This window comes from Catenuloplanes japonicus (assembly GCF_000717135.1).
GTDB lineage: Bacteria > Actinomycetota > Actinomycetes > Mycobacteriales > Micromonosporaceae > Catenuloplanes > Catenuloplanes japonicus.
Genome location: NZ_JNXY01000046.1, coordinates 57672 through 102822 on the forward strand (window position 1 = coordinate 57672; position 45151 = coordinate 102822).

The following is a 45151-nucleotide window of genomic DNA, read 5'->3' on the forward strand; positions in this document are numbered from 1 at the left end:
GACCCGACGCAATCGCCTGGATGGAGCGCGGGGATCCCTACGTGTCGTACTCGCGGTTCGGTGTGGGGCTGCTCAATCCGCAGAACGACAGCATGATCGCGAGCGTCCGGCGGCGGCAGACCACCACGGACCCGGACCTGGTCTGGGCCCGGACCGGCAGCGGGCGGGTGGTCACGATCCGCGCCGGGGAAATCTCGGTCACGCCGCTGTACGGACCCGGCGGCCTGTTGTTCGGCATGGCGTACCCGTCGAAGTCGGACGACCTGACGCGGCAGTCGCGCTGGGAGCGGGCCGACGCGAACCTGACGACCGGCGACTTCGCGAACAACCCGGACCGCGCCTCGTACTACCACAGCGTGGACGCCACCGACGCCCGCTCGGACTTCGCCTGGTGGGTGGGGCGCGGCCGGGTCCGCGCCGGCTGGCAGCCGCAACCGGGAATCATCGCGGTCCACTCGTCCGAAGAGGTCTTCTCCGCGTCGCCGCTGGGCAGCGACCGGCGGCTGAAGTTCGACCCGGACCAGTTCGGTCGCGCGATGTATATGCACTCGCTGTTCGCGCAGGTGGCCGCCGCCCGGCCGGGTGACTTCGTGCTCGTCGCCTGCCATGCGGGTCAGACCGACGGCGGTACCGGCGACGTGGCCAGCGCGACCGCACTCGCGCTGGACGCGGAGCGGGGAGGCGCGCTGATCGGTAACCGCCGGTTCTTCGGCGCGACCGACGAGGTCTACTCCCCGATCGGCACCGACCGGGACGGCGTGTTCACCCATCGGGGCGGCACGGTGATGGGCCTCAACGTGCGCAACGGCCGGTTCCGGCGGCTCGGGCCGCCCCGGCCGACCACGATCACGGCGCCGCTGACCGGCTGGTCCTATTCGGATCCGGCGCCACCGCAGGCGCAGCAGGACTCGTTCTTGATGCCGTTCACGCCCGGCCCAGCCGGATCGCAGCGCTACTCGACCGTTCCGGCGCCGCTACCGAGCCCGAGCGGCCCCGGCACGTTCCTGGCTCCGCCGAGCCCCGGCTACGCCCAGACGTCGTACACCGGCCATGGCGCCCCGGATCCCTACGCCTCACCAATCCCCTACGCCTCACCAATCCCCTACGCGTCGTCCAGCTCGCACCCGGCGATCGGCCAGCACTCCGGCGGCTCCGGGACCAGGCCGCCCTCCCGCCACGCCGATCCGGCCGGGCAGACACCCGTGGAGGAGTATCTGGAGCGCCGGTCGCGCCGCCGTGGCGGTCCCGCACCGACGGCACCGGCCGCTCCGGTGAGACCGGCGGCCCCGGGCGCCCGGCAACCGGGACCCGGGACGATCTACGGCTACCCACCGGACGCGAAAGGCCTGCGGGCGATCGACCCGGACACGATCTGGAGCATCGACCTGACGAACCAGGCGGGCGAGCGGGTCGGCATCGGCTTCCCGCTGAACGCGGCGGACGCCGCGGCCATGCGGGAGGACGCGAAGGCGATCGACGCCGATCCGCTGGACACCTACGAGTCGTACCCGGGGAATCCAGACCATCCCGGGCCGGAGGACGGCCCGGAGACGCGGCGGACGCCGTTCGCGTTCGGCGGGCGCAAACCGCTGCTGTGGGACGGCCACGGGGTCGTCGGACGGCAGCGGACCGCGCGACTGCCGGACCTGGCCGAGGTGCGGATCCCGATGCCGGACGCCAGCCGGCTGTTCGTGCACAAGGGCGGCCTGAACGCGGCCCGGTCCGGGCCGCAGTCGCCGGTGCTGCTGTTCGCCTGCCGTGGCGGGGCCGGTACCGGCGGCATGCTGTTCGCCGAGAACGCGCGCGCGGAGCTCGCCCGGAACGGGCACACCGGCGAGGTCTACGCGGGCACCCAGGACGTGTTCATCGACGGCTCGGCGGAACCGGAACTGAGCCGGATCGCGGTCGCGGACGGCGGCGAGCTGCGCCGGTTCGGTGACGTGCCGCAGCCGCCGCGCGCGACGCCGCTGGCCGACGGTCCGGGCCGGGCCTATCTCCCGGCAGGGCACTCGACGCCGCTGCACGCGGTGGCCGGGCACTACACGGTGTTCGGGCACGGCGGCCCGTCCTGGATCGGCGGCCGTGGCCCGGTCCCGCTGGCGGCGGAGATCCAGAACGATCCGGCCTACCGGTCGGGCATGCCGGTGTTCCTGGCCGCGTGCGACACCGCGGGTTTCGCCCAGGAACTGTCGAGACATCTTCCGGCGGGTACGCGGATCGTCGCGCCCACCAACACGTACTGGACCAGCGCGGACGGCACCGGCGGTTACGTGACCGGCACCCACGTCGACGAGCAGGGCCGGATCCATCCGGCCGGGCCTCGTGACGGCGACCGCCTGATCGAGATCGTCGACGGTGCCGAAACCGGCAACGCACGCCCCTCCCCCGGCCCGCTCGTCGACCCGATCCGCTGGATGGACCCCTATCCACCGCACGGCCACGGCTACGGACCGTCCCAGCAGGGCGGCCAATGGAGCCAGCAACCGCCACAGGCCGGTTACTGGGGTCAGCAACCGCCGCCGCAGCCTGGACCCGGCTACTACCAGGCCCCGCCACCGGCCCTGGCCTACTACCAGCCCGCGCAACCGGCCTTCATGCCGGACATCGCGCCCGGCGACCGGGCCGTGGCCCGGCCGGCGACCGGCGGCCCGGAGGTCCCGATCGACTACCGGGAGGTCGCCATGGCCATCACGCGGCGCGGTGACGTGGCGATCGGCTTCGGCCTGCCGTCGGCGACGAACGAGGTCGCCGAGATGGAGGACACCGCCAAGACGGCTGTGGACGACGGCCTGCGCTTCTACGAGCAGTATCAGGGCACGCCGGACCGGTCCGTGCCCTACGACTGGAACAGCGGACGCGTCGAGAAACGCACGCCTTTCAGGGATCTGGGCGGCGGACAGCGGCCGGCGAAGATCATTCTGGACGGGCACAGCACGCCCGGCTTGGCCTCTCTGGCCAAGCATGACGAGAGCGCCTGGTGGATCGACGGCTGGAATCTGGTGCGCCTGATGGCGCAGGCCGGCGTGCTGGACGCGCTCGGTTCCGGGCGAGACACCGAGTTCTTCCTGCTCCAGTGCAGGGGCGCGGCGCCCGGCCCGAACGGATCGCTCGCCGGTCAGGTCGCGGCCGAGCTGCGCGCCCGCGATCACCGGGGCAGCGTCTACGCCGGTACCGGCCGCGTGCTGGCGCGGTTCTTCAACCCCTACGCGGTCAATCCGATGGCGGTCTGCGACGGCGGCGTGATCCAGCGCTTCGACCCGATGCCGAGCGGTGGCCAGCAACAACAGGCGTCCGGCAGCGGTTCGCGCCGCCGGTGACCACGAGGAGGAGAGGGCACATGGCGGACGATCCGCTCGGGGACGGTATCGCGGAGGCGGTGGCGGACCGGCTGGACGTGGCGGAGTTGCGGCGGCTGTTCCGGGAGAACGAGTACGATCTGGCACTCAACGGCGACGGTCGCGCGCTCCTGCTCGTACCCGCTGATGATCTTGTTTGTGCCGTGCTGGCGACCAGCGACGCGCAGCGCGGCATTCCGGCGCCGGACTGGGTGCGGACCGACCTGCTCGGCCTGATCGAGCGGCTGCCGGACGGCGCCGAGGTGCTGGTCAACCTGAACAGCGCAGCGCCCGCGCAGTTCTCCGGCGCGTTCCTGCGCGAGGCGCTCCTCGACTGAGACCTGCCCGATCGGACCGGTCCGCGGCCGGATCGGGCACGGCCCGGCCCGCGCGCGGACCGGCGGGGTGACCGGCGTGCGATGGTCGATCCGTCCACAGACAAGGAGTTGATCACGGTGGTCTCGCCCGCCGCCCGGCTGCACGGGTTGCTGCTGCTCACGGCAGGTTTCGTGGAGCGGCCGGACCGGCTGACCGGGCTGCGCGCGGCGCTGGCCGGCGGGCGGCTCGCGGAGGTCGCGGCCGGGATCGCGGAGATCCTGGACCGTAACCGGGTGCCGCTGTCCGGCGAGGATCTGGACGTGCTGGCCGGGCTCGCGCCGGACGCGCGCGAGGTCGCCCGGCTGCGGACCGCGCCCGCCGCCTCGATGCCGCCGACCCGCTGGATGTTCGGCCCGGCGCTGCGCGATCCGGCGCTGTTCGGCGACCGCATGCCGCCGGCGCTGGACCTGACCGGCCCGGACGCGTGGGCGGCGGCCAGTGCGGACGACGCGGACCGGGCGGCGATCGCAACGGTGTCGGCGCTGCCGGGCGCGCGGGCGTTGTGGCGGGCGTGGCGGATCGGGCCGGACGAACCGGAGCCGTCCGTGCGCGTGTTCCTGCTGGAGGCGGACGTGCCGCCGGACGCGCTGCCCGCGCTCGCGGCCCGCACACCGGCCGAGGTGTTCACGGCCGGGACCACGCTGCCGCCCTACCAGCGGCTCGCCCGGCAGTCCTCCACTCTGTTGTGGACAGATCAAGAGCTTCCGGGGGTACGCACGGCGCGGCTGTTCGACCGCGTCGATCCGGCCCGGGGCCCGGTCTTCGACGACGCGCACCCCCGGATCGCCGATCGCACCGCGCTGCTGTCCTATCTGGACGCCGGTGCGCCGCTGCTGCTGACCGCGCAGCTGATGGCGGACGTGACCGATCCGTCGCCGGGCGCGGTCGTGCCGATGAGCTACCGCACGGACGGCGCGTGGATCTGGCCGGACGGCGTCGCCTACTACCTGCGCGTCCACGGGCTGGCCCCCGATCCGGAGCTGACCGCGCACATCGCCGCCCGGTCGTTCGCGCCGCCGGTCGTGGACGCGGCCGGGTTCCATCGCGCCTACGCGGAGCTGATGCGCCCGCGGACCGCCGCACCGGCGTGGAGCCTGTGATGGCCGAGGAGCGCTGGGACACGTACTTCCTGTTCATGGACCCGGACTGGGTTCCGGCGGAGGAGGACGAGGAGCCGCCGATCGAGGCCGTGATCGGCTTCTGGCCGCTGCGCGAGGACGGCGAGATCGCGCCGTTCGTGAGCAATTCCCGTTACCGGCCGCGCGACGAGAACGCGGTGACCGACCCGCTCGACGCGGTGCTGCGGCTGGCCGGGCGCGGCGACGCCACGGCCGCGCAGATCCAGTTGCTGCTGCGCGACTCGCTGATGGACCTCGGCCTGAACGGCGACGGGCGGCCGCTGATCACCCGGGCGCCGGACGGCGTGCCGTGCGTGGTGCTGGCGACGAGTGCCACGCAGCGGCGGCTGGCGTTCGCGCCGCAGTGGCGGCGCGCGGACCTGGCGGCGGTGGTGGCCGCGCTGCCGCCGGACACGGACGCGCTGGTCAATCCGGGCGGGCCAGTGCCGTTCCGGCTGACCGGCGGCTTCCTGCGGGACACGGCCGCGATGACCGGCGAGGAGCAGGCGGCCGCGTACGAGCGGATGCGCGCCGAACAGCCGGACCGGGAGCTGGCCGTGATCCCGTGGGTGGTCGGCGACCGGGATGCGACCGTGACGTTCACGCCCCGGTGACGATCTTCGTCTCGGTCGCGTCGTACCGTGATCCGGAGCTGGTCCCGACCGTGCTGGACTGCCTGGCGAAGGCGGACCGGCCCGACGCGCTCCGGATCACGGTCAACTGGCAGCACCGCGGCGACGAGGACGTGACGCCGTTACGCGCCGACCCGCGGGTGACACTGCTGGAGTTCGACGCGCGCGAGAGCCGGGGCGCGTGCTGGGCCCGTGCGGTGATCATGGACCACTACCGGGGCGCGGACTGGTATCTGCAGGTGGACAGCCACACCCGGTTCGCGCCCGGCTGGGACCGGCGCCTGATCGACACGGCCGTCCGCACCGGCTCCGCCAAGCCGGTGATCAGCGGTTATCCGCCGCGGTACACGCCCGGCGCGGAGGTCTCCGGTGCCGGGCGGCCCACCCGGATCACGATCGACCGGTGGCGCGACGACGGCCTTCCGGTGTTCGGCAGCGCGCCGCTCGGCGACGAGCTCGGCACCGCGTTCGTCGCGGCCGGGTTCCTGTTCGCGCCCGGCTCGTTCCCACGCGAGGTCCCGTACGATCCGGGGCTCTACTTCCAGGGCGAGGAGATCACGGTCGCGGTCCGTGCGTACACCTGGGGATACGACCTGTTCCACCCGGCCGAGGTGCTGGCCTGGCACCACTACGTGCGGGCGGGCGCGCCCCGGCACTGGACCGACCACCGCGAATGGGCCGCCCGCGACCGCCGGGGCCGCCGCCGTGCGCTGACGCTGCTGCGGCATCCGGCACCGGGCCGGTTCGGCACCGGCCCGGTCCGCACGGTCCGCGACTACGAGGCGTACGCGGGTGTCTCGTTCCGACCGGCCCCGTGAACGGAATCGACTACCGTCCGTGTCCGGCGGCGTGGCGAATTCTCGTCTCAACAATGAACATCTCGCGTGATCCGGTCGTCTTGTTCGCGTGAGTTCCGACCGGCCCGAGGAGACATCGTGAGTGCGCCCCGCATGGAACCGCTACGGCGGACCGACCCGGTCACGCTCGGGCGGTACGACCTGCTCGGCGTGCTCGGCCGCGGCGGCATGGGCACCGTGTTCCTGGCCGAGTCCGGCGGCCGGTACGTCGCGGTCAAGGCGATGCACGCGTCACTGAGCGAGGACCCGCAGTTCCGGCAGCGGTTCCGGTCCGAGGTCGACCGGGCACGGACCGTGCCGCCGTTCTGCACGGCCGAGGTGCTCGACGCCGACCCGGAGCACGAGACGCCGTACCTGGTCACCGAGTTCGTGGACGGGCCGAGCCTGGCCGACGTGGTCATGCTCGAGGGGCCGATGCGCGCGTCGGCGCTGCGGGCCACCGCGGTGGGCGTGGCGACCGCGCTGTCCGCGATCCACGGCGCGGGCGTCATCCACCGCGACCTGAAGCCGGAGAACGTGCTGCTCCCGCCCGGCAGCCTCAAGGTGATCGACTTCGGGATCGCGCGGGCCGTCACCGGCGCCAGCCGGCACACCCGGACCAACCAGCTCGTCGGGACCGTCGACTACATGGCGCCGGAACGGTTCGAGGCGGAGGGCGGCGTGACCCCGGCGGCGGACGTGTTCGCCTGGGGTGCGGTGGTCGCGTACGCGGGCCTGGGCCGGTCACCGTTCCGCGCCGACTCGATGGCCGCGACCGCCGCGCGCGTGCTCACCCACGAGCCGGACCTGACCGGGCTGCCGGAGGCGCTCCGGCCGATCGTCGCGGCGGCGCTGGCCAAACGCCCGGAGGACCGGCCGACGGCGCGGGAGCTGCTCGACCGGCTGATGGCGACCGGCGACGCCACCTCCGACCTGACCCGGCCCGCTCCCCCGGCCGCGGGAACCCGCCGGATCCGCCGGACGCCGATCATCGCCGGGGCGGTCGCGGTGGCCGTGCTGGCCGCGCTGGCGCTCGCGTACCCGCTGATGAACGGAAACGGGAGCGGGACGGGACCGGCGGCGGTACTGACCCGGTTCGGCGCGGACCTCCGGCCGCAGGCCGTGCCCGCACGCGTCGGCACGGACGCGACCTGGGACCCGGCGTCGCTGTCGACCGGGCCGGTCCACACGTGCGCGCTCCGCGACGACGCGAGCCTGTGGTGCTGGGGCGCGACCGAGAGCGGCCAGCTCGGCGTGGGCGTGACCGGCGACGAGGTGTACGGCCCGGTCCGCGTCGGCACGGACACCTGGCTCGCCGTGTCCGCCGGGCGTTCCTTCACCTGCGGCATCCACGCGGAGGGGTCGCTGTGGTGCTGGGGGCACAACGGCAGCGGCCAGCTCGGCGTCGGTGACCTCGACGAACGCGCCGAGCCGACCCGGGTCGGCGACCGCACCGGCTGGACGCGGGTGGCGGCCGGAAACGGGTACGTGTGCGCGCTGCGCGACGACGGCAGCCTGTGGTGCTGGGGTTACAACACGGACGGCCAGCTCGGCACCGGCGACACCCGCAACCGCAGCACACCGGCCCTGATCAGCGACGACGGCTGGTCGGACGTGTCCGTGCGGACGACCACCACCTGCGGGATCCGGGTCGACGGCTCACTGTGGTGCTGGGGCCGGGGCGACCACGGCCAGCTCGGCACCGGCAGCGCAACCGACCGCGCCGCACCGACCCGGGTCGGCGACGACACCGGCTGGACCGCGGCCGGCACCGGCGACCTGTACGCGTGCGGCCTGCGCGGCGACGGCGAACTGTGGTGCTGGGGCGGCAACCGCGCGGGACGGCTCGGCGTCGGCGACGAGACCGACCGCGCCGCGCCCACCCGCGTCGGCGGACTCTGGCGGACCGTGTCCACCGGCATCGACGCGGCCTGCGGCATCCGCGCCGACGAGAGCCTGTGGTGCTGGGGCGACAACTTCCGCGGCGACCTCGGCACCGGAGACTTCGCGACCCGCCGCAGACCCGCCGCGGCCGGCGAACCCACCGGCTGGGCGGCCGTGTCCACGGCGTCGACCGGCACCTGCGCGGTGCGCACCGACCGGACGCTGTGGTGCTGGGGTTACAACTCCGACAGCCAGCTCGGCTTCGTCACCGCAGGCGTCGACACGCTCGGCGACGGCTGGCGGCAGGTCGCGCCGGGACGACTGAGCATGTGCGCGCTGCGTGACGACGCCACGCTGTGGTGCGGCTTCTCCAACGGGCAAGGACAACTCGGGCTGGGCGACGTCGTCCAGCGGCCCGACCTCACCCCGGTACGTCCCGGCGGCACCTGGACCGGCGTGGCCACCGGCCGGTACAACTCGTGCGCGATCGCGGCCGACCACAGCCTGTGGTGCTGGGGCGACAACGACACCGGCGTGCTCGGCACCGGCGACACGAACGACCGCCACGAACCGGTCCGGATCGGCGACCGGCACGACTGGGAGCACGTGGCGACGTCGGAGACGCACACCTGCGCGATCACGTCCGGCGGACGACTGTGGTGCTGGGGACAGAACAGGTACGGCCAGCTCGGCGTCGGCGGGAACGCCAACGCGACCGCGCCGCTGCCGGTCGGCACCGACACCGGCTGGACCGCCGTGTCCGTCCGCGGCGGGACCAGCTGCGGCCTGCGCGCCGACGGCTCGCTGTGGTGCTGGGGACTCGGCGACCACGGTCAGCTCGGCACGGCCGGGACAGCGTCCCGCGACACGCCCACCCGGGTCGGCGACCAGGGCGGATGGACGGCGGTCACGCTCGGCGAACGGCATGTGTGCGCGCTGCGTGACGACACCACGCTGTGGTGCTGGGGGGACGGCCGGCACGGGCAGCTCGGGCAGGGCACCACCGCGGACAGCGACCGGCCGGTGCGCGTCGGCACGGACGGGTGGACGTCGGTCACGGCCGGGTTCGCGCACAGCTGCGCGGTCCGTACCGGCGGGGTGGTCTCCTGCTGGGGGTTCAACGGCACCGGGCAACTCGGCAGCGGGGACACCGCGGACCGGCTCCGCCCGGCCGAGGTGCCGGGGCTGCGCGCGTCGTCGGTGGTCGCGGGCTGGTTCACCACCTATGCGCTGTGAACGATTCAGATCACGCCGGTACGCAGCGCGAACGCGACCGCATGCGACCGGTTCCGCAGACCGTACCGGTGGTTGATGCCGTGAATCACGTTCTTGACGGTCCGCTCCGAGTAGGCCAGCTTCACCGCGATCTCGTCCGTCTCCAGCCCCTCGGCGAGCAGGCGCAGCACGTCCAGCTCCCGCTCCGTGAACGCGGGCCCGCCGTCCCCGTCCGGCACACCCGCCCGGACGGTACCGTTCAGCGCGTCCAGCACCGCGCGGCCGAGCACGTCCGCGGTCAGCGCATGCGGCGACAGCACCGCCATGACACGGCAGTCCGCCAGCGCCTCGTCCGCACCGGGCTCGCCGAGCACCAGGACCACCGGCGTGGCATTCTCGACCGCATGCAGCCGCAGCATGCCGACCACGTCAGCGGTCAGCAGCTCCGCGGCCACGACCAGCACGTCCCCGTGCCGCTCACCGATCCGCAGGCCCGGATAGGCGTCGAGCAGCCGCCGCAGCCCCTCCCGGTACAGCGGATCCGGCGCGTTCACCACCACGTCGACGTGTCCCACTCCCGCACAGTGCACGACGGCACTTCAGAAAATCTCCAGGAGCGACCATGAGGGTACGACTGCTGGGCCCGGTCACGATCGCGCGCGACGGCGGGCCGGTCGTGCTGGGCGGCGGACGGCGGACGGCCGTGTTCACGGCGCTCGCGCTGCAGGCCGGGCACGCGGTCACGCGCGACGAGCTGATCGCGGCGGTCTGGGGCGAGGATCCACCGGTCAGCGCCACGGGCAGCCTCTACACCTACGTGTCGGACCTGCGGGCGGCGCTCGGCCCGGACCGGGACGTGCTGTCGTCCGGCGGCGGCACCTACACGCTCCTGCTGCCGCCGGACGCGATCGACGTCACCCGCTTCGAGGCGCTCCGCGAACAAGCGCGACGGCACCGGACGGACGGCGATCCGACGGCGGAAGCCGCGGAACTGGACGCGGCGTTGCGGCTGTGGGCCGAGGACGCGCCGGGCCGGTCGGCTGGCGGCCTCCTGCCGGACGCCGGTGACACCGAGCCGCTCGCCGGGGTTCCGGGGCCGTTCGCCGCCGCGGAACGGGACCGGCTGACCGAGCTGCGTCGCGTCACGATGGATCGGCGGGCGGCGCTGAACAGCGCACTCGTCCGGCCCGGCATGCTCGACGACCGGGAGGCGAGGGCGCTCGCGCAATCGGTCGCGCCGGAACCGCTCGGCCCGGACCGTCTGCGACGGCTGATCGCGGACGCGGGCGGTCACGCCGGCTACGTCCGCGCGCTGGCCACCGGCGCGGACCTGCAACCGGTCACCGCCGCGCACCTCGCCCCGCTCGCCCCCGCCGCCCGCCAGGCGCTACGCACGATCGCCACGCTGACCACCGGTACCGGCACCGGCGAGTGCGACCTCGGCGAACTGTCCACGGCGACCGCGCTCCCCCGCGAGGAGCTCGACACGCTCCTCGCACCCGCGGTAGCCGCGGGCGTGCTGACCAGGTCCGGCGACCGCGTCGCGTTCCGGGCGCCGGTCGCGGCCCGCACGCTGCACGACGGCGCGCCGGTCGTGCTGCGCGTCATGCTGCACCGCACGGCCGCGGAACGGCTCGCGGCCGCGGGCGCCTCACCGGAACGCGTCGCCGCGCAATACCTGAACGGCCGCGTACCGTTCGACGCCCCGGTCCGCGCCTGGCTGCTCACGGTCGTCGCCCGCCTGTCCGCCGGTGCCCCGGGCGTGGCGCTGTCCGCGCTCCAGCGCGCCGGCACCGAGCTGATGCCCGAGGACGACCGCCTGCACCTGACGGCGTGGACGGCCCGCGTCCAGCACCGCCTGCACGGCGACACGATCGTGGCCGCGACCTGGGTGGCGACCCGCACGACCGACCGTGACCTGGAGGCCGAGATGCGCTGGCTGATCGCGCGCACCCACGAACGGCGCGGCTCCTACGAGTCCGCCGCCGAGGTCGCCCACGCCGTCTTCCGGGAGCGCACCGCCCCGCCCGCCTGGCTGGACCGTTTCCACATGCTCCTGGCCCGCGTGCGCCCGGCGCTGCCCGGACGCGCCACCGACCCCGACGTCGACCGCGACGACCTGCCCCGCGCGGCCCAGGAACGGCCGCTGATCCGCAGGCGGGTCAGATCAAACCCGCTCGTACCGCGTAAGCGACCGCGTGCGAACGATTGCGCAGCTGGAGGCGGCGGGTGAAACCATGGATGACGTTCTTGACCGTCCGCTCGGAGTAGCGAAGCCGCCCGGCGATCGTCACCGTGTCCAGCCCGTCGGCGAGCAACCGGAGCACCTCCGTCTCCCGCGCGGACAACCGGGACGGGTTCGCATCGTTCCAGGCGAGCACGTCGCTCTGCAGCCGCTCGATGTGTTTGAGGAGCCCACCGACCAGATGCGGAGGCATCACACCGCCGCCGGACGCCGCGACCGTCACACTGTGCGCCAGACGCTCGGCGGTCACGGCCCGTCGCGGGATGATCGCCACCACACCGCAGCCGATCGCCGCCAGCAGCTCCGACTCGCCGATCTCGTCGCCGACCAGCACGATCGGCACGCCCGACTCGGCACGGAACCGGCGCAGGAGACCGAGCGCCCGGGTGGTCAGCCGTCGGATCGCGACCACGACGACCGCCGCGCCGGCCACCTCCCGCCGGATCACGATGCCCGGCCGCCCGCTCAGCAGCCCGTCGAGCCCTTCCCCGGTGAGCGCGTCCGTCGCGCGCAGCACCACCGCGATCTGTTCCATCCACCGAGTATCCGAAGATCACCTTCAGGGAACCTTCATCAACGGGTACGCCGTACCGGCCGCCACGCCTCGATGGACGGGGTCAGCCGGCCAGAAGTGCGCCGTAGCCCTCCACCGCGAGGTAGCGGTTGAGGTGGAAGTGACGGCTGCCGACCGCGACGTCACGCCACAGGCGTTGCAGCGGATTCCTGGTGGCGAACGCACCCGTGCCGTGCAGGTCCAGCATGAGGTCCACCGCCTGACGGCAGTCACGGGCGGCGTCGGCCAGGTTCAGGGCCATCCGGCCGGCGTCGCGGTCGTTCAGGGCGGCACTCTCGTCGACCTCGGCGGCCACGGTCAGCATGGTGCGCTCGGCGCGTTCGCTCAGCGTGGCGGCCTCGGCGAGCCAGTGCCGGGCGCCGGGGGATTCACCCATGCTGGCGTAGGAGGTCATGAAGGGTTTGCGGCTCGAGGCGAACATCGCCACCGTCAGGTCGAGGGCCGCGAAGGTCGCACCGACAACGGGGGCCAGGTGGGCGACACCGAAAAGCCGCCGGGACGCCGCGGTCGGGGGTGCTTTGAGCGGGGTCACGAAGTCGGCGTCGACCAGAACGCCCTCGGCCACCACGGTGTGGCTGCCGGTACCGCGCATGCCGGCCACGTCCCAGTCGCGGTCGACGGTGAGGTCGGCCATCGGGATCACCGCCATGGAAAACGTGCCGTCGACCATGGTGGCCAGGGCCGCCCACTCCGCGTCCTCGCAACCGGAGACCGATGACCAACGGCCACTGATCCGTACGTGCTCCGCACCGCGCTCGCCGTGGCCCCCAGGGCGGCCCGTCCCGCAGAACAGCGCGTCCGGATCGGCGAACATCGTCGCCCGCGCCCGGTCCCCGAAGTCCCCCGATCGGGCGGCCAGCACCTTGCCGGTCAGGCTGGTGGCGGCGATCCAGGCGGTGGACGGGCAGGCCCGGCCCATCGTCGTCAACATGCGGGCCACCTCGGTGGCGCCGGCGCCACGGCCGCCGTACTCGACCGGCGTGCCCAGTGCGAACGCACCGGCCTCCCGGGCGGCCTGCACACTCTCGGCAGTCGGCCGGCGTCGCTGTTCGGTCTTTTCCGCGTTCGCGGCGAGGATGTCGATCACCGATTGATCTCAGCATCGCGACGGCCCGGCGGCCATGCGCGCCCGGATCGCTGACATAAGCGTGCGGATACCATCGATCAGGTGGACATGATCACCGCGGCGATCAGCAGTGTGCGGGTCGGCACGGCCTACGGACGGCGGGTGGCCGGGGCGGGACCCACCGGGATCAGGTTCCCTGCCATACCGCTGCTCGGCTTCCACGTGATGCGCACAGGTCACTGCTGGCTGATCACCGAGCGGGAGACCCCCGTTCACCTGCGACCGGGCGACATCGTCTTCATCGCCGCGGGCGCTGAGCACGGCATCGCCCGCCATCCGTGCACGCTGCGTGAGCTGACCCCGGCGGACCCGCCCGCACCGCCCCCGTCAACACCGGTCGACTTCGAGTTCCTCTGCGGGGCGTATCAATTCCCGCAGGGCCGGGTGCCGGCCTTTCTGCGGCGGATTCCGCCGGTGGTGGCGTTCACGCCCGACTACGACCGCCATCCCGAACTGCGCATGATGATCAACGTGCTGGCCGCCGACCTCGACAAGCCGGCCGTCGGCAGCGACGCGATCCGGGCCGCGCTCATCGACCTGGTCGTGGTGCACATCCTGCACCGCCTCGGCCTGCGGGAGGACCCGAGAATCGACGCGGGCGTCAGCGAGGTGCTGGCCGCGATCCACGCTCACCCCGAGCGCGCGTGGACCGTGCAGCAGCTGAGCGAGATGGCCGGCATGTCCCGGGCGAGCTTCACCCGCCGTTTCCGCGACGCCGTCGGCATGTCCCCGATGGCGTATCTGATCGACTGGCGCATGACATCGGCGGCGGGGCTGCTGCAGGAGTCCGCGGCACCGCTGACGGCGATCGCCCGCCGCGCCGGCTACTCGACACCGTTCGCTTTCACGGCCGCTTTCCGCCGCAAGTACGGCGTGGCACCGGGCCGGTTCCGCGAACTCCACACCCGCCAGACCTGACCTTCCATGCGGAACGCCCCACCGGAACCGATCGAAGACTGCCTCTAGGTGCAGACGATGAGTCCGGTAGCGCAGAGCACCCGCCCTCTCCGGAATCCCGGCACAATATTTGCAATCATCTATTGCAACTGCGTGACCTGGATGCAACGGACAGGAGATCCATGATCCTTCGACGCCTGACCATGGCCGTCCTCGTGACGGCCGCGAGCATGGTCGTGGCCACACCCGCCCGAGCCGCCACCCCCGTCCGCATCATGCCGCTCGGCGCGTCCATCACCTGGGGCACCTCCTCGTCCGACGGCAACGGATACCGGGAGCACCTGCGTCGGCACCTCGTCGACGCCGGACTCGCGATCGACTTCGTCGGCTCGCAGCAGTCGGGCACCATGACCGACCGCGACAACGAGGGCCATCCGGGTTACCGCATCGACCAGATCGCCGCCGGTGCCGACGCATGGCTCGCCGCGGCCCAGCCCGACGTGGTGCTGCTCAACGTCGGCACCAACGACACCCTGCAGAACCGGGATCTGCCGAACGCCCCGGGACGACTGCGCGACCTGCTCGATCAGATCGTCGCCGCCCGCCCCACCGCCACCGTCCTGTTCTCCACGCTCGTCCCGTCCGGCAACGCGACGAACGACGCCCGGGTGCGCGAATTCAACGCCCAGCTCCCGGCGATCGCCCAAGCCCAGGCCCAGGCCGGACACCACGTGCGGCTCGTCGACCTCAACACCACCCTCACCGCGGCCGACATCGGCTCGGACACCATCCACCCCACCGACGGCGGGTACGCCAAACTCGCGAGCCTGTGGCACACCGGACTACGCCCGGTCCTCGGCGCCGGCCGGGACTGGCCGCTGTTCCGTACCGACTTCGGCGATGCCGCACCGCCCCTCACCTGGACCGACAGCGTCGTGGCCAGCGTCAACGTCGGCGGCTTCTGCTGCGGGCTGACCGCCATGCAGTCCGGCCGGCGCGCCGAGACCGCGCACGGCGGGACCTACGCCCTCATGTTCTCCGGCAACGACCTCAGCGCGACCCAGTCCTACTCGTACAACAGGGTGTTCGACGTGCACGTCCCGATCGCCGCCGACACCACGCTCACCTACTGGATCTACCCGCAGTATCCGGCCACGTCCGTCGCCCTCGACCTCTCACTGAGCGACGGCCGGAGCCTGCGTGACTCCGGTGCGACCGATCAGCACGGCGTCCGGGCGCACCCGGCGTTCCAGGGGCAGGGCGGGCGCCTCGTCGTCAACCAGTGGAATCTCGTCCGGGTTCCGCTGAGCGCGCTGGCCGGCGGCACGATCGATCAGATCCGCATCGGCTACGACCAGCCCGCCACCACCGGCATCTTCCGCGGCTACGTCGACGACATCGCCATCGTCAGCGGCTGACCTGACCGCACGCCCGGCCGCACGCCCGGCCTCAGCCAGGACAATGCCGGGCCCACCGCCGGCATCCCGCTGCCCGAGCCCACGAACCGACCTCGAAGCCGGTTCGAGCGCGGCTCGGGCACCGGCCTCCTGATGACCGGCCGGCACGCGATTCCGCGCGGATCAGCCGATCGCCCCTACCCGAGCAGGGCCGCCGGCAGTGCCTGATGGAGCCAGGACTCCGACTCGTCGAGAGACCAGCCGAGTTCATCGGTGCGCAGGAAGTATGCCGTGTTGGAGAGGTGCATCCACAACAGATCGGTGGCGCGCGCCTCGTCGATGCCGTCGCGAAGGGCTCCCATTCCGGCCAGCCGGCCGGCGACCAGGCGAAGGGCGGCGCGCAGGCCCTCGTGTGCGACCTCCTGGCTCTCCCGTACGCCGCCGTCCTGGGCCGCGGCCGCGGCATTGCAGGCCGCTGCTCTTTCCCTGTACCTCACCTCGGATCCCGCCCTCGGCCGCACGGCGATCGAGTACTTCCGCCTGCAGAACGTCGTCGTCGACGCCGCCTGGGACGTGTCATCCGGCGACGACCGCGCCCGCCTCGACGCACTGACGAACGCGCCGGTGCCCGAGGAGACCCGCCGCGCCAGACTGGCCCTGCAGGACCGGATCGCGGCGACGCTCGTCGACCCGGCCGCGGCGCGGGCTCTCAACGACGTCGTCTACATGTTCCATCACCCGGACACCTTGGCCGCCTGGCGGTGACAGCCGACCCTGCGGTCGGTTCAGCATGGGGTTTTTCGGCCCCCCGGATGCTCGCCGGCCTACTCGCCCCGGGTCACTTGTCGGCATTGACGTTGCCGACCGACGCGGCGAGGCGATCGAGGTCGTGGTTGTCGTCGGGGCCTTCGTTGAGGCGAACCCTCTTGGAGCCTCGGTATGCGGTGCGTCCGCCGGGGGGATCGGCGATCAGGGCGATGAGCGGTTGAACTGCCTTGTCGGGCTCCTGTCCGATCAGGGGCCCGAGCAGGGTCGAGGCATACTTCATCACCGGACCGACGTCGCCGGCGAAACTGGTCCTGACCAGTCTGCTCGGCCCCCAGGTGAGGTAGCTGACCTTCGGGTTGCGTGTGGCCAGAATCCCGAGGAGTTCGTTGGCGCGGCGTTGCCGGGCGTTGGATCTGGCGAAGGTGAAGGCTTCGATCGACTCGACATCGTCGAAGTCGATCGCGTTCACCTTGGTGCCGGGCACCGAGGTGTTGAGGATGACCGGTCGGGTGGATGCCGCGAGCCGGTCTGCGAGGCCGGTGACGAAGAGGTACTTGGAGATGAAGAACAGCACCCATGACGCCTCGTGACCTTCGTCGGTGAGATGGCGCTTCTGGCGAATGAACGACGCCGCCAGGATGAGCACGTCGATCCGCTCGTGACGCTTCTTGAGCTGTTGCACCACGGCCTCGCTGTCGGCGACAAGCGACAGGTCGGCACCGATGAAGTGGGCCCGCTCGGCGATCGACGGCACGCCTTCGGCGGTGAGCGCGGTCACGAGCGCGTCGAATTTGGCGCGGCTGCGGCCCACAACCGTCACCTGGTTGCCCTGCCGGAGGTAGTGGCGAGCAAGCGCCGCCCCCATGCCGTCGGTTCCGCCCGTGATCACCACGGTCTTCATGCCCGCCTCCGATCATCGGAACACATGTTCCGTTTTGGCGAGGCTAACACACAACGGAACACAGGTTCCGTATTGATAGGATCACTGCATGACCAAGGTGCAGCGACAGCGGCGCGACGTGGTCGCCAACCGCGCCCGGATCGTCAGCGCCGCGACGACCATGCTGCGCGAGCACGGCCTGAGCACGGACATGCGCGCGATCGCCAAGAAAGCAGGCGTGGGCATCGGCACTCTCTACCGGCATTTCCCCACCCGCGAGCACCTCCTGCAAGAGATCACCGGGGTCGGCCTGACCCGGCTCGCCGAGTCCATGCTGCCCCCGGGCCTCACCGCCATCGACGCCCTACGACAATTCTTCACCGCAGCCCTCGATCAGCTTGCCCGCAACCGCGCAATGGTCGACCTCCTCGCCAGCACCGAGGTGTCCGACAGCAGCCTGGAGCGATGCGTTCAGCACCTCACGGACATCGGCCGCGAGGCCGTCACACGCTCCACGCGCGACCGAACGCTGGCCACTGACATCACCGCAACCGACATCGCTTACCAGTTCCTTGCCCTGGTGCGCATCGTTCAGCTTCTCCCGGACGGCCGAACTGGCGACATCGAGCGATACGTGAACATGACCCTCCGTGGCATCGAGCACAGGCACTCCCAGAAGTAGGCCCACGTACCGACACCGGCCATCCTTTCCCAAACGACGGCGACCGCGGGATGCCGTACCGCCCGGACATCGACCAGGGTGAACGAGGACATCACGAACGCCTCGGCCCGTGAACCGGCCGAACACGCGCAAGGCCGCGGCGCACCCGGCTCAGACGATCGACCCGATGGCAGCATCGGCCACGCCCCGTGCATGGGGACCACCGGTGACCATTCCGACATCGATGAACCGGCGGACGCCACGGCGGTGTCTACGTGTTCACCGACAAGGCCGCCGCCGACGCGAGCCGGGACAGCGAGATCTTCCAGGGACCTGGCACCGCTGGACCGCCCTGGTCTCACCCCTGACGGGAGCACCCCGCCCCTATCATTTCGTTGCTGAACGAAACGGAACGATAGGGGCATCATGCTGACAGTGTGGTGGCCAAGGAGATTAGCCCGACCTCGACTCGATGAGAAAGAGTCCCATCGTTACCTCACTGATTAACCGGAGACCAGTCAGCAGGACCGAGCCGTGCCTTTAAGGGCAGAAAAGGGGACCGTTTCCTGGCCCCGACTGTCAGGCGGGAATCAGGTCGGCAAGCGTCGACCGGGCGCGGTTCAGCGTGGCGATCTGCTCGTCGAGGCCGTCGAGTTGGTTGCGGAGCAGGTTGGCCCGGCAGACCGGCACCGACATCTCACCCTCGATACACGGGATGATCTCGGCGATCACCGCGGTGGTCAGACCAGCGGCCAGCAGCATGCGGATCTGCTTGACGATGTGCGGGGCGTCCTGATCGTAGCGGCGGTGCCCGGAGGGCAGGCGCTCCGACCGCAGGAGGCCCTGCTCCTCGTAGTAGCGCAGTAAACGGATGGCAACGCCGGTCCTGCGCGACAATTCCCCGATAGGCATGACGCCAATCACACTCCCTTGATACTCACATTAGTGTGACATCTTACAGTCCATTCCAGCAGCGAAAACCACCGTCGAAGGACTGAGATCTCATGGCTGGAACAACAATCGGAATCCTGGGCAGCGGAATGATCGGCGGTGCCATCGCCCGGCTGGCGGTCGACGCCGGATATGACGTCGTGGTCAGCAACCGTCGTGGCCCCGAGACCCTGTCGGAGCTGGTTGCCGACCTCGGCCCGCACGCTCGTGCCGCGACCCCGGCCGAGGCGGCCCAGGCCGGCGACATCGTCGTCATCGCGATACCGCTGGGCGCGTACCGTACGCTCCCGGTCGAGGCGATGCGCGGCAAGGTCGTCATCGACAGCACCAACTACTACCCCGGGCCCGGCAACCAGATCGCCGGCCTGGACGACGAGTCCACCACCACGGGTGAATTCGTCCAGGCCCACCTGCCCGAGTCGTCCGTGATCAAGGCGCTGAGCAACGTCCTGTTCCTGCACCTGGTCAAGCTGGCCCGGCCCGCCGGCGACCCGGAGCGTTCGGGGCTGCCCATCGCCGGCGACGACGAGCAGGCCAAGGCCACCGTCGCCCGATTCGTCGACGCGATCGGATACGACGTGGTGGACGCCGGCACACTGGCCGAGGGCTGGCGCTTCCAGCGGGACACGCCGCTCTACGCCCGGCCCTACCTCGGTGAGGGCGGCGAGATGCCGTCCTACGACCGGGAGTTCAACCCCGGGCCGGGAGCACAGGTCGACACGGCCACCGTGCGCCGGTTGCTCGGCGAGGCGAAGCGCTACCGGGACATGTGAGCCCGCCTGCGGACGACCGGCCGGTGCGCAGCCGGCCGGTCGTCCAGCATCCTCGACGCTCACTCACGTGAGCACGGCGTATCGCCGGGTGGCGAGGAGCCGGTCGGCGACGGCATCCGGCTCGTGCCGCAGCCCGGGGCCGATCGCTCCCTGCACCACCAGATGGGCTACCTCCAGAGGCGAGTCGGCCAGCGCCTCGGCGAGCAGATCGACGTACGACTTCTCGGCGAAACCCGCGACCGCAGACGCCGCCCGCGCGGGGCTCGGGCTCACCACCGCGCTGCCGGTCACGAACAGCAACCGTCCCCGCCCCGCCGCACGCATCGCGGGCAGGACCGACCGGACCGCTGCTGCCGCGCCGACGACGTTCAAGGCCAAGGCTGCTTCGAGGTCGGCCGCCGTCGTCTCCAGTACCGGTCTGATCCGCTCCACGTCCGGCAGCGGGCTGAAGCACAGCACCTCAGGAGGGCCTTGCCGCTCCGCCAACTCGGCGAGCGCCGCGGTCAAGGCGGCCGGGTCGGTCGCGTCGGCCACCGCCGTCGCCACGTCGATCCCGGCGTCCCGGAGCGACGCGGCCGTCCCGCCGAGCCGCCCCGGATCACGAGCCACCAGACCGGCCCGGGTGAACCGGCGGGCCACCGACGCGCCGACGCCGGGGCCGGCCCCCACGATGTGCACCGGCCCGCTCACACCGCCGCCTGCTCGGCCAGCCACCGCCACTCCTCCCGTCCGCCGTACGCCTCCGTCAGCGCTTCGACTCCGTCCAGGTTCCGAGCCGTGACGGCGACCCGGTCGCCACGTTCGAGAGCGGCCCGGGCCCAGACGTGGCCGAAACCTCGTGACGCACCGGTAATGAACCATGTCTTCATGACTCGACCGTCTCTCGCCCAGGCCCGGGTAGCCAGCACCCTCCTGGGGATACGCTCGGCGGATGAGCGGCGAAAACCTCCTCGGCGACTTCCTCAAGGCCCGCCGGGGGCGGATCCAGGCCGGTGCGGCGCCGAGCATCGGGCGCGGACGAAGGCGGGTTCCTGGACTGCGCCGTGACGAGCTCGCCGGCCTCGCAGGCATCAGCCTGCAATATCTGACCCGCCTTGAACAGGGTATCGACCGTAACCCTTCCGGGCAGGTGGTGCAGGCGCTGGCCGCCGCGTTGCGGCTCGACGCGGACGAGACGGCCCACCTACGTGCGCTGGCCTTCCCGGCACCACTGGCGGGCAGGTCCACGATCGTCACCGATGACGTCCAGTAGCTTCTCGACTCGTGGCACCACCCGGCGTACGTCCGGGATCGCCGTTTCGACGTGCTGGCCGCGAACAAGGCCGCGATGGCGCTCGCCCCGCTCTACACGCCGGGCCAGAACCTGGTGCACGGCATGTTCCGGCACCCCGGGGCGCGTGCGTTGTTCCCCGACTGGGCCGGCATCGCCGCGCAGACCGCCGCCGCGCTGCGCGCCGAGGGCGATCCTCGCGATCCGGCGACGGCGGCCCTGATCGAGTCGATGCTGACCGACGACCCGTTCCGCGAGATGTGGTCGCACCACGACGTACGGCGGATGGGTAACGAGTTGAAGCGGTTCGACCATCCGGCCGTCGGTCCCCTGGAGCTGCGTCGTCAGGCGCTGACCATCGGCGGCACCGAGGGTCAGATCGTCGTCACCTATCAGGCCGAACCCGAGTCACCGTTCGGCGGCCGCGCTGGCTCGCCTGATCTGACGATCCGCCCCCGGCGCCCACAGGCTATGCCCGGATGCTGTCGATCAGTCGCGCGAGACGCAAAGCATCGTCCACTGTCGGCGCGGTGGTCGTTCCGCGATGGACGTCGTCGCGCAACGCGGCATAGACACCGGCCACGTTGACCGCCGGGGCGGGCAGCGATCCGAGCTCACCGTCGTCGACGGCGACCCGTTCGCCGTCCTGCTCCAGTCTCAGCAGCCCGGCCTGGAAGCCGCGCGGGCTTCCGCCGGCAAGCACCAGCGTGCCGTCCTCGCCCTCGATCTCCATCCGGAACGGCGTGTCGGCGGGCGGGCGCCCACCGGTCACCTGCACCGAGATCGGCACCCCGTCCCGTACCCGTCCCTGCACCAGGACGTGGTCCGGCAGCACCCGGGTCAACCGCTCGCCGGTGCCCTCGACCACAAGGCCGGGGTACCTGGTGGTGAACTCGGCGGCCGCCCCGGTCAGCGTGCCGAGCAGGTACGTCGTGAGGTCCAGCGTGTGGCCCAGCAGGATGGTGGCCAGGTGCATGCCGACGGCGGGGTCCTCCAGGTAGACAGCGGCCGGCGGCACCTTCGGCCCGAAGGCCATCGTCGACGAGAAGACGGTGACGTTGAGCACTCGTCCGATCGCTTCCTCGGCCAGCAGACGCCGCAGGCGGGCGACGGCCGGGTTGAGGCGGGCCTGCAGGCCGACCGCCACGTGCACTCCAGGATCACCCGTCTCCGACACGATCTCGGCGTTCTGCCGGGTGTCGACGCCCAGCGGCCACTCGATGAGCACGTGCTTGCCGGCGCGGACGGCCGCAAGCACAAGATCACGATGCGCCGGTACGGGCGCCACGACCGCCACGACGCCTACCTCGGGATCGGCGATCAGCGCCGACGGGTCCCCGTAGGCCCGACCGGCTCCGAACGCGGCAGCCGCCGCCTCAGCGCTCTCCTGCGATCGGGTCGCCACCGCCGCCAGCCGCAGACCACGCAGCCCTTGCACCGCGGGCACGTGCGAGTCCCGCGCCCACCCGCCGCCGGCGTTGACACCGACGACGCCGACGCCCAGTTCGCCGCTCATGACGCCCTCCCCAGGAAGGAGGGACGCGGGAGCGAGATTGCGAAGTACCTGATCTCGTATGGCGCCACCTCGGTACCCGGGCCCAGCCGGTACGAGGCGACGCCGACGGCTCCGATCCGCCGCACGACGGAAACTGTGTTCATGACGTTCCTTCCCATGGTGAGCTCCGGCGGACGTTCCATCGAGGGAGAGGCGGCAAACCACCAGCACGCCGGACCGCAACAATCGACGGGAGATCCGCAATCAGGATGGGATCAGTTCCGTGCCGACCGGAATCTCGACGGCGAGACGCCGTACTCCCGGGTGAAGGCGGCCAGCAGGCGGTCACCGCTCACGAATCCGCACCGCTTGGCCACCTCCCCGACCGGCAGTGCGGTGTCGGCGAGCAGCCGCCGGGCACGCAGGAGCCGCTGCCGGGTGAGGTAACGCACCGGTGTCTCGCCGACGGCGTCCTTGAAGACCCGCACGAAATGGAACTTGCTCACATTCGCCGCCGCCGCCATCGCGGTCAGCGACAGATCGGTGTGCAGATTGTCGCGAATGTAGTTGATCGCGGGCTGCAGCCGCCGTCTCCCCACCGACGGCATCCGCACGTCCCGTCCGGCGTACCGGCTGACCAGATGGGTGGCCAGGAACACTCCGGCGGTCTCGGCGTACGCGTCGTCGCGGCCCGTGGCGGCCGCATCCACCACCCCGCGTACCACCGCCTCGACGACCTCGTCCTCGACCATGAGAGCATCCGGCTGGTCGGAGGCGGCGAGATCCCGGCCGTACAGATGGGCGGCCGCCTCGCTGATCAGTGCGCCGGGCAGATGCAGATGCCAGGCCCGCTGCGGGGAGTCGCCGAGACAACGCCACCGCACCCGTCCGGGCCGTCCGGGGGCGGTCAGCGAGACGCTCCGCGGCCCGAACTGCACTGCCTCCCAACCTCGTGGTCGCCGCGACTCGATCGCCCGGCGACCGCTCGCCACCACTGCCACAAGCTGATCCGGGATCGCCGGGATGTCGATGTCGATGGCCACTGGCGCGGCGGTGAACTCACGCAGCAGCACCGAACGCCAGCCGAGCCGGTGCCAGCTGCAGAAGCCCCGCAGCCCGAATCCTCGTTGGTCGAGTTCGACCGCCGCCCGCGAGACGACCGGCCGGTCGCTCCCTGCCGGCCGGTCGTCGGCCATGCACCTTCCCTCACAGCTCGACGGCGCTGGTCCCCACGCACTGACGCTCATCACGGCCCCCTGCCTTCCATGTGGCAACGAGACGTCGGGCAAGCATCGTCGGTTCATGCCGGGCGGAGCGACTCACCGGCGCCGCCGGGCGCCGACGATCAGCACGGCCACCTCAGTGCGCGTCGATCCAGGCGAGCATCGGCTCCGGACGCCGCTGGAACTCGAGGTAGCCGTCCCAGCGCGCCGTCGTCCCGGTGATCCAGTGCAGGCTCTTGTCGGCAACCGGGATGTTGTCGAACTGGGTCTGCACATCGGTCGGTTCGGTGAGCACATCGTCGTGCACCTGGTAGAGGAGCGTCGGGACGGAAACGCTCTTCGCCCACTCGTGGTTGTCCCGGTCGGACCATCCGAAACTGGTCCGGAGGCGAACCAGCCCGTCAAGGTCCGTCAGTGCCTGCTCCACCCGGTCAGCCGGGACCCCGGCCAGCTGCAACTGGTGACCGACGATGATCCGGGTGGTCACCGGCTGGGCTCCGACGAGGCAGGAGATGCCATCGAACTCCTCCGGGTATCGCTGCATCGCGGCCATCGTCGAGTTGCAGCCCAGGCACCGGCTGAACAGGGCGATGCGGACACCGGCGAGGTCGGCGCGCTGCCGGGCGTGCCGGATCGAGCCGACCACGTCCCGGGACTCCAGCCAGCCGCTGGTCACGATGCCGCCGTGGGCTGCGCCGCTCAGGCCGTGATTGCGCAGGTCGTACGCGAGCACGTGGTATCCGGCATCGTGCAGGATCCGGTAGTCGGGCAGGAAGTCGACCTCCACACCGTTGCCGCTCGGACCCCACTCGTCCCTCCAGGGTGACCGATCGGTGGGCTGTCCCGACCGGCTGAATCCCATCGGGTGGTTGGCGATGACGAGACGGTCGGTGCCCTCGGCCGGAATGAACCATCCCTCCAGCGGCACTCCGTCGAGCGCCGGGAACGTCACGTCCTCGTAGACGAGCCCGACATCGGAGGGATGACGCAGCACGGGTGCGCGGACGTCGCCCACATGCGCGAATCCGTCGGCGACACCGGCCAGCATCCGGTCCAGGTCCTGCATGATCAGCACACTCCTCGGTGATGACGTGACGGCGATCGGCCGCCGCGAGCAATTACAGTTCGGCGCATGGGGCGCAACCAGAGAACCGGCGACGGTAGGACGGGCAGTACCACCGACGCGTTCGGCCGCTGCTCCGGACGTTGCGACGGCGGGCGCGACCCGACGGGACTGCCACGACGATCCGGCGTACGCCCGGCCTGCGGCGCGAGGAGCTTGCCGAGCGGGCCGGGATCTCGGTCGATTACGTGGTACGCCTCGAGCAAGGCCGGGCCCTGAATCCATCGGCGACCGTGGTGGCCGCGCTTGCCGAGGCGCTCACGCTCGACCCCGGTGGGCGGACTCTGCTCTACCACGCGGCCGGTCTGGGCTCCTCCTCGACGGCAATCGACCGGACGGTGCCACCGGAGGCCGTCCGGCTGCTCGACCGCTTCGCGCGATTGCCGGCCGCCGTGTTTTCGGCCGATTGGTGGCTGCTGCACTGGAACGCCGGTTGGAGCACCCTGCTGGGTGACCCGGCGCCGGACGGTGATCGTCTGCGCAACCTCGTCTGGCAGGTGTTCTCCTCCGCTCAGTGGCGTCCTCGACCGGCCGACCGTCCCCTGCCCGAGTTTCAGCGCGCCCTGGTCGGCGACCTGTGGCGGCTGGCCGTCGAACACCCCGCCGATACCCGGCTCGGCGAACTCGTGGCCGGGTTGCGGCAGCTGTCACCGGTCTTCGAGGTGATGTGGTCGGAAGGCAACACCGTCCGCTACGTGTCCGAGCCGAAACTGGTGAGTCACCCCACCGCTGGGACGATGCGGCTCGACTGCGACGTGCTCGGCCTGCCCGGGAGCCGGGCTCGCCTGCTGGTCTACTCGGCCGAACCCGGCAGCGCCGACGAGAGCCGGCTCGCCGGGTGCCTGCCCGGATAGCCCGGACGTTGCCCTTTCGGGACAGCCTCTGGTGATCCGGCCCGCCAGGGCTCGATCGCCGCCCTATCGTTTCCGGGTCTTGCACCGCCGAGCGAAAGAGGCGATCCCATGGGGCTGGATGACGTCCTGTCGTGGCACGCATCGAGGAGAGGCCGTCTCGTGCTGACCGGCGGACGCGTTCTCACGATGGATCCGGAGCTGGGCGAGCGGCACGGCGACGTGGTGCTGGAGGACGGCCGCATCGTCGACGTCACCGCGGTCCCGGGCGCCGGACGCAACGAGAACGACCTCGTCGTCGACGTGTCCGGCGGCATCGTGATTCCGGGTCTGATCGACTCGCACGTGCATGCCTGGGAGGGCGCGTTGCGCGGGCTGGCCCCGGACGCCGGCATCGCGGAGTACTGGCAGCTGACCGCGATGGGCGTCGGCCCGCACATGACACCGGAGGACATCGCGATCGGCCAGCGGGTGACCGCGGCGCAGGCGCTGAACGGCGGCGTCACGACGATCGTCGACAACAACCACAACATCCGGTCGTACGCGCACGCCGAGGCCGCGGTCGACGCGCTCCGGGACACCGGGATCAGGGCGGTGTGCGCGCTCGGCCTGGCGACCGGGCGGCCGCCGGGCTTCGCGCAGGATCTGCTGCGCCTGCGCGAGGCCTACTTCCCCGGCGACGACCAGCTGTTGCGGTTGCGGCTGTTCGCCGTGGACCCGGACGGATGGTCATTCGCCGCCCGGGAGGGCCTTGGCGTGGTGGCCGAGATCGGCGGTTTCGTGCCGGGCGTCGACGACCTGTTCGCCACCGGGCTGATCGGCCCGGACCACACCTACAACCACTGCACCGACCTGACCCCGGCGCAGTGGGACTTGATCGTCGACGGCGGGGCGGCGGTCAACGTCGCGCCCCGTTCGGACGCGGTCGGCGGGTTCGCCCGCTCCTCAGCGGTCGTCGAGGCCGGCCGCCGCGCGCTGCCGTTCGGGATCAGCTGCGACAACGAGGTGCTCTACGGGCAGGACATGTTCACCGAGATGCGGACCTTGCTGGCGGTGCAGCGGACGCTCGCCTTCGGTACCGACGTCGAGCCGCTCGGCACCCATGACGTTCTGCGCGCGGCCACCGCCGGAGGCGCGGTGAACGCCGGCCTGGCCGGCCGGGTGGGGACGCTGCGCCCCGGTTCGCGCGCCGACCTCGTGGTGCTGCGCACCGGCGACGTCGTCACCCGTCCGGCCGGGCCGGCCACCGGCACCGTGGTGAACTTCATGAACCAGTCGCACGTCGAGATCGTGCTGGTGGACGGCGCGCCGCGAAAGTGGGCCGGCGCGCTGGTCGGTGTCGACTATCCGGCCCTGGCCCAGGCGGCGGAGGCCAGTCGCGACCGGCTCGTCGGGCTCCTGCCGCCACCGGGACGCTGAGCAGGAATTGTCACCAGCCGGGTTCCGCGACGTCCTGTGAGCCGGCTGTCACCGCGTTTCTCGGCACGGAGGGGCAGTATCGATGTCATAACCGGCAGCCCGGCCCCCGCACCGTGGCGATCGGGCCGTCGTGCTTCCTACCGTCGCGCCATGATCGCATTCCGAAGGACGATGGTCGCCGCGGTCCTCGCCGCCGCCGTGACGCAGACCGCGGGCTGCGTCGCGGATCCGGGCACCACTCCGACGACCGCGTCGCCCGCCGCGAGCACATCGACCACGACCGGCCTACCCATCGCGGAACGATGCAGGAGAGCGGTGACCTCGCTCAACGCGTACGCGAAGGTAGCCGGCCAGCATCCGATCATGACCCATCCGGGCGCGTCGAACCCGCCGGAGACCATCGAGCCCGTCAAGACCGCAGCGGCGAGGGCGGCGACCGAGCTACGCGCCGTGGCCGACGGCGTGACCGACGAGGCCGTTGCCGATCCCCTGCGCCGATCGATCGAGCTGCTGGACGAGTTCGCCACCGGCCGGTTCACGATGGAGCAGGGTTTCCTTCCCATTCCGGACCTGCTCAAGGGCTGCGTCGCCGCCGCGCCGGAGCTCGCCGACGACGACAGCCTCGACATCGAGGTCGGCACCGGACGTTGACAGCGGCCTCAGGCCGGCTCCGCCGTCGCCGGATGCTCGGACCCGGCCGGCCACATCCGGCGCAACGGACGCCACATCCCGGGCAACAGCAGGACGGCGGTCGCCACGACGAGGAGCCCTCCGGTCGCATAGACGCACGCAGCTCCTGCCCACGCTGCGAGCAGACCTGCGGCTCCCGCTCCGACCGGCATCGTGAGAGTGGCGAACAGGCGATAGACGGCATTGACCCGGCCCAGCGGTCCCCCGGCCGCCTCGGTGGCCCACCGGTCGACGGCGTCGGCGAGCGGGGCGAGGTCGTGCCCGTACGCGGTGATGAACGGCCGCCCTTCGGTCCGCGCGGCGTGTGCCTCCTCGACCAGGCGGAACGCGAGGCTGGCGATCCGCTCGACCCGCTTGGCGTCCGCCCACGGCGGGAAGTGCGTGTGGCACGGCAGCCCACGATCGCCGCCACACACTGCACCTGCGGCGGTGACAACCTCCTTGACGGCCTGAGGCGCGAACGTGCACGTCTGCGGTGTCCAGCAGCGGTCCGCTCCCCGCGAACAGTCCCACCGGCTCGCACCGGGACCCGAGCACCACCCTCTCTTGATGGCAAGGCCCACCGCGACCGCGAGGACGCCTGACCCCGCGGCTTGCGCACATGGACTATCGTCGATCCTGATCGTCTTCGGCGGGGGTGTGCGATGGGTGCTGGCGCCGACGAGGCAGCCTCGGCGCGACGCGAGGTGCGCAACCAGATCACCGATGGCACCGTCCACGGTCCGGTGATTCAGGCGGGCTCGTTCACCGGGCACATCCACTACCACTTCCCGCCCGGCCGCCCGCCCGATCTGCTCACCCTTCGCCTATGGGTCGACCGGGTCGCGGCGGACTACCGCACGCTGGTCTCGGAGACGGGCGAGCCGGCGGGCGGCGCCCACCTTCGGGGCCTCGACCTGGTGCTGGCCGGCCTGGACTCCGGCGCCGCCTCCGGCCGTGGTGCCGGCCGGCCGGAGGGCGAAGGCCGCGGGGACGTGGTCCGGCGTCTCGTCGTGGCCGGCATCGTCCGCTACCTGGCCTCGCCCGGCCCTCCGCCGGACGAGCCGGTGATCGAGCAGATCCTCCTCGACCTGATCGTCTTCTCGCTGTGGCCGGTGGTCACCGCCCAGCGGCTCCCGCCGGGCTGGCAGGGTGAGCTCGCCCAGCTGACGTCGCCGCGGCTCGCAGCGCTCGTCGCACGCGAGCGGGCCAAGGCCCGGCCCGCCGCCGAGGCATTCGCGCGTACCGTCGCGGACCGGTCGTTCTCCTCCGCGATGGTCACGCTCTTCGACGACCTGGCCGATCCCCGGCGCGGCGGTGCGCTGCTGACGGCCATGGCGGTCGCGGGTGGCCTGCCCGCACCGCCGGCCGGGCCGCGGAACGGCCGACGGGTTGCCGCCTGGACGCTCGGCATCGCGGGCGGCGCCGTCCTGGCCGAAGCGCTCAAGCACCACCCGTCACGGCACGTGCAGCTCCTCGGCGAGACGGCCACAGCGCTGTCTGTCACGCCCCTCGACCCGCCCGGCCCTGGCCTGCTGGATCTCGTGGACTGGCTGCTCGGCTGATGAACACCGATGCCGACCTGCTGATCAGTGCTCTGTGGCTCGCGTCGAAGGTCATCTTCGTCGGCACCACCGGCCGGTACCTCGTCACCATCGGCAACCCCAGGGAACTGCAGGCAGAGGCGAAGATCCTGCAGTACCTCCACGCGGCCCCGCCGACCGCGATCTTCCGCTGGCGGCCGCCGCAGGGATACGAGGTCGTCGTCTACCGCGCCGCCACCGATGAGGAGGAGGTGAAGCCCGCGCTGTTCCAGCCGATCTGGTGGTCGCCGACGTACCTGCTGTGGCCGAAGAGCCGCCCGCAGCCCAGGGAGGTCATGCTGCGCGCCGCCCGGCTCGCCTTCCTCATGCGATTCGCCTTCTTCGTCTGCTTCTACCTCGGCGGATTTTGTTTGCTCGGATGGCTGGCCTTCACCGAGAGCCCCCGCTGGCTCGTCGCCTTGGCGGTCCTGGCCATCGACCAGCACGTCTTCGCCCACACCGACACGTACTTCGTCTGGCTGCGGTGGTGGCTCTTCACGGTGATCGGCATCGGCGCGTGGGTCTACCTGCAGGGTGGAGCGTTCGAGTCGATCGCGATCTGCGCCGTCGGCGGCCTGATCGTGGTCATCACCCTCTACCGATGGTATTGGTCGACGACCTACCGGTACCAACAGATGCGGGACATGGAGTCCGGGCCGTTCAATCCGTCCCGGGCACGCCGGCTGCGGTGAACCGAATGGCTTGTCCCGGAAATCCATGATGGAGCGATGACGATGCGGCGTAGATGGGCGATCGGCGCCGGCCTCAGTGTGCTGTTGATCGGTCTGGGCGCCTTTCAGCTGCGTGCCGGGCTGGAGGACGCCGACCGGTGGGCGAGCGTATTCGGCCTGTTCCTGAATATCGCGGGCATCGCCGTCGCAGTCGTCAGCGCGATGTGGGCTCGGCGCGCGGCGACCTCACCACCGGCGGCGCCCGATCGCGACGGGGCCGTGACGAACCAGATTCACCGCGGGCACTTCACCGGCCCGGTGACCCAGGGCCGCGACGTTCACGGGGGCCAGGCTCCGGCCTCACCCCCGCGACCGGCCGCCGGCCCGGTGTCCAACCTGATCAAGGACGGCACGGTCGACGGACCGGTGATCCAGGGCCGGGACATCGTCCCACCCGCGGACTGATCGATCCTTCCGCCCCGCATCGACCATGCGGGACGGACCACCGCGGAAATCCGCCACCTGCCCACCACCACACTGCCGAGCACGTCTGGCACTGGTCCGGATACCGACGACGACGCAGCGATGTCGCGCGTGTCCATAGTGCAGGAGCACCTAGGCGCGGGCGTACCTGGTGCCGACGCACCAGGCGAGGACGGTGACGGGAACCGATGTCGCGGGCGGCGCCGGACGGAAGAGTTGATGGCGTGCTCTTCCCCCGCCGTCGATGAAAGGGCTGTCCGTGTCCGAAACCGTGCTCTCCCCGGTCCGTATGGGAAGGCCGTCCATCGCCGCCCTCGGCGTCCTGGCCCTCGCTCTCGGCACCCTGCAGGCGGTCGTCGACCCCGCGCTCCCGCTGCTGCAGCGTGAGCTGGAGGTCAGTCCCGCCGAAGGTGCGCTGGTCGCCAACGCGTTCCTGATCACCGGCGCGGTCGTCGCGCCTGTCGCCGGGAAGCTCGGCGACCGCTACGGCGGCAGGCGGGTGCTGTCCGGGCTGATGGCCGTGGTCGTGGCCGGTGGCCTGCTGGCCTCGCTCGCGCCGAATCTGCCGGTGCTGCTGCTGGGCCAGGTGCTGCAGGGCGTCATGGTGGGCGCGCTGCCGCTGTCGTTCATCCTGGTGCGCACGCACCTGCCGGCCGGGCGGTCGCAGGCGATGATCGGCGTGGTACTGGCGTTGTTCACCGGCGGCGGCATCGTCGGCACGGCCGTCGCCGGGCCGATCTCGGCGGCGCTGTCCTGGCACTGGATGTTCGCCCTGCCGACGCTCGCGGTCACCGTGACGGCTGCGGTGGTGGCCCGGCTGATGCCGGACGATCGGCCGGTGCCGTCGGACGACGCGATCGACTGGCTGGGCGCGGCGCTGCTCAGCGCTACGTTGCTCGCGCTGATGCTGGGGCTGGTGGTGGTGACGAGCGGCGACCTTCCCCCGCTCGCGGCTGCTGGTGTCGCGGTGGTGGTGGCCGCCCTCGCGGCGGCGTGGGTGCGGGTAGAGCGCCGGTCCGCCTCGCCGATGGTCGATCTGGGGATGCTCGCCAGGCCGGTGATGCGCAACGCGTACGCGCTCACCTTCGTCATCACCGCCGTCCTGGGCATGGTGGCGTTCCTGATTCCGCAGTTGTTCGCGGCACCGGCCGGCGGCCCCGGATTCGGCATCACCACCACCGACATCGGACTGCTCCTGCTGCCCGGCGTCATCGCCGGCGCGGTCAGCGACTCGGTCGGCGGGTTCGCGGCACGCCGGTTCGGCTCACGGGCCGTCGTCACGGCGGGCATGCTCGTCACGGCGGCCACGCTGATCGGCCTGGCCATCGTGCACACCGACGCGTGGCAGCTCGCCGTCGCCAGGGTGCTGGTCGCGTTCGCCGCGGGTGCGGGCACCACGGCGTTGCTCGCCAGCACCGCCACCACCGTGGAGACCGCTGACACCGGCATCGCCACCAGCCTGCTCGTGGTGACCCGGGTGGTCGGCATCGCACTGGGCGCTCAGCTCGGCGGCGCGATGCTGTCCGCCTGGACCGACCCGGTGACCGGGCATCCGAGCGAGTCGGCCTTCGTCGCCGGGTTCGCCGCCGCCAGCCTCGTGGCCGCGTTGTCACTGCTCATCGTCCGCGGCACAAAACCCGGGGTCCGGGCATGAACACGGCCGAGCGCACGGTGCTCATCGCCGGGCAGGGCTCGAGCCTCGCGTTGGCCGGCGCGTACCTGCTCGCCCACGCGCTCCACACGGCGGCCTTCGCGGCGTACGAGCGTGATCTCCGGGGTTTCGTGGCCCGGAACCAGGCACTGGTCGACACCGGTGGGTCCACGTTCGTCCCGGTCACGGCGGAGGCGCTGCGGCGGCGCGACACCATGCTGCGCGGTCTCGACGCCATGCCCTCCGCGACGACCCGGCCGGAGCACTCGGCGCTCGTCCTGCCGGCGTTCGGCACCTGGCCGTGAGCCCGGCTTCCGATCAGGACGGGCCGGTGCGGGCCAGCCCGGTCCGGTAGGCGATGACGACGAGCTGGGCGCGGTCGCGGGCGTCCAGCTTCGTCATCGCGCGCTGCACGTGGGAGCGGACGGTGAACGGGCTGAGGAACATGCGGTCGGCGATCTCCTGGTTGGTCAGCCCGGTGGCGACCAGGGCGACCATCTCGCGTTCGCGCTCGGTGAGCGTGGCGAGCCGCGCGAGGTGCGGCGACGGCGCCTCGTCCGGGGTGGCGAGGAACCGGGCGACGAGGGAGCGGGTCGCGGCGGGGGACAGCAGGGTGTCGCCGCCGGCGATCGTGCGGACCGCGTCCAGCAGGTCCTCGGCGGCGATGCCCTTGCCGACGAACCCGCCGGCTCCCGCGCGCAGCGCCTGGGCGACGTGCGCGTCGGTCTCGTACGTGGTGAGGATCAGGATGCGGGTGGCGCGCAGGTCCGGGTCCGCGCAGATCTCCGCGGTGGCGGTCAGGCCGTCCGTCCCGGGCATCCGGATGTCCATGATCACCACGTCCGGGCGCAGCTCCCGGGTGAGCCGCACCGCCTCCCGGCCGTCGGCGGCCTCGCCGACCACCGAGATGTCCTCGGCGCTGTCCAACAGCATCCGGAATGCGTCACGCAGCAGCGCCTGGTCGTCGGCGAGTACCACCCGGAGCGTCACGACCGGTCCTCCGTCCTGGCAGCGGGCAGCGGCAGCCGGGCGCTGACCAGGAAGCCGCCCCCGGGACGCCGGCCCGCGGTGAGCTGCCCGCCGACCGCCACGGCACGTTCCCGCATCCCGATCAGGCCGTGGCCGGGCGGTATGCCCGGCACCGCGCGGGTGCCCGCCCCGTCGTCGGCGACGGCGACGGTCAGGTGGCCGGGCTCCCACGACAGGCGCACCCAGGCGCTGCCGGTACCGGCGTGCTTGGCCACGTTGGTCAGCGACTCCTGGACGATGCGGTAGGCGGCCAGGTCCAGCACCGGCGGCAGCGGCCGGGCCGCGCCCTCCACCTGCACCGACACTTCCAGCGCCGCGCGGTGGAAGGACTCGACGAGCGCGGGAAGCCCGGACAGGCCCGGCGCCGGCTCGGCGGGTGTGTCCGCGTCCCCCGACTGACGCAGCAGACCGACGGTGGCCCGCATTTCGTCGAGCGCGTGGCGGGTGGTCTCGACGAGTTCCCCGAGGCTCTTACGGGCCTGTTCCGGCCGGGTGTCGAGCAGGTGCGCGGCGACGGTGGCCTGCGCGTTCGCCAGCGTGATCTGGTGGGCCACCAGGTCGTGCAGCTCCCGGGCGATGCGCAGCCGTTCCTCGGCCACCCGCTGCCGCGCCTCGCTGTCCCGGCTCTGCTCGGCCTGCCGGGCCCGGTCCGCCCACGCTTGCAGGTAAGCGCGCCGCGTCCGCACCGAGTGCCCCAGGATCCCGGCCACCAGCGGGACCGCCGCGACCACCACCACCCTGCTCGCGTCCTGCCACGACAGGTCATCGGGAGTCACGACCGAGGCGGCCAGCAACCCGGACGCGCTCAGCGACACCGCACCGGCCACGCGCCACTCGGTGCGCGCGGTGCCCGGGAGCGGACCTGCGGCTCCCGCGAGCGCGTAGGCGGCCATCGCGGCCGGGACCGCCGTCAAAGGGCTCAGCAGCAGGCCCAGCGGCTGTGCCAGCATCGCGCCCACCGTCGTCATCGCCAGCGCGGCCGACGGCGCCCGATGCCGCGCCGGCAGCACGACACAGCAGACCACGGCGACGAGGTACGCCGCGGCGGGCGGCGCGGACACGCCGCCGTCGGTTCGCAGCACACCCCCGAGCAGGCAGAACGCGAACGCGCTGGCCGTGAGCGCCGCCTCCGGCCACCATCGGCCGACGGGCCGGGCAGCACCGGCGGCCGCCCGCGTGAGGGCGGTGTCCACATCGGTCGCCGCATCCGGAAGCACGCGATCCAGGATACGGACGAGGCCGCCTGATGCTGCACGGTCACTCGCGCCAGGTCCGATCGGGTGCTGGCCGGCGGCGGCTCCGTACTCCGCCGTGACGGATCGGGCGTCCCCGGGTCCGGACGCCCCGCGGATGCGCGTCCGGTGCCGGGGTTCCGGGGAACGCGCCGTCCCGATCCAGCCAGGCGAACTCGGGCACGCCCGAGAACCTCTGCGATCGATCGGAGGGTACGGCCGGGTGGTGCGGAAACGTCGTCGCGGTCTGAGCCGGCCGGCCGGATCTGCACCCGCACCCGGGCGCGCGTCGGTGCCGCCCCAGGTGGCGCGGCCGGTGTTCGAGGTGATCAACCAGAGCGCGCCGTCCGATACCACCTCGACGGTACGGATGCGCCCGTGGTCGTCAGTGCTGAGCGGAGGCCCTCGGCTGCCGGCCCGGACGGTACGAACAGTTGCTGCTTCAGGCGGGTGATGCGCTGCCGCCGGGTGATGAACGGCCGCAGCCGCGTCTCCCGGGTGGCCATCGCCGCGAGCACGTCGTCCGGGTGGTTCTGTAGCGCGTGGCCCAGTTCCGCACCACCGTGCGGACCGGCCGTGGCGCCCATGCCGGAGTAGAGGTTCAAGCACCAGGCGGCGTCGCCGAGGAGCATCACGTGTCCGTTGTCCCGCTGCGGCATCCGTACCCGATGCACGGAGTCGGAAGGTGGTCCGGCGCCGATTCCAGCGAGTCGAGGATGTGGCGGACGGCCACGTCGTACATCCCGGCGAAGACCTCGCGACGGTGGGCAACGTGATTCGCCGGGATGGTCCGCTGCTGCACGGCGACCTCGATGCCGCCCGCCGGGAGGCCACCGCGCTGACCGGCTTCGCCGAGCGATGCGATCCGTGGTCGCGCGGCGTGCTGGCGTTGTGGCTGCACCGGACCGGCTCTGCCGCAACGGTTACCGGCGACTTCACCGGGCCGTACGCGCTGGCGCTGACCCTCCACGCCGAGGAGGCCGCGCCGTCCCCGCTGGACCTGGGCTGCCCTTACGACGACGGCACCGAGCCCAGCCTGCGACGGACACTGGAGATCTTTCCTGCGCCTCGGCGCGCCACCGGCCGCCCGGCTGGCCCGCACACGCATGCGCCGGCTGGGCGCATCCCGGCCGGCCCGGCGGGTGAACGCCGGGCCGGTCGACGGTGGTGTTACTCGATGATCCACGACTGGATGCCGGCCGGGGCCTCCGCGCCACAGGTGTACTGGATGAGTGCGCTGTCCCTGCCGCCGGCGGTATCCAGGCACTGGTTGGTGCCGGAGTGCCTCAGGCGCAGGCCCTCGCGGATCCATTTCTCGGACGACGAGCCGTTGCAGGTGAACTGGTCGACCGCCTCCCCGGGGGTAGCGGTTCCGTTGTTGACCTCCAGGCAGTAGCCGCTCCCCTGGTTCACGATGAAGTACGTGCTCGCGGCCCCGGTAGGCACCAGCGCCCAGTGGCGGGTCGGCTCGCCGGAGGAACAGTCCGAGAGCTTGACGCGGACGTTGAGGGCACCGCCCGGGGCGTCGACGCACTGGTTGTGGACGGCGTTACGGATCTGCTGATAGGCGACCGGGGCTGACGCGGAAGCGGCGCCGGCCGCGGCGAACGAGCCGGCCACCGCCAGACACAACGCCGCGGTCGACGTCGCCATCCTGGTCAGAGTGTTGATACGCACGAACGGTCCTCCTGCTCTGTGGCGGGTGTGGATCCCTCGTGTCATTCAGCCGGGCCGATCTCTCCGGAAACCTGTAAACGATCTGCAATCGCCTGGTCAACCCGTATGGGTGTGACTCACGGGCCGCCGGGACGGTGCGGCCCGTGAGGTCACGATCCAGCACACCGTGCCCGCGGGCGAACGCGCCCTTCCACAACGGCTGGTCGCCGGTGCAGTTGTCCTGCTCGCCTGGCTCGCGAAGGATGCCGTTCTGGGTGAGCGGGCCGGACACCGTGACCGCGCCGGCCGGCGGCGGGCGGTGGAGAGCGCGTCCGCACTGCCGTTCAGCTTGTTGAGCTGCACCAGCGCGTCGATCAGCACGCCCTGGTGGTACGTCAGCGGCCCGCTCGCCCCCGCGGCAGGCCACCTCGCCGCCCGCGCGAGCATCAACGAACGCGCCGATGCCTACCCTTGCAACCGCTTCAGCGTCGCCCGTAATGCGCCTCTTTGACCATCGCTGGATATGTTTGCGGTAGCCAGGACGTACAAATGGAGATTGGATCGTAAGGCGACGAGATCACTCAACCGCAACTTCGCATGGGCAGATGGCGGCCTGTGCTCTTCGTCCCGCCGCAGACCCCGATGGTGCGCTCGCCGAAGCTCCCGGCCAGCGCCTCCCAGAATCGTGGCCGGCAGCCGTCGAGCAACTCGCCGGTGCGGTGCGCGAAGGGCTCGCGATGCTCCTCAGCGCCGGGGTCGGTCAGTGCGCCGAAGTAGCCGAAGACCACCGCGCGCATGGCCCACACACGGACGCGCCGGAGACCCCCGTGGTGCGAGGGCCTCCGGCGAGGCGGTTCCGTGCGGTGGATCAGAATCCGCAAAGGATCGGGTTCCCGTTGTCCGCGGCGCCGCTCCGCGAGCCGCTTATCTCACTGGCGCGTTTTACGGCGCCGCATTCCCCGCGGCTCTATCCGCTGGCGTTTCGTTCAAACCCAGACCACGCAGGATGTTATCGCGGTTCGCGTCTCCACGCAGCGCGGTCAACGAGTTCAACCGGCCCCGGTCAACGAGTTCAACCGGCCCAGCAAAGTCGTAGAAGACGCAGGACACTTCAAGTCCTGAATCGCCGACAAGGTCTTTTCAAAACGTTGGATGCGGCTTTCGAGGTCCGTCCCACTCGGCAAGCTCGCATTCTTGAGCGCTACCTGCGCGTTCACCTGGGCTTGAGTGGGCGGACAACGACCGGGAACCTTTACCCCGGTAGGACCAACACGGTCGGCGGTCGCGTTCGGATCACCCGGACTGAAACCCAGCGCCGGCACCAAAGCGCTGATGTTACCGGAACCGGCTCCGGCGTTCCAATCACCAGCTTGCGCGTCCGGCTGCTGACTACGCGTCGATACATGCACGGCTCCTCTTCGTCTCGGTACTGCTTGTGTCGAGACATACGAGCGGTGATGGGGCAGCAGTTCACGACGCTGAGCAAGTGTTCCTTAAAGCTTCTTTAACGAAACTCCCGGGGCGTGCAGCCGCCGGCCACCTCCCGGCTGAACGAGCTGCCGGTCAAGCTGTTGGTTGAGCGCGGCGATACCGACGCGCTGCACGCCTGCGCCGATGCCGACACCGGCGACTATCGAGCCAAAGAACACATTGTTGAGCTGTGCACCGTGCGAAGAGACCTTGACCCACTGCGCGTCCGCGCTAGCTAGCCGGCACGGCGAGTCGGTCTGGCCCGGCTCCCGGAGGAGACCCAGCACGGCACCTGCGCCGACCGGGCCGCCGCGCAGCAGGCCCCGGCTCGGCATCGATGGGCGGGCGCATGGCGAGCCTGCGCGCAACGACATGGTGCCGTACGTCGGCGAGCAGCTCGACGGGTTCACCTTGCCGGTCGAGGGCGGGGTGCAGTCCTTCTGAGGTGATTGTGCGGGCGGCAGTACCATCGGTCGCCGTGGAGGTCTTAAGGCTCGGTGTCGACTTCGGGTCGTCCCACACCGCCGCGGTGCTGCGGTATCCGGACGGGACACGGCGGCCGGTCCTGTTCGACGGCTTCGAGCTCCTGCCCTCCGCGGTGTGCCGGGACTCGGCCGGGACGCTGGTCTGCGGCCGGGACGCGCTGCACGTGGGGCATGCGCTCCCGGGCAGCTTCGAACCGTATCCGAAGCGGTGCATCGACGATGACACGGTGCTGCTCGGTCCGGCGGAGGTTCCGGTGGCCGATCTCGTCGGCACGGTCCTGGCCCGGGTCCTCGACGAGGCCAGGCGGGTCGTGGGCCCACGCCCGCTCGCGGTGACACTGACGCACCCTGCGGGGTGGGGGCCGCACCGGTTGGCGACGCTGCTCACCGCGGCCGGTGCGGCTCCCGGCCTCACCGAGGCCCGCCTGGTCGCCGAGCCGGTGGCCGCCGGCCATGCACTTCGTCGCGGCCGCCGGTGACGGCGACGCGATGCCGGCCGGACAGCGCCTACTGGTCTATGACTTCGGCGCGAGCACCTGCGACGTGACGGTGGTCGGCCGTACCGCGTCCGGCTTCGAGGTTCTGGCCCGGGACGGCCTCGACGTCGGCGGGCTCGGCGTGGACGCGGCGCTGGTCGACTACCTCGGCACAAGGTTCACCGGCGCCGCCGCACGGCAGTGGGGCCGGCTGCTGCGACCGGAGAGCGACGCCGACCAGCGCGCCGCCCGTCAGCTGTGGAGCCACGTCCGCACCGGCAAGGAGATGCTGTCACGGACGGCCTGGACAACCATCCACGTGCCACTAGTGGACGAGGACGTCTTGATCGGGCGGGCCCAGCTCGAAGCGGTCGTCTTACCGGTGCTGCGGCGCACGGTCGCGATCACCCGGCAGGTGGTGGCCAGCGCCGGTCTGGACGCGGGTGACCTGGCCGGCGTGTACCTGGTCGGGGGTTCGTCGCGGATCCCGGCCGTCGCCACGCTGCTGCACCGGGCGCTGCGGATCGCGCCGACGGTGCGCGAACGTCCGGAACTGGCGGTGGCCGAAGGCAGCGTTCTGGTCGACGCGCCGCCTGTGACGACGGGCCGGCCCGCCGCCACACCGCCACCCGCGGACCCGCCCCCGCAAGAGCCACCGCCCGGCGACTCCCCGCCCCGCAGTGTCCCGCACGGCGAACCGCCGGCCCCCGTGAGCCCGGTGGTGGCGCCGCTGCCGGCCGATGCTGTCCGGCCCACACGGAGCTGGATCGAGGTCGTGTCCCTGTCGGCGATCGTGGCCGTCATCGTTATCGCGGTGCTGCTGGCGCTCGCGGCATGGATTGCCGATCGCTCCTATTCCGGCGGCGAGGACGCGCAGCCGCCGCCCAGCACCGCGCCTGCCGGGCCAGCGGGCGCGCCGTGGCGCCTGCGCGCGGCCGGGGTCCTCACCGGCCATGGAGACGAGGTCGACGGCATCGCGTACAACCGTGACGGTTCGACACTGGTGACGTCGGGCAGCGACAACGTCCGGCTGTGGAACATCGCCACCCTGACCTCGACGGCGGCGCTCGAGCACGACTCGTCCGGTCTTCCGGCCGAGGTGGCGTTCAGCGGCGACGGACGGATGGTGGCCGCCGTCCTCGCCGGCCCGGCCGAGAGCATTGTGGTGTGGGACGTCGCCAGCCGCGCACCCTTCCGCACGATCACCGTGCAGCGCCCGCGAAGCTTCGCGGACCTGGCGTTCCATCCGGACCTGGACCTGATCGCGGCCGCGGTTCCCGCCGGTGAGGCTGTGCTGTGGAACCCGCGGACCGGCGCGCAGGTCGCCGTGCTGCCCGCCGCGGACGGCTACACGACCACCCAGGTCAGGTTCCATCCGCTCGGTTCCATCCTCGCCACCGAGGGCTTCGACCGGAACACCTCCGGGCCGCGACTCGTCGGCCAGGTGCGCCTCTGGCACAGCGGGACGCACTCGCTGCTCGCCACTCTCCCGGGACAGCAGGCGGCGCCGACGTTCAGCCCCGACGGTACGGTGCTGGCCACCGTCGGCACCGACAACGACGTCATCACGCTGTGGGATCCGGTGGCCGACACCGCCATCCGTACGATGCCCGCCCCGCTGAAGGAGGCCATGGCGATGGCGTTCAGCCCGGACGGGCGGATCCTCGCGGTCAGCTCCCGCGACGAGCAGACCACCTTCATGGACGTCCGCACCGGAACGGTCCTGGGCACACTCCCGGAGGACGGCACCGGCGGCAGCGAGCACCTGCTGATATTCGCGCCGAACGGCTCCACCCTCGCTACGGTCAGCGGAGCCCAGCCAACCGTCCGCCTGTGGACGGTGCCGATCCTCGAATGACCGCGGCGGCCGCTTCCGGGACTACGCGGTCCTGCCGCACGTTCCCTCCGGTTACCTGGCCAAGGCGGTGGACACCGGCGCCGCGGACGTCAGGCCGCTCGGTGAGCGGTGCGACCTGCTCATCGCCCGACGTCGACAGCGCCCAGTCATGGCGGAGCACCGTTCGGGTGATCGATGCGGCACAGCGGCGCGGTGCCGACCCCCGACCGGCCGTGCAGCGCGTGCACTGCGCCGAGCCTCTGCCCATACCGGTCTGAATACGATGTGCTGGGCGCGGTCCGCGGAACAGAGCCGGCTGGGCACCGAGCAGTTGAGGACCTTCGGCCCTGGTCCAGCACGACGGGATGGTTGTGTCCGCGACTCCGGACACCGGTTGAACGTCAGGTTCGGCACCGCAAGATCGTCGTCAGATTCTGTGCTCGCGAGTTACGACACCACGACTTCGGGGCGGTTCTTCTTGCTGCCGGATGGCAGGCTCGTGTCTCGTGGTCGCCCCGACTACAGCCATTTCGGTGTGACAGGGCGATCTTCGTGACGGCAGAACGGGGTAGGAGATGGGCCACGGCACCCGCGATGAGTTGCTCTGCTGCCTGACGGGGGCGGTCGGGTCGGTCTCCGTCGCACACCCGGCGCGGGTTGCCGTCGATGGGCCGCCCGCCGCCGGTAAGACCACGCTGGCCGACGAACTGGCCGTCGTGCTGCGAATGCAGGGCCGTGACGTCATCCGCGCGACGATCGATGACTTCCTCTTTCCTCGGGCACAACGTTATCCGCGGGGCGAGTACTCGGCCGAGGGCTGCTACTTCGACACCCACGATTACGATGCGTTGAACCGGGTTCTGCTCGATCCGCTCGGCCCTGACGGAGATCGACGTTTCCAGCACGCGGTCTACGACCACACCACGGACACTGTGTCCTCCCCATGTGTCACGGTTGCCCCGGCCGACGCTGTGCTGGTCTTCGACGGCGTCTTTCTCATGCGTCCGGAGCTGATTGACCGCTGGGACCTGCGGGTCTTCGTGTCGATCGAGCTCGAGAAGACTGTGGATCGTGCTGTGATCCGAGAGCGTCAGATGTCATCTCGGGCCGATGTCGAACGACGCTGGCGTGAGCGTTACATCCCCTCCCAGCAGTTTTACTACGCTGAGGTCCGTCCGACCGAGCATGCCGACATCGTCGTGCACAACGATGAGCCCCAGCAGCCGGTCTGGGAGGCCCGAACTCGTGATGGCCTCTGACGTGGCCAGTTCTGACACCACGGGTGGTGGACGCTCGATCGGATGGATGCGATGTCCGCGAGTTCCGGCACCACGCCGGGTGGTGGGAGCATCGGCTCACCCGGTGACTGAGGTGAGCCGATGCCGCGGATGTCGAAGATCGAGTTGATCGCGGCGATCCGCCGCGATCTCGCCGCAGGGATGTCGGGCCGGGCAGGTGCCCCGGCTCCGGTTCAGGTCAGCGATCGATGGCATCTCCGGGCGAACCTCGCCAACGCAGTCGAGAAGACCGCGATCGCCCACCAAGCGTGCTGGCATGGCGGCCCGGTCCGGCCCGACCAGCCCGTCGACGCCCGCACCCGCGAACGCCACCGGACCGTCCACGACCTCCTCACGCAAGGCCGCGACATCGCCGGACCCGACAACGGCGCACCATCGCGGGACCGGAACCAGCGTGACGACTGGGTGATCTCCGTCCAGCCGGCACACCAGGCGCTGGTGTCAGAGGCGGACTTCGTCGCCGCACAGAAGATCAGCGCGCGCGTGGTACCGGCTGATGGTTCTCCACGGCGTGCGTACCGGCTGACGGGCTTACTTGTCTGTGTGTTCTGCGGCCGGAAGACGGAGGCGCATTGGGCGCACGGGCAGGCGTGGTACCGGTGCCGGCATGGCGTCGATCGGACGAGACCCGCGGTGCTGGGTACGGCGCGGGCATTGTATGTGCGAGAGGATCACATGCTCGCCGGTGTCTCGGAGGCTCTGTCTACGACCAGGCCGCGATGGAGGCAGGACGAATTGGCGCCTGAGGAGGCGCTGACCCGGCGAGGTCTCGTCGTGCTCTGCGGGCGGGACGAGACCTCGCTTCGTGCGGGTGTCGCTGTGTAGCCAGGCGTGGTCGTCTCAGAGCGCTTCCTTCTCCGCGTCGAGCTTCGGCAGGGTTTCCTGGCCGAGGATCTGTTGGAGTACGACGTCGTGTTCCTGGTAGGTCGGGGCGTTGCCGCCCAGTACGGACGGTAGGAGCGGAGGCTGCGAGAGTGCGCGACGTTTCGTTTCGGTGTCCATCGCGATGATTTCGGCGCCGTAGGTCTCGGCGACGAGCCGGGCGATGTGGGTACCGGTGTCGTCTGTGTCGCCGGCGTAGCGCAGTCGTACTCCCTGGTCTACGGCGAGCTGGAACAGGATGTGGTCGACGGGGACTGCCCCCGGTTCGGTTGACTCCTGACCTGTGAGGATCTCGGTCCTCGCTGGGAGGATGTATCCCATGCCGAAAGCGTTCCCGCCGGAGTTCCGTCGTGACGTGGTCGCTGTCGCCCGTAAGGGCGACGCGACGATTGCTCAGGTCGCGAAGGACTTCGGGATCTCCGCATCGTGTCTGCAGCGGTGGCTGAAGATCGCTGAAGTCGACGACGGGCTCCGGCCCGGTGTCACCACGAGTGAGTCGGCGGAGCTTCGTGAGCTGCGTAAACGTAACAAACTGCTGGAGCAGGAGAACGAGATCCTGCGCCGGGCGGCGGCGTATTTCGCCAAGGAGATCTCCCCAAAATGACCTACCCGCTGGTCGCGGACCTGGCCGCGGACGGGCTCCCCGTCGCGGTGCCCTGCCGGGTGCTGGGGTTCAGCAAGCAGGCCTACTACGCGTGGAAGGCCAATCCGGTGGCCGCGCGTGACGTCGACGACGCGTATCTGATCAACGCCGCCCTCGACATCCACCGTGATGACCCGGCGTTCGGGCTCCGGTTCATCGCCGACGAACTGCCCGCATATGGGATCACCGCCGGGATCAACCGGGTGGCCAGGCTCTGCGCGCGGAACAAGATCTGGTCGGTGTTCTCCAAGAGACGCGGCCTGACCCGCCGTGCCGGGCCACCGGTGCACGACGACCTGGTCCGTAAGCAGTTCACCGCCGATGCCCGAATCGGCTGTGGCTGACCGCATGATCGGCGCAGCGGAAGCCTGCCAGGAGGGGGCGGTCGCTGTCGCGGCCGGGGCGGATGCGCCACTCGGGCTGCGTCATGACTCGATGGTCACCGGGACGAGCACACGCAACAGCTCCGGATCCCCCGCAAGCAGCCACTGATCGCCCGCGGTAATGGCAAGCGCACGTGTGTCGCCGCGGCCGAACGGGATGAACGGTACGGGCTCGCCCTCGTCCCCGACGTCCAGTGCCGGGATGACGTCGATGACCGCACTGGCTTCGCTGAGCTTGTCCGTGACCAGCGCCAGCAGAGACCCGACGTGCGCCCGGTTCGCGGCACCGGCAGCCATCCAGCGCGGGAGCAGCGTTTCCGGGCCGTTCATCGGAACGATGATCACGTAGCCGTGATGCACCTCTTTGACCCGGCCGGCGAGGAAGACGACCGGTTCGGTGCCGGCGAGCTCACGTGCACGGATCTGCTCTGTGAGACGCGCGACGACCTTGAGCGCGTCGAGGAGCTGCACGGGCGGGTCTTCGGGGATCACCCCGTCGATCACCGCCTGCGCGACCGCGGTCGGCAGCTCCGCGAGGATCGTGCCCAGATGGCCGAATTCCGGGCGGGACTCCAGTTCCGTGGCCGCGGCGGCGACCCGGACGGCGGCGGTCTCGTTGCCGTGACGGGCCAGACGGGCGGCTTCCATGTTGAGCGAGCTGAACACGGTGAACTGGCCGGCGAGGCGAGAGCCCTGCCGGGACGTGATCTGCACACCGCTGGTCGCCCAGGAATGTTTGCGCAACGTCCGGTACCGGGACTCGGACTTCGACCGCTCCCCCGGCTTGAACGCGTGCACGATCTGACTCCGTCGAGCTACAGGCCAGGCGGCGATCGTCATACATTCATCCCAACCAGCCCGAGACAGCATTTCAACGCCTCGACAGAACCAAGACGCGCGGACAACAGATACATCGATCACCATGTCCGCCCGCCACCAACACGCCTCGATACCTGATCCCGATCGGCTTCGGCGCGGCCCTCGGTCGCGGTCGGCGTTGGATGCGCGCACCAGCGGCCTCCCCCGGCCCGTGAAACGGCGTAGGCCCGGCCGGGGCGAGCCGGGGCCGGCGGCGTCCGCACTACCGGAGGATCGTGTACGCGATCGCCGCGACGAGCGCGCCGAATACCGGGGTGACCAGCCATCCGATGGCGAAGTCGCGCAGGGTGCGGCCGGAGAGGCGGCCGAGTTGGCCGCCGGCGGCGGCGCCTACGATGGCGCCGGTGGAGACCTGGGTGGTGGACATGGGCAGGGCGAGCAGCGCGCCGGAGCCGACCAGACCGGCGGTGGTCAGGTTCGCGGTGAGGCCCTCGACGTGGGACATCTTGAGGACTTACTCGCCGAGGGTGCGGGCGACCCGGATGCCGGCCAGCGATCCGCCGGCCATCGCGAGTATGACCAGCACGCTGACTGTGGTGGCGGAGAAGCCGGCGGGGACCAGCGCGAAACCGCCGGGCGCGGCGATCTTCGGTGTGTCGTTGAGTCCGCGGGCGCAGCCGGTCGCCCCGCTCCGACTCAATCCGATGATGAACAGGTGACCGGTACGGTCCGCATCGAACAGCAACGGTTCGCGACTCTGCGCGGCCGGCAGGTCGACCATCCCGTACGCTACCGCCCCCAGATCACCGGGCACCCCGGCGGCCGGCGGCCGT

Annotated in this window: 49 protein-coding genes and 2 pseudogenes (1 of these 51 running past the window's edge); 30 read left to right on the forward strand and 21 right to left on the reverse strand. The window is 71.3% G+C overall.

The window, feature by feature from the left end; translation table 11 throughout:
- From OP04_RS45125 to OP04_RS50845, 6 genes are all read left to right on the forward strand, one after another.
- A protein-coding gene (locus OP04_RS45125; protein WP_157241207.1) for a hypothetical protein crosses the window boundary here: on the forward strand, positions 1-3317 show its 3' portion. It extends 1321 nt beyond the left edge of the window; the window shows 3317 of its 4638 coding nt (coding positions 1322-4638); its start codon lies beyond the left edge, outside the window; its stop codon occupies positions 3315-3317.
- 20 nt (positions 3318-3337) lie between these two features.
- Positions 3338-3673 carry a hypothetical protein gene (locus OP04_RS45130; protein WP_051800039.1) on the forward strand — a complete coding sequence of 112 codons (336 nt, stop codon included), beginning with the start codon at positions 3338-3340 and terminating at the stop codon, positions 3671-3673.
- An 81-nt stretch (positions 3674-3754) separates the two neighbouring features.
- Positions 3755-4813 carry a hypothetical protein gene (locus OP04_RS45135; protein ID WP_051800040.1) on the forward strand — a complete coding sequence of 353 codons (1059 nt, stop codon included), beginning with the start codon at positions 3755-3757 and terminating at the stop codon, positions 4811-4813.
- On the forward strand, positions 4813-5445 hold the full coding sequence (locus OP04_RS45140; RefSeq protein WP_033346258.1) for a type VII secretion system-associated protein: 633 nt from the start codon (positions 4813-4815) through the stop codon (positions 5443-5445). The genes OP04_RS45135 and OP04_RS45140 overlap by 1 nt, the downstream gene beginning before the upstream one ends.
- Entirely contained in the window at positions 5442-6281 is an 840-nt protein-coding gene (locus OP04_RS45145) for a GlcNAc-transferase family protein (protein WP_033346218.1), read from the forward strand. The genes OP04_RS45140 and OP04_RS45145 overlap by 4 nt, the downstream gene beginning before the upstream one ends.
- 117 nt (positions 6282-6398) lie before the next feature.
- Positions 6399-9419, forward strand: a complete 3021-nt coding sequence (locus OP04_RS50845; RefSeq protein WP_157241209.1) for a protein kinase domain-containing protein — start codon at positions 6399-6401, stop codon at positions 9417-9419.
- Between the two features lie 5 nt (positions 9420-9424).
- Here OP04_RS50845 and OP04_RS45155 read toward each other — a convergent pair whose 3' ends face one another.
- Positions 9425-9973, reverse strand: coding sequence for a response regulator transcription factor (locus tag OP04_RS45155; RefSeq protein ID WP_033346219.1), 549 nt, complete (start codon positions 9971-9973; stop codon positions 9425-9427).
- A 47-nt stretch (positions 9974-10020) separates the two neighbouring features.
- Here OP04_RS45155 and OP04_RS45160 point away from each other — a divergent pair, with 47 nt between their 5' ends.
- Positions 10021-11631, forward strand: coding sequence for an AfsR/SARP family transcriptional regulator (locus OP04_RS45160; protein ID WP_033346220.1), 1611 nt, complete (start codon positions 10021-10023; stop codon positions 11629-11631).
- Here OP04_RS45160 and OP04_RS45165 read toward each other — a convergent pair.
- Complete coding sequence (locus OP04_RS45165) at positions 11561-12178, reverse strand: helix-turn-helix transcriptional regulator (RefSeq protein WP_033346221.1); 618 nt, start codon at positions 12176-12178, stop codon at positions 11561-11563. The genes OP04_RS45160 and OP04_RS45165 overlap by 71 nt on opposite strands.
- An 82-nt stretch (positions 12179-12260) precedes the next feature.
- The gene (locus tag OP04_RS45170; RefSeq protein ID WP_033346222.1) at positions 12261-13304 is read right to left on the reverse strand and encodes an acyl-CoA dehydrogenase family protein; all 1044 of its coding nucleotides are present in this window, start codon (positions 13302-13304) and stop codon (positions 12261-12263) included.
- An 87-nt stretch (positions 13305-13391) separates the two neighbouring features.
- Between OP04_RS45170 and OP04_RS45175 the strand changes: the two genes are divergently transcribed.
- Both OP04_RS45175 and OP04_RS50850 read left to right on the forward strand, forming a co-directional pair.
- Positions 13392-14261 (forward strand): AraC family transcriptional regulator, encoded by an 870-nt coding sequence (locus tag OP04_RS45175; protein ID WP_232323993.1) that lies wholly within the window; start codon positions 13392-13394, stop codon positions 14259-14261.
- Between the two features lie 161 nt (positions 14262-14422).
- The gene (locus tag OP04_RS50850; RefSeq protein ID WP_085067291.1) at positions 14423-15658 is read left to right on the forward strand and encodes an SGNH/GDSL hydrolase family protein; all 1236 of its coding nucleotides are present in this window, start codon (positions 14423-14425) and stop codon (positions 15656-15658) included.
- Between the two features lie 176 nt (positions 15659-15834).
- Here OP04_RS50850 and OP04_RS54205 read toward each other — a convergent pair whose 3' ends face one another.
- A complete protein-coding gene (locus tag OP04_RS54205) occupies positions 15835-16134 on the reverse strand; it encodes a hypothetical protein (RefSeq protein WP_157241211.1) in 300 nt (99 codons plus the stop codon).
- On the opposite strand from OP04_RS54205, the gene OP04_RS50855 reads away from it, so the two are divergent.
- A complete protein-coding gene (locus tag OP04_RS50855; protein ID WP_051800044.1) occupies positions 16103-16402 on the forward strand; it encodes a hypothetical protein in 300 nt (99 codons plus the stop codon). The two genes, OP04_RS54205 and OP04_RS50855, sit on opposite strands and share 32 nt — an antisense overlap.
- 73 nt (positions 16403-16475) lie before the next feature.
- Here OP04_RS50855 and OP04_RS45195 read toward each other — a convergent pair whose 3' ends face one another.
- Complete coding sequence (locus OP04_RS45195; protein WP_033346225.1) at positions 16476-17306, reverse strand: SDR family NAD(P)-dependent oxidoreductase; 831 nt, start codon at positions 17304-17306, stop codon at positions 16476-16478.
- A gap of 88 nt (positions 17307-17394) precedes the next feature.
- On the opposite strand from OP04_RS45195, the gene OP04_RS50860 reads away from it, so the two are divergent.
- Complete coding sequence (locus OP04_RS50860; protein WP_051800045.1) at positions 17395-17967, forward strand: TetR/AcrR family transcriptional regulator; 573 nt, start codon at positions 17395-17397, stop codon at positions 17965-17967.
- Positions 17968-18525: 558 nt separating this feature from the next.
- Here OP04_RS50860 and OP04_RS45205 read toward each other — a convergent pair.
- The gene (locus OP04_RS45205) at positions 18526-18858 is read right to left on the reverse strand and encodes a MerR family transcriptional regulator (RefSeq protein ID WP_033346226.1); all 333 of its coding nucleotides are present in this window, start codon (positions 18856-18858) and stop codon (positions 18526-18528) included.
- 92 nt (positions 18859-18950) lie between these two features.
- Here OP04_RS45205 and OP04_RS45210 point away from each other — a divergent pair, with 92 nt between their 5' ends.
- Positions 18951-19670: an NADPH-dependent F420 reductase gene (locus OP04_RS45210; RefSeq protein ID WP_033346227.1), complete on the forward strand. Its 720-nt coding sequence runs from the start codon at positions 18951-18953 to the stop codon at positions 19668-19670.
- Positions 19671-19733: 63 nt separating this feature from the next.
- On the opposite strand, the gene OP04_RS45215 is transcribed toward OP04_RS45210, so the two are convergent.
- Positions 19734-20384, reverse strand: a complete 651-nt coding sequence (locus OP04_RS45215) for an SDR family NAD(P)-dependent oxidoreductase (RefSeq protein ID WP_051800058.1) — start codon at positions 20382-20384, stop codon at positions 19734-19736.
- 50 nt (positions 20385-20434) lie between these two features.
- Positions 20435-20539, reverse strand: a pseudogene (locus tag OP04_RS54210) (short-chain dehydrogenase/reductase); the annotation flags it as partial.
- Positions 20540-20601: 62 nt separating this feature from the next.
- Here OP04_RS54210 and OP04_RS55155 point away from each other — a divergent pair.
- Both OP04_RS55155 and OP04_RS55160 read left to right on the forward strand, forming a co-directional pair.
- Complete coding sequence (locus OP04_RS55155; RefSeq protein ID WP_198154250.1) at positions 20602-20922, forward strand: helix-turn-helix domain-containing protein; 321 nt, start codon at positions 20602-20604, stop codon at positions 20920-20922.
- Between the two features lie 51 nt (positions 20923-20973).
- The gene (locus OP04_RS55160; RefSeq protein ID WP_232323990.1) at positions 20974-21528 is read left to right on the forward strand and encodes an MmyB family transcriptional regulator; all 555 of its coding nucleotides are present in this window, start codon (positions 20974-20976) and stop codon (positions 21526-21528) included.
- Here the strand turns inward: OP04_RS55160 and OP04_RS45230 are convergent.
- The 3 genes from OP04_RS45230 to OP04_RS45240 all read right to left on the reverse strand — a co-directional run bounded on the left by OP04_RS45230 (position 21410) and on the right by OP04_RS45240 (position 24724).
- Positions 21410-22456 (reverse strand): Gfo/Idh/MocA family oxidoreductase, encoded by a 1047-nt coding sequence (locus tag OP04_RS45230; RefSeq protein ID WP_033346263.1) that lies wholly within the window; start codon positions 22454-22456, stop codon positions 21410-21412. The two genes, OP04_RS55160 and OP04_RS45230, sit on opposite strands and share 119 nt — an antisense overlap.
- 254 nt (positions 22457-22710) lie before the next feature.
- Positions 22711-23631 carry a helix-turn-helix domain-containing protein gene (locus OP04_RS45235; RefSeq protein WP_051800046.1) on the reverse strand — a complete coding sequence of 307 codons (921 nt, stop codon included), beginning with the start codon at positions 23629-23631 and terminating at the stop codon, positions 22711-22713.
- A gap of 163 nt (positions 23632-23794) precedes the next feature.
- Complete coding sequence (locus OP04_RS45240; RefSeq protein ID WP_033346265.1) at positions 23795-24724, reverse strand: alpha/beta hydrolase; 930 nt, start codon at positions 24722-24724, stop codon at positions 23795-23797.
- A gap of 140 nt (positions 24725-24864) precedes the next feature.
- On the opposite strand from OP04_RS45240, the gene OP04_RS45245 reads away from it, so the two are divergent.
- The 3 genes from OP04_RS45245 to OP04_RS45255 all read left to right on the forward strand — a co-directional run bounded on the left by OP04_RS45245 (position 24865) and on the right by OP04_RS45255 (position 27702).
- Positions 24865-25635, forward strand: a complete 771-nt coding sequence (locus tag OP04_RS45245) for a helix-turn-helix domain-containing protein (RefSeq protein ID WP_198154252.1) — start codon at positions 24865-24867, stop codon at positions 25633-25635.
- A 108-nt stretch (positions 25636-25743) separates the two neighbouring features.
- A complete protein-coding gene (locus OP04_RS45250) occupies positions 25744-27051 on the forward strand; it encodes an amidohydrolase family protein (protein WP_085067294.1) in 1308 nt (435 codons plus the stop codon).
- Between the two features lie 150 nt (positions 27052-27201).
- Positions 27202-27702 carry a hypothetical protein gene (locus OP04_RS45255; protein ID WP_157241213.1) on the forward strand — a complete coding sequence of 167 codons (501 nt, stop codon included), beginning with the start codon at positions 27202-27204 and terminating at the stop codon, positions 27700-27702.
- A gap of 8 nt (positions 27703-27710) precedes the next feature.
- Here the strand turns inward: OP04_RS45255 and OP04_RS45260 are convergent, their stop codons facing one another.
- Positions 27711-28157 (reverse strand): hypothetical protein, encoded by a 447-nt coding sequence (locus tag OP04_RS45260; RefSeq protein ID WP_033346232.1) that lies wholly within the window; start codon positions 28155-28157, stop codon positions 27711-27713.
- A 228-nt stretch (positions 28158-28385) separates the two neighbouring features.
- Between OP04_RS45260 and OP04_RS45265 the strand changes: the two genes are divergently transcribed.
- The 5 genes from OP04_RS45265 (at position 28386) to OP04_RS45285 (ending at position 32413) form a co-directional block, all read left to right on the forward strand.
- Positions 28386-29285 carry a hypothetical protein gene (locus OP04_RS45265; protein ID WP_033346233.1) on the forward strand — a complete coding sequence of 300 codons (900 nt, stop codon included), beginning with the start codon at positions 28386-28388 and terminating at the stop codon, positions 29283-29285.
- Positions 29285-29995: a hypothetical protein gene (locus OP04_RS45270; RefSeq protein ID WP_033346234.1), complete on the forward strand. Its 711-nt coding sequence runs from the start codon at positions 29285-29287 to the stop codon at positions 29993-29995. The genes OP04_RS45265 and OP04_RS45270 overlap by 1 nt, the downstream gene beginning before the upstream one ends.
- Before the next feature lie 42 nt (positions 29996-30037).
- Positions 30038-30439 carry a hypothetical protein gene (locus OP04_RS50865; protein WP_157241215.1) on the forward strand — a complete coding sequence of 134 codons (402 nt, stop codon included), beginning with the start codon at positions 30038-30040 and terminating at the stop codon, positions 30437-30439.
- Positions 30440-30716: 277 nt separating this feature from the next.
- Positions 30717-32111: an MFS transporter gene (locus OP04_RS45280; RefSeq protein WP_033346268.1), complete on the forward strand. Its 1395-nt coding sequence runs from the start codon at positions 30717-30719 to the stop codon at positions 32109-32111.
- Positions 32108-32413 carry a hypothetical protein gene (locus OP04_RS45285; protein WP_033346235.1) on the forward strand — a complete coding sequence of 102 codons (306 nt, stop codon included), beginning with the start codon at positions 32108-32110 and terminating at the stop codon, positions 32411-32413. The genes OP04_RS45280 and OP04_RS45285 overlap by 4 nt, the downstream gene beginning before the upstream one ends.
- Before the next feature lie 13 nt (positions 32414-32426).
- Here the strand turns inward: OP04_RS45285 and OP04_RS45290 are convergent, their stop codons facing one another.
- The 4 genes from OP04_RS45290 to OP04_RS45305 form a co-directional block, all read right to left on the reverse strand.
- Positions 32427-33098: a response regulator transcription factor gene (locus tag OP04_RS45290; protein ID WP_033346236.1), complete on the reverse strand. Its 672-nt coding sequence runs from the start codon at positions 33096-33098 to the stop codon at positions 32427-32429.
- Positions 33095-34354, reverse strand: coding sequence for a sensor histidine kinase (locus OP04_RS45295; protein ID WP_051800050.1), 1260 nt, complete (start codon positions 34352-34354; stop codon positions 33095-33097). The genes OP04_RS45290 and OP04_RS45295 overlap by 4 nt, the downstream gene beginning before the upstream one ends.
- Positions 34355-34698: 344 nt before the next feature.
- Positions 34699-35043 (reverse strand): FAD-dependent oxidoreductase, encoded by a 345-nt coding sequence (locus OP04_RS48880; protein ID WP_157241219.1) that lies wholly within the window; start codon positions 35041-35043, stop codon positions 34699-34701.
- Between the two features lie 496 nt (positions 35044-35539).
- Complete coding sequence (locus OP04_RS45305; RefSeq protein ID WP_198154254.1) at positions 35540-36046, reverse strand: RICIN domain-containing protein; 507 nt, start codon at positions 36044-36046, stop codon at positions 35540-35542.
- A 166-nt stretch (positions 36047-36212) separates the two neighbouring features.
- Between OP04_RS45305 and OP04_RS54215 the strand changes: the two genes are divergently transcribed.
- Complete coding sequence (locus tag OP04_RS54215) at positions 36213-36536, forward strand: hypothetical protein (protein ID WP_157241221.1); 324 nt, start codon at positions 36213-36215, stop codon at positions 36534-36536.
- A gap of 70 nt (positions 36537-36606) precedes the next feature.
- Here the strand turns inward: OP04_RS54215 and OP04_RS45310 are convergent, their stop codons facing one another.
- The gene (locus OP04_RS45310) at positions 36607-36822 is read right to left on the reverse strand and encodes a hypothetical protein (protein WP_157241223.1); all 216 of its coding nucleotides are present in this window, start codon (positions 36820-36822) and stop codon (positions 36607-36609) included.
- A 726-nt stretch (positions 36823-37548) separates the two neighbouring features.
- Between OP04_RS45310 and OP04_RS56250 the strand changes: the two genes are divergently transcribed.
- The 6 genes from OP04_RS56250 (at position 37549) to OP04_RS45335 (ending at position 42416) form a co-directional block, all read left to right on the forward strand.
- Positions 37549-37734 (forward strand): hypothetical protein, encoded by a 186-nt coding sequence (locus OP04_RS56250; RefSeq protein WP_033346239.1) that lies wholly within the window; start codon positions 37549-37551, stop codon positions 37732-37734.
- Complete coding sequence (locus OP04_RS56650) at positions 37706-37939, forward strand: hypothetical protein (RefSeq protein WP_269746749.1); 234 nt, start codon at positions 37706-37708, stop codon at positions 37937-37939. The genes OP04_RS56250 and OP04_RS56650 overlap by 29 nt, the downstream gene beginning before the upstream one ends.
- A 34-nt stretch (positions 37940-37973) precedes the next feature.
- Entirely contained in the window at positions 37974-38459 is a 486-nt protein-coding gene (locus OP04_RS50875) for an Hsp70 family protein (protein ID WP_051800053.1), read from the forward strand.
- Positions 38434-40314, forward strand: coding sequence for an Hsp70 family protein (locus OP04_RS50880; protein WP_051800054.1), 1881 nt, complete (start codon positions 38434-38436; stop codon positions 40312-40314). The genes OP04_RS50875 and OP04_RS50880 overlap by 26 nt, the downstream gene beginning before the upstream one ends.
- A 554-nt stretch (positions 40315-40868) precedes the next feature.
- Positions 40869-41552, forward strand: a complete 684-nt coding sequence (locus tag OP04_RS45330) for a cytidylate kinase family protein (RefSeq protein ID WP_033346241.1) — start codon at positions 40869-40871, stop codon at positions 41550-41552.
- 129 nt (positions 41553-41681) lie between these two features.
- Positions 41682-42416, forward strand: a complete 735-nt coding sequence (locus tag OP04_RS45335) for a hypothetical protein (protein WP_033346242.1) — start codon at positions 41682-41684, stop codon at positions 42414-42416.
- A gap of 15 nt (positions 42417-42431) precedes the next feature.
- On the opposite strand, the gene OP04_RS45340 is transcribed toward OP04_RS45335, so the two are convergent.
- A complete protein-coding gene (locus OP04_RS45340) occupies positions 42432-42794 on the reverse strand; it encodes a DUF2399 domain-containing protein (protein ID WP_033346243.1) in 363 nt (120 codons plus the stop codon).
- On the opposite strand from OP04_RS45340, the pseudogene OP04_RS54225 reads away from it, so the two are divergent.
- Positions 42793-43462 (forward strand): annotated as a pseudogene (locus tag OP04_RS54225) (transposase); the annotation flags it as partial. The gene OP04_RS45340 and the pseudogene OP04_RS54225 sit on opposite strands and share 2 nt — an antisense overlap.
- Positions 43463-43541: 79 nt before the next feature.
- On the opposite strand, the gene OP04_RS45355 reads toward OP04_RS54225, so the two are convergent.
- The 3 genes from OP04_RS45355 to OP04_RS50890 form a co-directional block, all read right to left on the reverse strand.
- The gene (locus OP04_RS45355; RefSeq protein WP_157241227.1) at positions 43542-44423 is read right to left on the reverse strand and encodes a hypothetical protein; all 882 of its coding nucleotides are present in this window, start codon (positions 44421-44423) and stop codon (positions 43542-43544) included.
- 157 nt (positions 44424-44580) lie between these two features.
- Positions 44581-44823, reverse strand: a complete 243-nt coding sequence (locus tag OP04_RS50885; protein ID WP_051800055.1) for an inorganic phosphate transporter — start codon at positions 44821-44823, stop codon at positions 44581-44583.
- 9 nt (positions 44824-44832) lie between these two features.
- The coding region (locus tag OP04_RS50890; RefSeq protein ID WP_232323991.1) for a hypothetical protein at positions 44833-45151 on the reverse strand (319 nt) is incomplete at its 5' end.

Excerpts from the sequence above, each read along its gene's own strand:
- OP04_RS45130 (WP_051800039.1), top strand. The coding sequence starts at position 3,338 with ATGGCGGACGATCCGCTCGGGGACGGTATCGCGGAGGCGGTGGCGGAC.
- OP04_RS50850 (WP_085067291.1), top strand. The coding sequence starts at position 14,423 with ATGATCCTTCGACGCCTGACCATGGCCGTCCTCGTGACGGCCGCGAGC.
- OP04_RS45165 (WP_033346221.1), bottom strand. The coding sequence starts at position 12,178 with ATGGAACAGATCGCGGTGGTGCTGCGCGCGACGGACGCGCTCACCGGG.
- OP04_RS45240 (WP_033346265.1), bottom strand. The coding sequence starts at position 24,724 with ATGCAGGACCTGGACCGGATGCTGGCCGGTGTCGCCGACGGATTCGCG.
- OP04_RS45230 (WP_033346263.1), bottom strand. The coding sequence starts at position 22,456 with ATGAGCGGCGAACTGGGCGTCGGCGTCGTCGGTGTCAACGCCGGCGGC.
- OP04_RS50865 (WP_157241215.1), top strand. The coding sequence starts at position 30,038 with ATGCGGCGTAGATGGGCGATCGGCGCCGGCCTCAGTGTGCTGTTGATC.
- OP04_RS45235 (WP_051800046.1), bottom strand. The coding sequence starts at position 23,631 with ATGGCCGACGACCGGCCGGCAGGGAGCGACCGGCCGGTCGTCTCGCGG.
- OP04_RS50880 (WP_051800054.1), top strand. The coding sequence starts at position 38,434 with ATGCACTTCGTCGCGGCCGCCGGTGACGGCGACGCGATGCCGGCCGGA.
- OP04_RS45140 (WP_033346258.1), top strand. The coding sequence starts at position 4,813 with ATGGCCGAGGAGCGCTGGGACACGTACTTCCTGTTCATGGACCCGGAC.
- OP04_RS45195 (WP_033346225.1), bottom strand. The coding sequence starts at position 17,306 with ATGAAGACCGTGGTGATCACGGGCGGAACCGACGGCATGGGGGCGGCG.
- OP04_RS45205 (WP_033346226.1), bottom strand. The coding sequence starts at position 18,858 with ATGCCTATCGGGGAATTGTCGCGCAGGACCGGCGTTGCCATCCGTTTA.
- OP04_RS45250 (WP_085067294.1), top strand. The coding sequence starts at position 25,744 with ATGGGGCTGGATGACGTCCTGTCGTGGCACGCATCGAGGAGAGGCCGT.
- OP04_RS45210 (WP_033346227.1), top strand. The coding sequence starts at position 18,951 with ATGGCTGGAACAACAATCGGAATCCTGGGCAGCGGAATGATCGGCGGT.
- OP04_RS50885 (WP_051800055.1), bottom strand. The coding sequence starts at position 44,823 with ATGTCCCACGTCGAGGGCCTCACCGCGAACCTGACCACCGCCGGTCTG.
- OP04_RS45255 (WP_157241213.1), top strand. The coding sequence starts at position 27,202 with ATGATCGCATTCCGAAGGACGATGGTCGCCGCGGTCCTCGCCGCCGCC.
- OP04_RS45160 (WP_033346220.1), top strand. The coding sequence starts at position 10,021 with ATGAGGGTACGACTGCTGGGCCCGGTCACGATCGCGCGCGACGGCGGG.
- OP04_RS55155 (WP_198154250.1), top strand. The coding sequence starts at position 20,602 with ATGAGCGGCGAAAACCTCCTCGGCGACTTCCTCAAGGCCCGCCGGGGG.
- OP04_RS45285 (WP_033346235.1), top strand. The coding sequence starts at position 32,108 with ATGAACACGGCCGAGCGCACGGTGCTCATCGCCGGGCAGGGCTCGAGC.
- OP04_RS45270 (WP_033346234.1), top strand. The coding sequence starts at position 29,285 with ATGAACACCGATGCCGACCTGCTGATCAGTGCTCTGTGGCTCGCGTCG.
- OP04_RS45265 (WP_033346233.1), top strand. The coding sequence starts at position 28,386 with ATGGGTGCTGGCGCCGACGAGGCAGCCTCGGCGCGACGCGAGGTGCGC.
- OP04_RS45355 (WP_157241227.1), bottom strand. The coding sequence starts at position 44,423 with ATGGTGATCGATGTATCTGTTGTCCGCGCGTCTTGGTTCTGTCGAGGC.
- OP04_RS45310 (WP_157241223.1), bottom strand. The coding sequence starts at position 36,822 with ATGCGCGCGGTGGTCTTCGGCTACTTCGGCGCACTGACCGACCCCGGC.
- OP04_RS45330 (WP_033346241.1), top strand. The coding sequence starts at position 40,869 with ATGGGCCACGGCACCCGCGATGAGTTGCTCTGCTGCCTGACGGGGGCG.
- OP04_RS45335 (WP_033346242.1), top strand. The coding sequence starts at position 41,682 with ATGTCGAAGATCGAGTTGATCGCGGCGATCCGCCGCGATCTCGCCGCA.
- OP04_RS45340 (WP_033346243.1), bottom strand. The coding sequence starts at position 42,794 with ATGGGATACATCCTCCCAGCGAGGACCGAGATCCTCACAGGTCAGGAG.
- OP04_RS45175 (WP_232323993.1), top strand. The coding sequence starts at position 13,392 with ATGATCACCGCGGCGATCAGCAGTGTGCGGGTCGGCACGGCCTACGGA.
- OP04_RS50860 (WP_051800045.1), top strand. The coding sequence starts at position 17,395 with ATGACCAAGGTGCAGCGACAGCGGCGCGACGTGGTCGCCAACCGCGCC.
- OP04_RS45135 (WP_051800040.1), top strand. The coding sequence starts at position 3,755 with ATGGTCGATCCGTCCACAGACAAGGAGTTGATCACGGTGGTCTCGCCC.